56 protein-coding genes (2 of these 56 only partly in view) are annotated in these 55,997 nt (G+C 72.6%); 24 read left to right on the top strand and 32 right to left on the bottom strand.

All coding sequences use genetic code 11. The features are described 5' to 3' along the window. Positions 1 to 400: the beginning of an ATP-binding protein gene (locus tag BM242_RS16385; RefSeq protein WP_093839576.1), read on the bottom strand. Its footprint begins 1,985 nt before the window's first position; 400 of the gene's 2,385 nt are visible here — the first part of the coding sequence; the start codon lies at positions 398 to 400; its stop codon lies beyond the left edge, outside the window. A 199-nt stretch (positions 401 to 599) separates the two neighbouring features. Between BM242_RS16385 and BM242_RS16380 the strand changes: the two genes are divergently transcribed. Together BM242_RS16380 and gabT are read left to right on the top strand one after the other, a co-directional pair. Beyond that, positions 600 to 2,165: an ABC transporter ATP-binding protein gene (locus BM242_RS16380; protein WP_093839575.1), complete on the top strand. Its 1,566-nt coding sequence runs from the start codon at positions 600 to 602 to the stop codon at positions 2,163 to 2,165. A 152-nt stretch (positions 2,166 to 2,317) separates the two neighbouring features. Further along, positions 2,318 to 3,718, top strand: a complete 1,401-nt coding sequence (gabT, locus tag BM242_RS16375) for a 4-aminobutyrate--2-oxoglutarate transaminase (protein WP_093839574.1) — start codon at positions 2,318 to 2,320, stop codon at positions 3,716 to 3,718. Between the two features lie 107 nt (positions 3,719 to 3,825). Here the strand turns inward: gabT and BM242_RS16370 are convergent, their stop codons facing one another. From BM242_RS16370 to BM242_RS16350, 5 genes are all read right to left on the bottom strand, one after another. Further along, positions 3,826 to 4,929 carry a TniQ family protein gene (locus BM242_RS16370; protein ID WP_093839573.1) on the bottom strand — a complete coding sequence of 368 codons (1,104 nt, stop codon included), beginning with the start codon at positions 4,927 to 4,929 and terminating at the stop codon, positions 3,826 to 3,828. A gap of 112 nt (positions 4,930 to 5,041) precedes the next feature. After that, positions 5,042 to 5,290, bottom strand: coding sequence for a type II toxin-antitoxin system RelE family toxin (locus BM242_RS16365; protein ID WP_093839572.1), 249 nt, complete (start codon positions 5,288 to 5,290; stop codon positions 5,042 to 5,044). Then, positions 5,287 to 5,667 carry a hypothetical protein gene (locus BM242_RS16360; RefSeq protein WP_093839571.1) on the bottom strand — a complete coding sequence of 127 codons (381 nt, stop codon included), beginning with the start codon at positions 5,665 to 5,667 and terminating at the stop codon, positions 5,287 to 5,289. The genes BM242_RS16365 and BM242_RS16360 overlap by 4 nt, the downstream gene beginning before the upstream one ends. A 313-nt stretch (positions 5,668 to 5,980) precedes the next feature. Next, positions 5,981 to 6,199 carry a DUF397 domain-containing protein gene (locus BM242_RS16355; protein WP_093839570.1) on the bottom strand — a complete coding sequence of 73 codons (219 nt, stop codon included), beginning with the start codon at positions 6,197 to 6,199 and terminating at the stop codon, positions 5,981 to 5,983. Then, positions 6,196 to 7,065, bottom strand: coding sequence for a helix-turn-helix domain-containing protein (locus BM242_RS16350; protein ID WP_093839569.1), 870 nt, complete (start codon positions 7,063 to 7,065; stop codon positions 6,196 to 6,198). Before BM242_RS16350 ends, BM242_RS16355 begins: the two co-directional genes overlap by 4 nt. 201 nt (positions 7,066 to 7,266) lie before the next feature. Here BM242_RS16350 and BM242_RS16345 point away from each other — a divergent pair, with 201 nt between their 5' ends. The 10 genes from BM242_RS16345 to BM242_RS16305 all read left to right on the top strand — a co-directional run bounded on the left by BM242_RS16345 (position 7,267) and on the right by BM242_RS16305 (position 15,212). After that, positions 7,267 to 7,737 carry an ATP-binding protein gene (locus BM242_RS16345; protein WP_139238346.1) on the top strand — a complete coding sequence of 157 codons (471 nt, stop codon included), beginning with the start codon at positions 7,267 to 7,269 and terminating at the stop codon, positions 7,735 to 7,737. Continuing rightward, positions 7,730 to 8,089 (top strand): hypothetical protein, encoded by a 360-nt coding sequence (locus tag BM242_RS29460; RefSeq protein WP_093839567.1) that lies wholly within the window; start codon positions 7,730 to 7,732, stop codon positions 8,087 to 8,089. The genes BM242_RS16345 and BM242_RS29460 overlap by 8 nt, the downstream gene beginning before the upstream one ends. Positions 8,090 to 8,211: 122 nt before the next feature. Further along, positions 8,212 to 9,657 carry a protoporphyrinogen/coproporphyrinogen oxidase gene (locus tag BM242_RS16335; RefSeq protein WP_093839566.1) on the top strand — a complete coding sequence of 482 codons (1,446 nt, stop codon included), beginning with the start codon at positions 8,212 to 8,214 and terminating at the stop codon, positions 9,655 to 9,657. Next, positions 9,654 to 10,745, top strand: coding sequence for a hypothetical protein (locus BM242_RS16330; protein ID WP_093839565.1), 1,092 nt, complete (start codon positions 9,654 to 9,656; stop codon positions 10,743 to 10,745). The genes BM242_RS16335 and BM242_RS16330 overlap by 4 nt, the downstream gene beginning before the upstream one ends. Continuing rightward, complete coding sequence (locus BM242_RS30310) at positions 10,742 to 10,993, top strand: P-loop NTPase family protein (protein ID WP_245834156.1); 252 nt, start codon at positions 10,742 to 10,744, stop codon at positions 10,991 to 10,993. Before BM242_RS16330 ends, BM242_RS30310 begins: the two co-directional genes overlap by 4 nt. A 44-nt stretch (positions 10,994 to 11,037) precedes the next feature. Continuing rightward, entirely contained in the window at positions 11,038 to 11,289 is a 252-nt protein-coding gene (locus BM242_RS30305) for a hypothetical protein (protein WP_245834154.1), read from the top strand. An 11-nt stretch (positions 11,290 to 11,300) separates the two neighbouring features. Next, positions 11,301 to 12,320: a glycosyltransferase family 4 protein gene (locus tag BM242_RS16320; RefSeq protein WP_175541447.1), complete on the top strand. Its 1,020-nt coding sequence runs from the start codon at positions 11,301 to 11,303 to the stop codon at positions 12,318 to 12,320. Further along, a complete protein-coding gene (locus tag BM242_RS16315) occupies positions 12,321 to 13,907 on the top strand; it encodes a hypothetical protein (RefSeq protein ID WP_093839563.1) in 1,587 nt (528 codons plus the stop codon). Positions 13,908 to 13,942: 35 nt separating this feature from the next. Beyond that, positions 13,943 to 14,404, top strand: coding sequence for an NUDIX domain-containing protein (locus BM242_RS16310; protein ID WP_175541446.1), 462 nt, complete (start codon positions 13,943 to 13,945; stop codon positions 14,402 to 14,404). A 13-nt stretch (positions 14,405 to 14,417) separates the two neighbouring features. Next, entirely contained in the window at positions 14,418 to 15,212 is a 795-nt protein-coding gene (locus BM242_RS16305; protein ID WP_093839561.1) for a phosphotransferase family protein, read from the top strand. A 22-nt stretch (positions 15,213 to 15,234) separates the two neighbouring features. On the opposite strand, the gene BM242_RS16300 is transcribed toward BM242_RS16305, so the two are convergent. Continuing rightward, complete coding sequence (locus BM242_RS16300; RefSeq protein WP_175541445.1) at positions 15,235 to 16,398, bottom strand: TniQ family protein; 1,164 nt, start codon at positions 16,396 to 16,398, stop codon at positions 15,235 to 15,237. 23 nt (positions 16,399 to 16,421) lie between these two features. Then, positions 16,422 to 16,661 (bottom strand): helix-turn-helix domain-containing protein, encoded by a 240-nt coding sequence (locus BM242_RS16295; RefSeq protein WP_175541444.1) that lies wholly within the window; start codon positions 16,659 to 16,661, stop codon positions 16,422 to 16,424. A gap of 201 nt (positions 16,662 to 16,862) precedes the next feature. Between BM242_RS16295 and BM242_RS16290 the strand changes: the two genes are divergently transcribed. The 4 genes from BM242_RS16290 to BM242_RS16275 are packed head-to-tail and all read left to right on the top strand — an operon-like array spanning position 16,863 to position 22,595. After that, positions 16,863 to 18,602 carry a TniQ family protein gene (locus BM242_RS16290; RefSeq protein WP_175541443.1) on the top strand — a complete coding sequence of 580 codons (1,740 nt, stop codon included), beginning with the start codon at positions 16,863 to 16,865 and terminating at the stop codon, positions 18,600 to 18,602. Further along, on the top strand, positions 18,599 to 19,366 hold the full coding sequence (locus BM242_RS16285) for a TnsA-like heteromeric transposase endonuclease subunit (protein ID WP_093839557.1): 768 nt from the start codon (positions 18,599 to 18,601) through the stop codon (positions 19,364 to 19,366). Before BM242_RS16290 ends, BM242_RS16285 begins: the two co-directional genes overlap by 4 nt. After that, entirely contained in the window at positions 19,363 to 21,477 is a 2,115-nt protein-coding gene (locus BM242_RS16280; protein ID WP_093839556.1) for a Mu transposase C-terminal domain-containing protein, read from the top strand. The genes BM242_RS16285 and BM242_RS16280 overlap by 4 nt, the downstream gene beginning before the upstream one ends. After that, positions 21,477 to 22,595 carry a TniB family NTP-binding protein gene (locus tag BM242_RS16275; protein WP_245834152.1) on the top strand — a complete coding sequence of 373 codons (1,119 nt, stop codon included), beginning with the start codon at positions 21,477 to 21,479 and terminating at the stop codon, positions 22,593 to 22,595. The genes BM242_RS16280 and BM242_RS16275 overlap by 1 nt, the downstream gene beginning before the upstream one ends. Before the next feature lie 522 nt (positions 22,596 to 23,117). On the opposite strand, the gene BM242_RS16270 is transcribed toward BM242_RS16275, so the two are convergent. Both BM242_RS16270 and BM242_RS16265 read right to left on the bottom strand, forming a co-directional pair. Beyond that, the gene (locus BM242_RS16270; RefSeq protein ID WP_175541453.1) at positions 23,118 to 23,636 is read right to left on the bottom strand and encodes a hypothetical protein; all 519 of its coding nucleotides are present in this window, start codon (positions 23,634 to 23,636) and stop codon (positions 23,118 to 23,120) included. A 188-nt stretch (positions 23,637 to 23,824) separates the two neighbouring features. Further along, positions 23,825 to 24,835, bottom strand: a complete 1,011-nt coding sequence (locus BM242_RS16265) for a hypothetical protein (protein ID WP_093839553.1) — start codon at positions 24,833 to 24,835, stop codon at positions 23,825 to 23,827. Positions 24,836 to 24,942: 107 nt separating this feature from the next. On the opposite strand from BM242_RS16265, the gene BM242_RS16260 reads away from it, so the two are divergent. Both BM242_RS16260 and BM242_RS16255 read left to right on the top strand, forming a co-directional pair. Further along, positions 24,943 to 26,115, top strand: a complete 1,173-nt coding sequence (locus BM242_RS16260; RefSeq protein ID WP_093839552.1) for an adenosine deaminase — start codon at positions 24,943 to 24,945, stop codon at positions 26,113 to 26,115. Further along, on the top strand, positions 26,112 to 26,819 hold the full coding sequence (locus BM242_RS16255; RefSeq protein ID WP_245834148.1) for a glycerophosphodiester phosphodiesterase: 708 nt from the start codon (positions 26,112 to 26,114) through the stop codon (positions 26,817 to 26,819). The genes BM242_RS16260 and BM242_RS16255 overlap by 4 nt, the downstream gene beginning before the upstream one ends. A 171-nt stretch (positions 26,820 to 26,990) precedes the next feature. Here BM242_RS16255 and BM242_RS16250 read toward each other — a convergent pair whose 3' ends face one another. Further along, positions 26,991 to 27,173, bottom strand: a complete 183-nt coding sequence (locus BM242_RS16250) for a hypothetical protein (protein WP_093839550.1) — start codon at positions 27,171 to 27,173, stop codon at positions 26,991 to 26,993. Positions 27,174 to 27,455: 282 nt separating this feature from the next. Further along, positions 27,456 to 28,892, bottom strand: a complete 1,437-nt coding sequence (locus BM242_RS16245) for a gamma-aminobutyraldehyde dehydrogenase (protein WP_093839549.1) — start codon at positions 28,890 to 28,892, stop codon at positions 27,456 to 27,458. Between the two features lie 386 nt (positions 28,893 to 29,278). Here BM242_RS16245 and BM242_RS16240 point away from each other — a divergent pair, with 386 nt between their 5' ends. Both BM242_RS16240 and BM242_RS16235 read left to right on the top strand, forming a co-directional pair. Then, positions 29,279 to 29,944: an ABC transporter ATP-binding protein gene (locus tag BM242_RS16240; RefSeq protein ID WP_093839642.1), complete on the top strand. Its 666-nt coding sequence runs from the start codon at positions 29,279 to 29,281 to the stop codon at positions 29,942 to 29,944. Beyond that, positions 29,926 to 30,921, top strand: coding sequence for a hypothetical protein (locus BM242_RS16235; RefSeq protein ID WP_093839548.1), 996 nt, complete (start codon positions 29,926 to 29,928; stop codon positions 30,919 to 30,921). Before BM242_RS16240 ends, BM242_RS16235 begins: the two co-directional genes overlap by 19 nt. 45 nt (positions 30,922 to 30,966) lie before the next feature. Here the strand turns inward: BM242_RS16235 and BM242_RS16230 are convergent, their stop codons facing one another. The 11 genes from BM242_RS16230 to rpsB form a co-directional block, all read right to left on the bottom strand. Further along, entirely contained in the window at positions 30,967 to 32,568 is a 1,602-nt protein-coding gene (locus BM242_RS16230) for a family 10 glycosylhydrolase (RefSeq protein ID WP_245834146.1), read from the bottom strand. Between the two features lie 109 nt (positions 32,569 to 32,677). Next, on the bottom strand, positions 32,678 to 33,748 hold the full coding sequence (locus BM242_RS16225) for an ABC transporter ATP-binding protein (RefSeq protein ID WP_093839546.1): 1,071 nt from the start codon (positions 33,746 to 33,748) through the stop codon (positions 32,678 to 32,680). Next, positions 33,748 to 35,334: an ABC transporter permease gene (locus BM242_RS16220; protein ID WP_093839641.1), complete on the bottom strand. Its 1,587-nt coding sequence runs from the start codon at positions 35,332 to 35,334 to the stop codon at positions 33,748 to 33,750. Before BM242_RS16220 ends, BM242_RS16225 begins: the two co-directional genes overlap by 1 nt. Before the next feature lie 145 nt (positions 35,335 to 35,479). After that, positions 35,480 to 36,577 carry a thiamine ABC transporter substrate-binding protein gene (locus tag BM242_RS16215; protein WP_093839545.1) on the bottom strand — a complete coding sequence of 366 codons (1,098 nt, stop codon included), beginning with the start codon at positions 36,575 to 36,577 and terminating at the stop codon, positions 35,480 to 35,482. A 249-nt stretch (positions 36,578 to 36,826) separates the two neighbouring features. After that, positions 36,827 to 37,933 (bottom strand): dual-specificity RNA methyltransferase RlmN, encoded by a 1,107-nt coding sequence (gene rlmN, locus BM242_RS16210; protein ID WP_093839544.1) that lies wholly within the window; start codon positions 37,931 to 37,933, stop codon positions 36,827 to 36,829. A gap of 77 nt (positions 37,934 to 38,010) precedes the next feature. Beyond that, positions 38,011 to 39,432, bottom strand: a complete 1,422-nt coding sequence (locus BM242_RS16205; RefSeq protein ID WP_139238344.1) for an outer membrane protein assembly factor BamB family protein — start codon at positions 39,430 to 39,432, stop codon at positions 38,011 to 38,013. A 365-nt stretch (positions 39,433 to 39,797) separates the two neighbouring features. Further along, a complete protein-coding gene (locus BM242_RS16200; RefSeq protein ID WP_093839542.1) occupies positions 39,798 to 40,667 on the bottom strand; it encodes a phosphatidate cytidylyltransferase in 870 nt (289 codons plus the stop codon). 160 nt (positions 40,668 to 40,827) lie between these two features. Next, positions 40,828 to 41,385 carry a ribosome recycling factor gene (gene frr / locus BM242_RS16195; protein WP_093839640.1) on the bottom strand — a complete coding sequence of 186 codons (558 nt, stop codon included), beginning with the start codon at positions 41,383 to 41,385 and terminating at the stop codon, positions 40,828 to 40,830. Positions 41,386 to 41,459: 74 nt separating this feature from the next. Beyond that, a complete protein-coding gene (pyrH, locus tag BM242_RS16190; protein ID WP_093839541.1) occupies positions 41,460 to 42,227 on the bottom strand; it encodes a UMP kinase in 768 nt (255 codons plus the stop codon). A gap of 368 nt (positions 42,228 to 42,595) precedes the next feature. Next, positions 42,596 to 43,432 (bottom strand): translation elongation factor Ts, encoded by an 837-nt coding sequence (tsf, locus tag BM242_RS16185; protein ID WP_093839540.1) that lies wholly within the window; start codon positions 43,430 to 43,432, stop codon positions 42,596 to 42,598. A 151-nt stretch (positions 43,433 to 43,583) separates the two neighbouring features. Further along, positions 43,584 to 44,447 (bottom strand): 30S ribosomal protein S2, encoded by an 864-nt coding sequence (gene rpsB, locus BM242_RS16180; protein WP_093839539.1) that lies wholly within the window; start codon positions 44,445 to 44,447, stop codon positions 43,584 to 43,586. Positions 44,448 to 44,888: 441 nt separating this feature from the next. Between rpsB and BM242_RS16175 the strand changes: the two genes are divergently transcribed. The 4 genes from BM242_RS16175 (at position 44,889) to whiG (ending at position 49,314) form a co-directional block, all read left to right on the top strand. After that, a complete protein-coding gene (locus BM242_RS16175; RefSeq protein WP_093839639.1) occupies positions 44,889 to 45,386 on the top strand; it encodes a YraN family protein in 498 nt (165 codons plus the stop codon). Continuing rightward, on the top strand, positions 45,386 to 46,987 hold the full coding sequence (locus BM242_RS16170; protein ID WP_093839538.1) for a YifB family Mg chelatase-like AAA ATPase: 1,602 nt from the start codon (positions 45,386 to 45,388) through the stop codon (positions 46,985 to 46,987). Before BM242_RS16175 ends, BM242_RS16170 begins: the two co-directional genes overlap by 1 nt. 59 nt (positions 46,988 to 47,046) lie before the next feature. Beyond that, a complete protein-coding gene (dprA, locus tag BM242_RS16165) occupies positions 47,047 to 48,237 on the top strand; it encodes a DNA-processing protein DprA (protein WP_245834177.1) in 1,191 nt (396 codons plus the stop codon). Between the two features lie 234 nt (positions 48,238 to 48,471). Continuing rightward, on the top strand, positions 48,472 to 49,314 hold the full coding sequence (gene whiG / locus BM242_RS16160) for an RNA polymerase sigma factor WhiG (protein WP_093839536.1): 843 nt from the start codon (positions 48,472 to 48,474) through the stop codon (positions 49,312 to 49,314). Here the strand turns inward: whiG and BM242_RS16155 are convergent. From BM242_RS16155 to rimM, 9 genes are all read right to left on the bottom strand, one after another. Next, a complete protein-coding gene (locus BM242_RS16155; RefSeq protein ID WP_093839535.1) occupies positions 49,250 to 50,041 on the bottom strand; it encodes a murein hydrolase activator EnvC family protein in 792 nt (263 codons plus the stop codon). The two genes, whiG and BM242_RS16155, sit on opposite strands and share 65 nt — an antisense overlap. A 114-nt stretch (positions 50,042 to 50,155) precedes the next feature. Further along, positions 50,156 to 50,482: a DUF2469 domain-containing protein gene (locus tag BM242_RS16150; protein ID WP_093839534.1), complete on the bottom strand. Its 327-nt coding sequence runs from the start codon at positions 50,480 to 50,482 to the stop codon at positions 50,156 to 50,158. 112 nt (positions 50,483 to 50,594) lie between these two features. Continuing rightward, the gene (gene lepB, locus BM242_RS16145; protein WP_093839533.1) at positions 50,595 to 51,317 is read right to left on the bottom strand and encodes a signal peptidase I; all 723 of its coding nucleotides are present in this window, start codon (positions 51,315 to 51,317) and stop codon (positions 50,595 to 50,597) included. 119 nt (positions 51,318 to 51,436) lie between these two features. Then, positions 51,437 to 52,543: a signal peptidase I gene (gene lepB, locus BM242_RS16140; protein WP_245834142.1), complete on the bottom strand. Its 1,107-nt coding sequence runs from the start codon at positions 52,541 to 52,543 to the stop codon at positions 51,437 to 51,439. Between the two features lie 194 nt (positions 52,544 to 52,737). Next, positions 52,738 to 53,559, bottom strand: coding sequence for a signal peptidase I (lepB, locus tag BM242_RS16135; protein ID WP_093839532.1), 822 nt, complete (start codon positions 53,557 to 53,559; stop codon positions 52,738 to 52,740). Continuing rightward, on the bottom strand, positions 53,552 to 54,250 hold the full coding sequence (lepB, locus tag BM242_RS16130; protein WP_425443868.1) for a signal peptidase I: 699 nt from the start codon (positions 54,248 to 54,250) through the stop codon (positions 53,552 to 53,554). The genes lepB (BM242_RS16135) and lepB (BM242_RS16130) overlap by 8 nt, the downstream gene beginning before the upstream one ends. 115 nt (positions 54,251 to 54,365) lie before the next feature. Beyond that, positions 54,366 to 54,713, bottom strand: a complete 348-nt coding sequence (rplS, locus tag BM242_RS16125) for a 50S ribosomal protein L19 (protein ID WP_093839530.1) — start codon at positions 54,711 to 54,713, stop codon at positions 54,366 to 54,368. 156 nt (positions 54,714 to 54,869) lie between these two features. Beyond that, complete coding sequence (trmD, locus tag BM242_RS16120; RefSeq protein ID WP_093839529.1) at positions 54,870 to 55,691, bottom strand: tRNA (guanosine(37)-N1)-methyltransferase TrmD; 822 nt, start codon at positions 55,689 to 55,691, stop codon at positions 54,870 to 54,872. Then, a protein-coding gene (rimM, locus tag BM242_RS16115; protein ID WP_093839528.1) for a ribosome maturation factor RimM crosses the window boundary here: on the bottom strand, positions 55,691 to 55,997 show its 3' portion. The gene runs 251 nt beyond the window's last position; 307 of the gene's 558 nt are visible here — the last part of the coding sequence; the start codon falls outside the window, past its right edge; the stop codon is at positions 55,691 to 55,693. The genes trmD and rimM overlap by 1 nt, the downstream gene beginning before the upstream one ends.

Here is a 55,997-nt window from a genome sequence, read left to right as displayed (position 1 = left end):
CCAGCAGCCCGGCCAGCAGCAGCTCCCACAGGTACAGCACGGTGATGCCGGGGGTGCTGGTGCCCCAGGAGCCGAAGCCCAGCCACTCCAGCGGCCAGATCAGGAACGGAAGATAGCTGTTGGCGTACAGCGACCAGACCAGCAGCCCGGCGATCACCGCCAGCGCGGCGCCGCCGAACAGCTCGCGGTCGCCGATCGGATCCGGGTCCCGCGGCGGCCTGGGCACCCGGCCCAGCCGCCAGATGCCGGGCCCGGCCGGCGGCCGGGGGGTGTGCAGCCAGGCCGCCAGCGGCGGCGGCGCGGCCGGTGCGGGTCCGGCCGCCGGATCATGGCGCGGTACCGGCGGGAGGCCGTCGCCGTCCCGCCGGGTCACGGGTCCCGGTCCGCCGTCCGTGCTCATCGAGTCGCCCCCTGACCAGCCCTCGGGCCGCCTGTCACGTCGGCGTCCCAATCTAGCGGCCGGGGGCCGCCGTTGACGGTACGGGGCCAAGTACCGGATTCCGGACGGAAAATTCCTTACGACCCGTTCCCCTGGACGAGTGCACTGCGCTACTCTCCGTGAGCACGAGCAACTTGCTTCAACCGGCGGTGAATCCCGAATGACGCGCGCCATCTCCTTGCGGGAAGTCTCAAAGGTCTATCCGGCGAACCGGGGCCGAATAGCCGCCGTCGAACGCGTGACACTGGACATCGCCCCGGGCGAGTTCGTGGTGCTGCTCGGCCCCTCCGGCTGCGGCAAATCCACCGTTCTGCGGCTGATCGCGGGCCTGGAGCAGCCCACCGGGGGCGAGGTGCTGCTGGACGGCGAGTACGCCAACGACATTCCGCCCGGGCAGCGCCGGCTCGCCATGGTCTTCCAGCATTACGCTCTGTATCCGACCATGACCTCGCGGGGGAACATCGAGTTCCCGCTGCGCATGGAGGACCCGCACATGGACCACCGCGGTCCGGTGGCCGACACCGCGCGCATCCTGGGGATCGAGGATCTGCTGGACCGCTATCCGGGCCAGCTCTCCGGCGGCGAACGGCAGCGGGTGGCCATGGGCCGGGCGATCGTGCGCCGCCCGTCCGCCTTCCTGATGGACGAGCCGCTGTCCAATCTGGACGCCAAGCTGCGCAACCGGCTGCGCGCCGAGATCGCCGCGCTCACCCGCCACCTCGGCGTCACCACCGTCTATGTGACGCACGATCAGTCCGAGGCCATGTCGCTGGGCGACCGGGTGGTGGTGATGCGGGACGGCCAAGTGCAGCAGACCGGCTCCGCCCGGGAGGTCTACCGCTACCCGGAGAACCTCTTTGTCGCGGCCTTTGTCGGCACCCCCCGGATCAATCTGTTCCGGGCCCGGGTGCTGGCCCCGATGGGCGGCCGGATGGCGCTGGACTTCGGCACCCAGCGGATGCTGCTGCCGGAACCGCTCAGCGCCGACCACCAGTTGCTGCGCGTCCAGCTGGGCCGCGACATCACGGTGGGCCTGCGCTCGGAGGCGGTCCGGATCGCCTCGCCGCAGGAGGCCCGGCCCGGCGAGGCACTGCTGCGCGGGGCCGTGGAGCATGTGGAGTTCCAGGGGCACGAGTCGCTGGTGCATGTCGCCATCGGGGCCCGGCCGGCCGAGGTGGCCGGCCTGGAGGCGGCCCGCCGGCCCGGGCAGGCGGAGCGCACCGCGGGGCCGCTGGGCGGCCGGCTGGGGCGGCTGCTGGGCCGCTCCGGGCGGGCGGCGGCCCACCGGGAGCCGCACGACCGGGGGCACGGTCCGGGCGGCGGCGGGGGACGGGCCGGCACCATCTCGGCGGTGACCACCCTGGACTTCGACGACCTCCCCGAGGAGGGACCGTTCCCGCACACCGGCGGCTATGTCCAGCACGAGCGCTATCCGGACGCCCGGCACCGGGCGCCGGGCCCCGAACCGCGCTCGCGGGCCGGGCACGGCCGGCGGTCCGCCGGGGCGGAGCATCCGGCGGATCCGCCCGCGGCCGGCCCGGGCGCGGTCCCCGATCCGGCCGCCCGGATGGCGGCCAGCCTGGTGGTGCGCACCGAGGCGGACAGCCGGATCCACGTCGGCCAGCGGGTGCCGCTGCTGGTGGATCTGGCCCAGCTCTATGTGTTCGACGCGGACGGCGCCCGGATCTGCCCGGCCGCCTCGCATCCGCCCGCACTGGAGCGCTGACCTCCCCGGCACCGGACGGCCCCGGACGGCACTGGACGGCATGGCGAAGTCGCCGGGGGTGAGTGTGCCGTGGCGGTGCATGTCCCGGGGGCGGGTGCGGCCCTAGCCTGCGGAACGGAGCCCTGTCCGCCACGCACCGAGGAGACGCATCCATGACCACCACGCCCGCCGTGCCCGCCCCGACCGGTCCGGCCGGCGGCCCCGCCCTGCCCCAGCGGCGCAAGCTCGTCACCGCGATCCCGGGTCCGAAGTCGCAGGAGCTGATGGCCCGCAAGCAGGCCGCCGTGGCAGACGGCGTCGGCACGGTCATGCCGGTCTTCGTCGAACGGGCCGGCGGCGGCATCGTGCAGGACGTGGACGGCAACGCGCTGATCGACTTCGGCTCCGGCATCGCCGTCACCTCGGTCGGCAACAGCGCCGAGGCGGTGGTGCGCCGGGCCGCCGAGCAGCTTTCCCGGTTCACCCACACCTGCGCGATGGTCACCCCCTACGAGGGCTATGTGGAGGTGTGCGAGGAGCTGGCCCGGCTCACCCCCGGGGACCACGCCAAGAAGTCCGCGCTGTTCAACTCCGGCGCCGAGGCGGTGGAGAACGCCGTCAAGATCGCCCGGTACGCCACCGGGCGGCAGGCGGTGGTGGTCTTCGAGCACGGCTACCACGGCCGCACCAACCTCACCATGGCGCTGACCGCCAAGAACATGCCCTACAAGCACGGCTTCGGCCCGTTCGCGCCGGAGATCCACCGGGTGCCGGTGGCCTATCCGTTCCGCTGGCTGACCGGCCCCGAGCACTGCGCCGAGGAGGCCGCGGCCCAGGTCGTCGACCAGATCAGCAAGCAGATCGGGGCACAGAACACCGCCGCGATCGTGATCGAGCCGCTGCTGGGCGAGGGCGGCTTCATCGAGCCGGCCCGCGGTTTCCTGCCGCGGCTGGCCGCGTTCGCCCGGGAGCACGGCATCGTCTTCGTGGCGGACGAGATCCAGTCCGGCTTCTGCCGCACCGGCCAGTGGTTCGCCTGCGAGGACGAGAACGTGGTGCCGGACCTGATCACCACCGCCAAGGGCATCGCGGGCGGACTGCCGCTGTCCGCGGTCACCGGCCGGGCGGAGATCATGGACGCCGCGCACGCCGGCGGCCTGGGCGGCACCTACGGCGGCAACCCGGTGGCCTGCGCGGCGGCGCTGGGCGCCATCGAGACCATGCGGGAGCTGGATCTCAACGCCCGGGCCCGGCGCATCGAGGAGATCATGAAGCCCCGGCTGGCGGAGCTGGCCGGGCGGTACGAGACGATCGGCGAGGTGCGCGGGCGGGGCGCGATGCTGGCGGTGGAGCTGGTCCGGCCGGGCGGCGGCCGGGAGCCGGACCCGGAGGCCACCGCCGCGGTGGCCCGGTACTGCCACGGCCAGGGGCTGCTGGTGCTGACCTGCGGCACCTACGGGAATGTGCTGCGCTTCCTGCCCCCGCTGGTGATCGGCGAGGACCTGCTGGCGGAGGGCCTGGACATCCTGGAGACCGCCTTCGCCACCCTCTCCGCCCCTGTAGGGCGACGCTGACGATTTCAGTAGCGCAAGATTCTTTTCAGTGAGTTCTTCAGTAGCGCACCTAAGATTTCAGTGCCGGCCGCGGTGAGGCCATGGCTGCCCTGCTTGGTCACGGTGGGTTACTGAGCGCGGAACCCCAGCGGTGGTGCCACCGCTGGGGTTCGCTCTGCGAGGAGTCCCCGCGCGTGCAGGGGCTCAGTCACCCAGGGCGGGACGTCCCGTACGCTGCGCGGAAACTCCATGGGTACGTCCCCCATATAGCCGAAGTACTGCACTCCCTTCTCCTGCTCCCTGAGCCAGCGGGCATGAGCGAGGTCCGCGAAGGCGTTCGCCCGGGAGACCCGGCCGGGGGAGGCGATGAGCTGGTCCGCGAGGTAGAGAGCGCTGGCAGACACCAGCGGATCGACATCACTGCGGTAGGCCGACGATCGGCGGATCCGTGACCCGTTGTTAGCGGACCGGAGTGCGGGATCAGCTTCGTGGAACATCTCCGGAGACTGGAACCGGTCGATGAGGTGCATCGTGAGCGGGTGATAGAACAGCAGCCGGATCGATCGCACGGCGGGGCGTGAGCCGTCGCCGAGGCCATGGCTGATGCTCTGCTGGATCTCCAGCAGGCGTGGATCGGTGATGGGTGTGGCGGCGGTCTCGGTGAGCGGGTGCCCGCAGCGGTACTTCCAGCTGCTGGAGCGGCGCTGCGAGGGAGTGCGAGGGCAGCGCAGGCGAGCTTGCGGCTGTCCGCGATGACCTTGAGTGTCGCCGCAGGAGGGGCAGTGCCCGCACAGGAAGACCTGGTGCTCAACGCAGGCGAAAGACCAGGCGAGGCGCCAGCGCAGCAGCCATCGGCCGCCGTTGTCCTTCAGGCAGTGTGGGCACCACCGTGAGCATTGACGGATGATCAGGATGTTGTTGAGGTGACGCCTGGCCTCTGCTTCCCATGCGCCATCGTGGCTGTAGGGAAGCGCTGGGATGCGCTGGTCGGTGTAGCGACCGAGCTGCATGCCGATGAGGTCCTCGGTCGGTACGCCAGTGGCTGCGGCGATGTGCTCGCGGTCGTCGTCGCTCAGGCCATCGGGCATGCCGTGAGGGAAGTGGGCCGGTCCGTGGGGCAGGCCCCAGTAGTCGCGCAGCAGAGTCTTCCGGGGGATCTCGGTGTGCAAGGCGATGGCGTCCACCCAGCTGGCGAGGGACTCGCCGGGGAAGGGCACCGGGACACTGGGCATCCGGCGTGGCCGCTTCCGGCCGGTGGTGAGGACGCGGAGGTTGCTGCGCCGGTTGTTCACTGGCGCTGGGTCGGGAGGTCCCGGCGGCATGTGGGTGGTGCGGAGGGGAGGGTCATCGCACGCGGCCGACGAGGTCGATGGCGATCACGACGGGCTTGTTCTGTCGGATGGTGTACCAGACGCGGTAGCGGCCGACGTGGATGCGGTACTTGCCTCCGCCGCAGTCCAGTGCGCCAGAGGGGCGGGGGTCGCGCGGCAGGAGGTTGACGCTGTCCAGGACCTGGTCGACCCCGGCCGGGTCGTCCTTGGTGTACCGGGTCAGGGCGTTCTTCGCGGCCCGCTCCCATATGACCTGGCTCATGAGGTCATCCGCCCCTTCAGTTGGTCCCGCAGCTCCTCGGTGGTCACCGGGGCGGCGGTGCCGCGCTGCCGGTCAAGTTCTCCCTGAAGCAGCCCGAGGGCGTCTTCCAGAACTTCGAGGACGGCCGGGGAGACGACGACCGCGACAGTCTCGCCGGTGGCGTCAGTGAGCGACAGTGCCTTGGCCTCGTGAGCGAAGGCCAGTGCCTTCTCAGCGTCAAGGGCCGGCGGGTCGCCGTCCTTCTCGCGCTGGGCGAGGTCGTCCCGGGTCTGGGCTACGTAGCGCGCGATCGCGTCCAGCTGCCGCGCCGCGTCCGCGAGGGAGAGGGTGTCCACCGGCCCCTGGCGGACATGACCGTCGAACTGTGCGGGGTCCATGCGCGCAACCGTCGCACAGCATGAAGCCGACCGGCAAGAGCGCCTGGCCTGTCCTGAGCAGGCTGCCGCGGCGGAGCAGGCATCGGGCTTGGTTCTGGGGACAGCGGTGGCAGGTGAACACGACACTCTTCCGGTCAAGGCCGCTACCGGCGACCCCGTCCGACCGGAGGGATGAACACTCAGCCAGTCGTCGGCCGACAGGGGGAGCGGGCTAAGAACAGGTGTCCGTGGGGTAGGGGTAGGGGGTGCGGCGGCTGTTTTCCCCTGTTATGGGCGGGGGAAGCCAGCCGCCGTCCTCCGGTCGGTCTTCTGGTCAGAGCAGCCCGGTTGTCAGGGCCTGCTGGAAGTCGGTCCACCGCTCGGCGGTGAACCGCAGCGCGGTGCGGCTGGTGTCTTTGGAGTCGCGGACGGCGATGCCGCTGGGGAGGTCGGTGACCTCCACGCAGTTGTTCTCCGGGCCGCTGGCCGTGGCCTTGCGCCAGACGGCGGCGGAGAGATCATGCGCGTGTAGCTCCGCCCTTGGTGTGTTCACTTCCGGTGTCCTTCTTCTAGCCGAGCGATCAATGCGAGGGAGTCCTCCACCGGCAGCGCGGCGGCGCGGATGCGCTCGAACGCCTTAGTGAAGTGTGCGGTGTCGTTGTCGTCCTCCACGTAGGTGGCTCCCATGACATTCTCCAGCAGTACGACGTTCGGGATAGGCCCAGGGAAGTGGACCAGGCTGAATCCGCCGACAAGGCCCGGGTGGACCGTGGAGTCGAGCGCCATGACCTGAACGGTGACGTTCGGCATCTCGGAGACATCCAGCAGCCTACGCAGCTGGTCACGCATGGTGGTCGGGCGGACAGCGAAGCGCTGGTGAAGCGCTGCTTCGTGGATGATGGCCCAGAGTTCGGGTGGACCTTCGGGCCGGGACAAGATCGCCTGTCGGGCCTGCCGGACCTCAGCCAGCGACGTGACCTCTTCTGGTGTGCGTGACGTGGTCGCACCGCCGATGGTCTCGCGGGCGTAGGCGGCGGTCTGGAGCAGGCCGGGCACCAGTAGCGGGGACCACTCCCAGATCTGTTCTGCGTCGGTCTCCAGCGAGATGTAGTCCGCGTACGGCAGGAACACGACTCCGCTGTAGGTCTGCCACCAGCCCTTCTTGTTGGCGTCTCTGGCCAGGCTCTCCAGAGCCGTGAACACCTCGGGATCACTTGTCCCGTACGCCTTGAGCAGGTTGGTCACATCAGCCGGACGGACCGACTGAACCGCGTTCTCAATCTTCGACAGTTTCGGCGCCTTCCATCCCACGGCGGTGGCTGCTTCATCCAACGTCAGCCCGGCGTCGTTGCGCAGACGCTTCAGCGTGGAGCCGAGGCGGCGGCGCCGGATGGTCGGCACGACTGGTGAGTTGGGCATGGCGGAAGTTTCGCACCCACCGCAGCCGAAAGAGGAACCCCAAGAGGGAATCACTCTTTCGAGTCAGGTGGAAATCTTGCGACCACTGGGCATTGGGGTGCATCCTCAAGGGAAGCGAGTCGCTGACGAGTTGATGTGACGTCACCTGATGCGACTGACCCACTGCTGTGCGGCCGGTGTTGCCGCAGGTTGGAGGCGGTCTTGTTCGTCTTGTCCCCACAGCAGGCCGCCCCGGTGAGCGACGGCTACTTAAGGCCGCTTCCGGGGGGCTTCTCCCTCTACATCAACGCCAGTGCCGAACGGCTGCGGATGGTGCGGGCGCTGGCGGCGCAGACGCTTCGCGAGGCGGGGGCGGATGCGGAGACGCGGGAGAACGTCCTGCTGGTCGCCTCCGAGCTGATCGGGAACTGTGTGCGGGTGTGCGGCGACGGGGTTCCGGTGGTTATCGACATCGAGGCCGGTCCCGCCGGAGTGTGGGTGAGGGTCCACGACCCCGAGGCCGACCGGCTGCCGCAGTCCGCCCATGTCGCTCTGGACGATCCGGAGGCGGAGTCCGGGCGGGGCCTTGGCCTGGTGGACCTCCTGGCGCCCGGCTGGCGGGTGGTGGCTACCCCGCTGGGGAAGCAGATCGTGTGCCACCTGCCCTACGCACCAGGAGGTCGGTGTGTCTGACTCCTCCGCCAGCGCGATGCCGTTCCGGGTGGAGTACCGCGAGGACAGCGGCGAAGTCGTGGTGTGGATGACCTTTGGTGCCGGGCCGAAGCAGACCATGCGGCGCAAGGTCTTCACTTCCCTGGAAGCACTAGTCGTCGCCGTCACCGAACACCGGTGGGAGGCGTATCTGCAAAGCAGCCTGGCCCGCGAGCTCACCCAGGCCGCCGTCGATCACCTCGGCGCGAACCCACAGCGCCTTCAGCAGGCGGTGCTGGCCCTTTCCGACCCGGCCAGCACCGTGCCGCTCGGCGAGCTGCTGTACGGCCCCGGGCGCCGCCCGGCCCCGCCGGACGACACCGCTTCGTCCTGAACAAGCGCTCCCCCCGGGGCTGGTGAGGGGCGAGGTGCTCAGTCGAGTGCCCTGCTCCTTCCCGGTCACCGGGGGCGTGCACACCACAGTCATTACCGTCCGTTGTTAAGGGAGCACGCCTCATGCCCCTCATTCGTTCCACGCCCGCGTCCAGCTCTGCCGCGTCCGGCCCCGGCTCCGTCGTGATCCTCGGTGGAGGACCCTGCGGCCTGGCCTGCGCTGACGAGCTGACCCGCCTCGGCCACGACGACTGGGTCCTGCTGGAAGCCGCCGCCGCATGCGGCGGCTTGGCGTCCTCGGTCACCGACCCGGCCGGTTTCACCTGGGACCTGGGCGGGCACGTGGTGTTCTCCCACTTCGGGGAGTTCGACCGGCTGCTGGCCGAGCTGTTCACGCCGGGCGAGCTGCTGCACCATGACCGCTCGTCGTTCATCCGCTTCCGCGACCGGTGGGTGCCCTACCCCTTCCAGCAGCACCTGCACCCCCTGCCCGAGCCGGACGCCCACGCCTGCCTGCGCGACCTGCTGGACGCCACCTGCCGCCCGCCCTCCCTGTCGCCCAGCGCCGACTTCGCCACCTGGCTGGACGCCACCTACGGCGCCGCCCTGGTGGACCGCTTCTTCGCCCCCTACAACACGAAGGTGTGGGCCACACCGCTTCAGGACATGGCCAGCGGCTGGGTAGCCGAGCGCGTCGCCCCGATCGACCCCGACGAGGTCCTGGCCGCATTCTCCGGCACCACCCGGCCGGAAGGACGGTGGGGCCCGAACGCCACCTTCGCCTTCCCCGCCCGTGGCGGCACCGGCGCGATCTGGCAGCGCCTGGCCTCCCGTCTCGGCGGCCGGGTCCGTACTGGTGCCCGTGTGCAGGCCATCGACGAGGCCACCCGGAGGGTGGTCCTTGGCGACGGACGGCGGATCGGCTACCGGCACCTGGTGGCCACCACACCGCTGGACCAGCTGACCGCGATGACCACCGGGGCACCGACCCGTGTGCGGGCAGCGGCCCGGAGGCTTCGCCACACGACCGTGGCCATGGTCGGCCTGGGCTTCGCCTCCCCCACCACTGACGAGCGCTCCTGGCTGTACTTCCCACAACCGGACGTGCCTTTCTACCGGGCGACGAACTTCTCCAAGTACGCCCCGGCCAACGTCCCCGGTGCCGCCACCGACCGGTTCAGCGGGTGGATGACCGAAACGGCTCTCCGGCCGGGCACGCAGATCGACGTGGCCGAGCTGATCCGCTGCTGCGAGCGGGGGCTGCGCGGCTGCGGCCTCGTCCCCGACGGCGCGGAGGCCGTCAGCGCGCATGTGGAGATGATCCCCTACGCCTACCCGGTGCCCACCGTCGAGCGTGACACGGTGCTGGCCCAGGTAGTGCCGTGGCTGGAGGAGCGGGGCATCTTCCCCCGGGGCCGGTTCGGGAGTTGGCGGTACGAGATCGGGAACATGGACCACGCGGTGAAGATGGGTATCGACATCGCCCGCCGCCTGGTCACCGGCGCCCCCGAGGAACTCACCGCCCTGCCGGCCGTATCCGCCCCGGCGGCGAAGGCGGCGGGCCTGTGAGCGCGGCCAGCGCCTGCGGGGTGGTGCCGTTCGCCGGGCACGGGTTCACCGTGAAGGCCGACCCCGGCTTCCGGGTCCACCAGATGGTCCACCTGCTCAACTTCTCCCCCGAGTTGGCCCCGGCCCCCACCTGCCCCTGTGGACGCCCCACCACGATCCGGGTCCACCACAGCCAGGAGCTGTTCCGCGACCGCATGATGCGCCTGGCCCCTCTGCCCGCCCGGCCCCTCACCCCGTTCCGCGGGGAGAGGTATGTGCAGCAGGCGGTAGGCGAGGTGACCTGGTGGCGGCCCGCCCCCGGCTCGGGCCTGCCCGCCGACCACATGTTCGCCCGCGAGGCGCGCGGTCGGCTGCACATCGTGCTGGATGCCGGAGCCGACCGCGGTGAGCGCTACCTGCTGCGGATGATCCGCGAAGTCGCGATGCGCTGCGCGGAGAGCCGCGGCTGGGCCCTGTTTCACGCCTCGGCCGCGGCCGTAGGCGGTCACGGCGTGCTGGTCGCCGGACCTTCCGGCGCGGGCAAGACCACCGTGCTCACCGCGCTGGCCGCCCGCTGCCGGGCCGACCTGATCGCCTCCGACCGGGCCGCCGTGACTGGCGGCGCCGCCTCGGTCGTCGGCATCCCGCTCTCGGTCCGCATCGCCGGCGGCACCCTGGCCGCGCTCGGCCCCGGCTACGGCCTGCCGCCGCACCGGAGACCGCCGGGAGTGTTCGGCAGCCCGCGCAAGGTCTCCTGCACCCCGCAGGACTTCGCCCACGCCTTCGGCGCACGGGTACGGGAGGAGGCCCCGTTGCGGCTGATCGTCCTGCCCCGCCTCACCAACGACGATCACGAGATCAGGATCAGCTTTCCCGCCGCCGAGGCCACAGCCGCGCTGGCTTCGGTCTGCTGCACCCCCGATGACGAGGACTGGCTGACCCCCTGGTTCGCCAGGCGCACCCGCCCGGTGGGGGAACTGCGCCACCGGGCCGGCGCTCTCATCGACCGGCTGGTCACGCGCGCCCCGGTGATGGCGCTGACCGCTGGAGTGCACACCCCACACCTGCTGGAACGCGTCGCCGACGCCATCGCGAGGAGGCTGCCATGACGCCCCGGCGGATCGCCCTCGTGGGACCGGTCGCGGCAGGCAAGTCCACCCTCGCCGCGGCGATCGCCGCCCACACCGGTCTGCCCCATCTCGACCTCGACGCCCTCTTCTGGACACCGAACTGGACCCCGGCCCCGGCCGCGGCCTTCCGCACGCGAGTCCGGCAGGCCCTCGCCCAGGAGGAGTGGATCGCGGACGGCAACTACGGCGGCGACATCGCCGAGAACTGCTTCACCGCGCCGAGCTGACGATCTGGCTCGACCTGCCCTTACGCATCTGCCTGCCCCGCCTGGTGCGCCGCTCCCTGCGGCGGGCCGCAACCGGTGAGGAACTCTTCGGCGGGAACCGGGAAACCTACGGCCACCTCCTGGCCCGCGACTCGATCCTGTGGTGGGGCCCAGCCCACCACCGCCGCCACCGCGCCCGCTGGGCCACCCGCCTGATCCCCAGCGCGGGCGGAACCCCGGTGGTGCGCCTGAACCGGCCCGCGGCCATCGCCCCGCGCCTGCGGGCACTTGATCTCCTCCCCGCAGAAGGGCGGTGACGGATATGCGTGTGACCGCCTCCGTCGTCCGGGTCCCCTGGCACACCGACCACGGCGGCTACGACCGCCTGCTGGCCTTCCTGCCCGAGGCCCAGCCCGTGATCACCCCGCCCGCCGGGCGTCTGGCCCGGCGGGCCGCCGCTACAGCCCACCGGGCGATCGGCCGGCGGTGCCCGCTGCCGTTCTACCCACCCGAGCACTTCGCCACCGACTGGCGTATCCGCGCCGCCCGCGGCCCGGCCCACGTCCTCTACGGGGACGAGCAGTTCTGGTTCTCCCGCCGCCGCACAGCCCCAACGGCCGTCACCTACCACCAGCCGCCCGCCCAGCTCCAGCAGCTCCTCCCGCACGGCCTCTGGAAGGACCTCGCCCCCAGGGCCGATCGCGTCATCACCCTCGACCCCTACCAGCGCGAGTTCTTCACCCGCTACCTGCCGCCCGAGCGCGTGCACCTGGTGCCCCACGGCATCGACACCCACGCCTTCACCCCCGCCCCCTCCCCACCAGCAGGCCCGCCCCTGGTGCTGACCGTGGGCTGGTGGCTACGGGACTGGAACGTCCTGGACGCCGTCCACGCCCGGCTCCACCACCGCTACGGACGCGACGTCGAACTCACCGTGGTCACCCGTCAGGCTGGCTCCCGGTCCTGGCCGCCAGCCACCCGCATCCTCCAGGGCATCACCGAGGAGGAACTGATCGGCCTGTATCGGCGAGCGGCAGTGGTGCTGCTGCCGCTGACCGGTGCGACCGCCAACAACGCCCTCCTCGAAGCCCTCGCCTGCGGTACCCCGGTGGTCGCCTCCGCCGTCGGCGGCATCCCCGCTTACGCCGGAATCGGCCCCGGCTGCCTCCTCGTCCCGCCCGGCGACCCGGCGGCGGCCACCGAGGCGGTAGAGAAGGTGATCTCGGAGGCCGGAAGCTCCGCCCACGCCATCCGGCGGGCTGCCGCCCGCGACCGTGCCGAGCACTTCGCCTGGCCCCACATCGCCGACCAGACCCGGCACGTTTACCAACTCCTCGCGGAGGACTGAATGGCCGATCTGTGGTTCACCCTCGCCGTTCCCACGCTGCTGGTGGCGCTCCTGGCCCGCGCCTGCTGGGCGATGGCCGCCACCGAGCTGTGCGCCCGCTGGCTCCTGAGCAACTCTCGCCCTTCCCGCGCTGAAGCCGGAGAGGAGGCGCCGTGGCTGGTGGTGCTGTTGCCGATGCTGCGTGAACAGGCCGTCGCCCCGGAGACGATCGCCGCGTTCACCGCCCTGCCCTACCCGAAGGGACGGGCCGCGGTGGTGGTCATCACCACCGAGCGCGAACGCACTGCCCGGGAGCGAGCCCGAACCCGCCTTCCGGACCTGGCAGCGGCCCGTCCGCTGCGGCCCGCGCGGCTGGGTGGCCTGTTTCCCGCCGCCCGCTGCGAGCCCGTGGCCCACGCCGTCAACGCCGCCCCGCCAAAGGAGCGGCTGGCCCTCCTGATCCGCCTGTTCGACGCCGAGGCCACCACCGCCCAGGTCGTGGCCGACGCCACCGCCCGTCTTCCGGAGAGCTCGCTGCGGCTGGTGCACCTGCATCAGCCGGCCACCCCCGGCCGGAAGGCCGGACAGCTCAACTTCGCCCTCGACCGCATCGGCGCAGTGCTCGGCCCGCTCGGCTGGGATCAGGACCGGGACGAGGACCACACGTTCGTCGCCGTCTACGACGCCGACGCCGTCCCCGACAGGGATACCCTGGCTGCCTTCGCCGACACCGCCCAGGCACACCGCGAGCGCACCGGACAGTTCCCGGCCCTCATCCAGCAGCAGCGCCTGCCGCTGGCCGCCCGCCGCCGCTTCTCCTCCGGCCCTGGTGGACTCTTGCTGGCCGGGGAGTGGATCTACCAGCTGCGCCGGTCGCTGGGCATCGAGCTGGCTCGCGTCCGCCTCCACCAGCAGCTGACGGTCTGGCGGGCCCCGGAGATGGTGAAGATGTGGCTGCGGCCTATGGTCTACGCGGTCGGCTGCGGCATGGCCGTCCACCTCACCGCCCTGCGCGCCGTCGGCGGTTTCCCCGAACCGATGGAAGACCTCGGCACGGGCCACCGCCTCTCCCTGGCCGGAGCCGCGCTCGCCCCCAGCTCCGCCACCGTGCTCGACGAGCCCTACACCGTCCCGGGCGGGCTCACCAACCTCCACGCCCTGGCCTTCACCGCCTCCGCCCGCCCCGACCGCCATCTCAAGGCCATCACTCACCTCCCTCGCGGCCTGCCCCGCCCTTCCCAGTGGGCTTTGGTGGCCCGCGAATACGCGGACCAGGCCGCCTGGCTCCTCGGCGCCCCGCTGACCGCCGCCGCAGTTCTGTCCTCCCCCTGGGCCGGGCCGTGGTGGACTGCCCTGGCGGCTGCCGGGGTACTGCTGCACGGCCCCGCTCTCACCGCCCGGCTCCTGACCCTGGCCCCGGCCCTGCATGGCACCGTGCACCCGCCAGGCACAGCCGCGCCGAGCCCGCCGGAACTCTCCCCCGCACGGCGGGCCCTGCTGGTGGCGGCCAGCCCGCTCCAGCCGTTCATCCGACTGGCCGGGCCCTGGCGGATGATCTTCCGTCGCATGGCCCGCCGGCCCCACGGTTTCGGCAAGACTGAACGCTGACCCGACATCCACCGCACGCCGACTGGGAGCCCGCTGTGACAACTCCTGTGATCCGCACCGCCGCCAAGGCCATCGTCGTCCACGACGGCCGCATCCTGCTCCAGCGCGCGACCTGGGACGGCCGCGAGTGCTACTTCCTGCCCGGCGGCGGCCAGCACCCCGGCGAGGCACTCGCCGACACCGTCCGCCGGGAAGTCGAAGAAGAGACCGGCCTTGACGTGCGAGTGGAGCGGATGCTGTGGCTGCGCGAGTACATCGGCGCCCACCACGGCGGCGACCCGGCCGACCACCGCATCGAAGCCGTCTTCGCCTGCACCCCCCTCAGCGACCCCCACCAGCTCGGCGGCCACGCCGCCGACGACCTACAGACCGGCCTGGAATGGGTGCCCCTGGACAAGGCCCCCTCCCTCAACCTGCTCCCGCACACCCTGCGCCAGCCGATCGCCAACCTCGCCACCGGCCACCCCGAAACCGCCTACCTCGGCGACGTCGCCTGACAGGTTGAGGGCCATGGCTGGCATCGACGGACGTATTCCGCCCGGCGCGGCCGAGATCACCACGGGGCAGGCCAACCGCGTCTGGTACGTCCCCGGCCCGCCCAGGCCGTACATCCTCAAGCACTACCGCGATCCCGCCCGGGCCGCGAACGAGGCCGCCGCCCTCACCCTCCTCGCCAGGTACGGCGCTCCCGCTCCCCGGCTGCTCACCGCCAACCTCCGGGTACGGCCGGCGTGGACCGCGCAAAGCGCGGTCCACGCCACCCCGATACCCGCCGCCCGCCTCACAGGCGCCCTGCCCACTGTGCTGCGCGCCGTCCACGCCATCCCCGGCAGCCACGCCGGGCGCCTCTCCGGCGCCACCAAGCACAGCACCTGGCCGGGTTACCTCCACAGCCGCTTGGAGGCGTACACGAATGCGGCCCCCGATCTCACCCCAGCCGCCAAGGCACTCCGCCCACGGCTGGAGACGGCCGGGCTGGAAACGCTCCAGCCGCGCCTGCTCCACCACGACCTCCAGCCTGGCCACCTGATGCAAGGCGCCGACGGCACCGAGGTGCTCATCGACTGGGAGCTGGCCGCTTTCGGCGATCCCCTCTCCGACCTCGCCCGCCTCGCCGTCCGCCTGCGCCACCCCGGCCCCGGAACGGTCCTCTCTCTGAACGGCCCCCCAGACCTCGCCGTGCGGGACCGTCTGGACCTGTACTGGCGCATCCACCTGCTGGCAGACGCCGCCTTCGCCACCGACACTGCCGTGCGGGCACACGCCCGTGCCCTTCTCTCCGCCCGTGGCGGGCATAGATCATGAGCAGAGCGTGACTGCCACCCCATCATCTTCTGGGAGAGGCAGTAGCCGACGAGCGGCACCGAACGACACGGGCAGCGAGATCCGCCTTCAGCACGCTCCAGAGCAGGGGGAGCAGACGCCGACTGGCGCCGGGAAGTACGTTCTCGACGAAACCCTTGGGAAACCACCCGACGCCCAGCGGTTGCCTCACCTGTTCCAGGAGTTCGCGTGCGGTCCGTTCCGGAGCGGACGAGAACAGGATCTGCGCGACCACGCGGAGCTCGGCGGCAGTCGTCACCGCATCCCCGACGCCCCGCCTGCGGAGCCGGATCGGTCCCAAGTCCTCTGCGTGGTGGGGCTGAAGGAATCCCGTGGAGTTACGACGAAGGTCCTCCCTGTCTGCACCTCCGGCTGGAAAGCAGTCGCGCAGTACGGCGTCTGGGGTGTCGAAGACCCTCACACCGCAGGCACGGACCAGCTGCCACACCACACGGACATCCTGATCCTGCTCCCGTCGGGCGAACTGCTGGACCAAGCGGTCATGGAGCCGCGGAAGCAGGGGATCGGTGACGGTGGGCTGCTTACACGCCCACAGGAGCTGACCGCACCTCCCGCTGCGCTTGCGTGCTGTGGTGTTCAGGTTGTCCATGAGCTCGCAGCACCGGCCCCGCGCCCGGCTGAGAAGCCGAACGGGGGCAAAGGGCGACAGGCAGGCGGGGCACACGCTGACCAGGTAGCGCTGGTGCAGCGGGCACATCACCGCCCATGGCTCCCCCCACCACAACGGCCAGCGCCCCGGCGGGAGCAGGCAGGACGGGCAGAACGCCGTCAACTGCTTCAGGCGGTTCACAAGGCGGGGCCGGGGAGGAGGCACCTGGCCGGGGACTACGTCCTCGAAGATCATCGCCTCCAACGCCCTGCGGTCAAGCCCGGTGGCCTTCTCCACAGCACAAGCCTGGGAGACGGTCATCCGGGAGGTGACCATGCCCAGCTGCCAGGCATGGGACGTCGCCGATTCCAGCCCGAGGGCACGCATCGCCTCCCCACGGGGGATGTCCAACTCAGCGGCCAGGTGATCAACCCAGCTGAACAGCGATTCCCCGGGCAGGGGCGAGGGCACGGCTGGCAGACGACGCGGCGCCGGAGCCAGGCGGCCTGGACTGGCCAGTGCGGGCGGATTCGGGGACGGCGGCGGATCGCTGGTCACGGGGTGGACCGTAGCGGCGGGCGTCAGTCGTCGGTGAACAGCCGGTGGACCTCCACCCCGAGGACATCGGCGATCGCGTGGACGCGGTCCACGGAGATGCTGTGCCGGCCGTTCTCCACCTCGACGTAGAACGACCGGTCCAGCCCGGCCCGCTTGGCCAGCGCCGTCTGGGACAGCCCGGCCCGCTCACGCAGTGTCCGCAGCCTGCTGCCGAAGACCTGCCGCTGGTCGCCGGCGCCCGTACCTGAATTGGAGTTCTCCACACCCAGCAACGTAGTACAGTCCTAGCCTGTAGGAAATTTCCTACAGGCTAGGGGGTGGGTGGAGGCATGCAGGTCAACGCGGCAGTGAGCCCGGCGGCTCCCATTCCACTACCGTCGGTGCCGCCACAGGACACCGCTGCGAAGCGCGGGGGCAGCCGGGTGCGGACGCTGCCCGGCGGTCTCCCCCGGCGGCTTCCGGCAGTGCTGCGGCCAGCGGTTGGTGAGGCGTTCGCCTCCTGGATCGACCGCCTGGCCTGGCAGATAGGCATCGCGCCTGGGGACGCCGTCCGGGTACTCGGACTGGAATGCCGCCAGGTCCGGTCTGCGACCCGGCCGTTGTTCTTCGGGATCGCGCTGACCGAGACCAGCGCCCATAGGGCGAGCGTGGCCACCGGACTGACAGCCGGTGAGCTGGCGGGCATGCAGCTGGCCGCGTTCGACGGCGGCGCCTTGGACTTCACCGGGCTCGACCTGACCTCGGAGCGATCGGTGACGCCGCTGGTCCACCGCGAATGGGCGCTGTTCACCGGCAGCCGGGCCTGCCCGCGCTGCCTGGTGGAGACGCCGGTGTGGCCGCTGTGGTGGCGACTGGGCACCGCGGCGGTCTGCCCGCGCCACCGGGTTCTGCTCATCGACTCCTGTCCCGGGTGCGGCATCCGGCTCCGTGGCGGATATGCCAGACGTGGCCGGGGCCTGATCTCCCGCGCCCTCGGCGTGGACCCGGGCCGCTGCAACAACCACGTCCGCCCCGAGTCAGGCGGCACGAGTCGGCTGTGTGATCAGTTGCTGGGCGATCTGCCCTCCGTGGCGGTGCCCGATGCGCTCGTCGAGGCCCAGCGCGGGGCCCTCCGCGCCGCCGACGGCAAACCGAGGCCGGTGGCCGGACAGGCGGTGGACGCGGCCGAGTGGTTCGGCTGGCTGCGGTTCGCGTGCGCTCTGGTCCGCTTCGCCGCTCCCGCCCAGGACACCCCGGCCCTGGCTGGGCTCACCGACCAGGTCACCGCGGCGTTCGCCGCCTACCAGCAGCGGCAGGAGCCCGGGGTCCAGGAGGACCGCGGCGGATTGCGGACCCGCGTGCAGCAGAGCCCGCCGACAGCCGCACACGCCGCTGCTCTGCTGGCGATCACCCAGCCCTTGCTGGTCTCGCCCACCGTAAGCAAGGTCAGCCAGTGGCTGGGGTCTTGGTTGGATGCCGCCGGTCAAGTGCGGCAGGCCAACCCGTACAAGACAGACCCGCTGCGGCTGGTGCCCCGGCCCGAGCGGCTGGAGACGCTGATCGCACCGCTGCGTTCCAGCCCGTACCGGGTCTCCGGAGCCCTGCGTGCCCGCCCCGGCCTGGCCGGAGTGCGCCCGGCGAACATCCCGCACCTGCTCGACCACGGCGACTATCAGGACCTGATCGCCTCTCATCTGCCGGGCACCGCGCCACTCACCGGGCGGCGCCTGGCTGCGCTCGCGCTGGCCCGCCTCACCGGGGCGGGCAGCTGGGCGGAGGCCGCGGCGGTACTGGGCATGGACGCGGCCGTGGCCGCGCGGATCTACGGTGCCGTCGTCAAGCGCGTCCCCGGCCCGGATGCCTTCTGGGATGCCGTGCGCGAGGCCGGAGCGCGGATGCGGAGTCGCGGCCTGGTCGACTACGCCGCCCGCCGGGCCGCCCTGGCCAACCTGACCGAGGTTCCCCACGCGGTGCTGTTCCCGGTGTGCCACCGGCTGGGCCGCCCTGTCACTCCCCAGCGGCGCCGGCACGCCGCCGCATGGCTGTGGCAGCACCTCACCAGCGGCGACATCCGTGAGGCCCCGGCCTACGCCTCCAACTGGCCCGGCGCCACCACCGCATCGATCCGCGACGGCGCCCGCCGCTTCGCCGCCTGGATACCCACCTCCGTCGCCCAGGCCCTGACCGCCTGGGGCGATCACCTGCTCACGGAAGGATCAGCATGAGCACCCGAACACGCCCCCGCACGCTACGGCCCCTGCGCTACGGCGCAGGGACCCTGTGCGTGCGGTACTACGACGCGGACGGCACGGAGCACCTCGTCGCCGCGCAGAACGCCAGCGCCGTGGACTTCGCCTCCTGCACGCCCGCCCGCGACATCCCCTCCTACGTCGGTCAGCACCACACCCCGGGCCTGTACTGGTCGGCAAGCAGCGACCGGCACGTGGCCTACGAGAGCTTCCTGGAACTGAAGTGGATGAAGCTGCTGGACCACGACCCGCACGTGGCTCTCTTCACCAGCCAGCCCTTCACCCTGGAAGGTGCCGATGCCCACGGCCGGTGGCGGCACACGCCCGACCTGTTCGTGCGCCGCACTGACGGCTCGGTGCTCATCGTGGACGTGAAGAACCCGCTCAGCCTGTCCAAGCCGTCGGTCATCCAGCAGGCCGACCGCACCGCGGAAGCATGCCGTCGCATCGGGTGGGACTACCAGATGGTCGGGGACATAGCCCCGCAGCGGTGGGCGAACATCGAATGGCTCGCGGGATACCGGCGCCCTCTGCGGGCCTGCGCTCACCTGGCCGACCCGCTGCTGGCGCTCGCCGACCGGCCCGTGGCCGTCGGTGATCTCGTCAGCTTCCAGCCCGCTCCGGAACTGGCCCGCCCCGTCGTCTACCACCTGCTGTGGCACAACCGCCTCGCCTGCGACCTCGACCAGCCGCTGCGCGACCACACCCGCGTGTGGACTACCGGGAAGGGAGAGGCGTGAGCACCCGCTACCGCATCGCCGCCGAGGACTGGATCGAGTTCGAGGAAGAGCGCCACCAGGTCACCGGCACCGACGGCTCCCTGGTTCGGCTGCGCTCGGAGTCCGGGCACCGCCAGACCATCATGCTCAGCGAGCTGCTTTCCGACCCCAGCTTCCGCGCCCACACCACGCCGCCCGACCGCCCCGAGGCGGGCGGGCCCGCCCTCGACCCCGGCGGGGTGCTCGCCACTCTCCCCGACAAGGCCCGGCAGGCCGCGCTGGAGCTGGAGGCGCACCTGCTGGAGGCCTCCACCGGCTTCCGCTCCGGCGATCCGCTGGCCCCCGCCACTGGAGAGCCGCGGCCGGAGTATCACCCGGATCTCCTGCATACCCAGCGGGTTCAGAACAAGGCCGCCGAGCTCGACTACACCGAGCGCCGGATCTGGCAGCTGCTGGAGGACTATCAGCAGCAAGGACTGTGGGCGCTGGTCGACAAGCGCAAGGCCCGCATCCGCAACCCGCTCAAGAACATCGATCCACGCATCGTCCAGGCCATCCGTGAACAGGCCACCGCAGAGAAGATGGACAGCTCCTCCACCGTCGGCCTTCGCTTTCTGCGCCGGACCCAGAACCGCCTGGACGCCGACTACGGACCCGGAGAGGTACCGCTGCCCCAGCGGGACGTCTTCCGCCGTCTGGTCAAGCTGCTGCTGACCCGCAGCCCGTCCGACCCCGCCTACCAGCGCGCCTCGGACGCCAACCAGCCCGACCGGCACTTCGGCAACGTCATCGCCCACCGCCCCGGCCAGCTCGTCATGCTCGACACCACCCCGCTGGACGTCCTCGCCTTCGACCCGGGCACCAGCACCACCCACCGCATCGAACTCACGATCGCCCTCGACGTTGCCACTCGCTCCATCCTCGCCTGGCGCCTGACTCCAGAAGGCACCAAGGCCATCGACATCGGCCTGCTCCTGGCCGACGTCATGACCCCCGAGCCCATGCGGCCGGCCTGGGCGGACGCCCTGCGCTACTCCATGCTCCGCGTCCCCTACGAGCGTCTCCTCACCGTCGACGAACGCCTGGCCGAAGCCGCCGCCCGGCCCGTGATCTACCCCGATACCCTGCTCTACGACCACGGCAAGCCGTACAAGTCGGAGGTCGTACGCCGAGCCTGCCTGAAGTGGAAGATCGACCTCCAGGACGCCCGCAAACTCAAGCCCACCGACAAGCCCCACGTCGAACGGCTGTTCCGCCGCATCCGTGAACAGTTCTCCGAACACGTCGCCGGGTACAAAGGCTTCAACGTCGCCCACCGGGGCCGCACCGCCGAACAGCAAGCCCGCTGGACTCTCGATGAGATCACCGAATTCTTCGCCGAGTACGTCGTGGCCGTCTACCAGCGCCGGCACCACCAGGGCCTGACCCTCCACGGCTTCCCCGACCTGCACGTCTCCCCCAACGAGACGTACAGCATGGCCATCGGCGCCGCCGGCTACATCGACTGCCCCCGCGACCCGGACATGTACTACGAGCTACTGCCCGTCGCCAGCAACAACGGCCGCACCATCCAGCCCTACGGCGTCGAACTGAACGGCCTGACCTACAACGCCCCGGTGCTGTACGAGTTCCGCAACGCCACCTCGCCCTATCCCAGCGGTCTGTGGCCCATCCGATACGACCCGCGGAACCTCCTGCACGCCTACTTCTACAACCCCCGCGACACCACCTGGTACGTGCTGGAGTGGACCCACGCCCTCAGCGACATCCAGCCCTTCACCGACATCACGCTGCACGAAGCCAAGCGCCTCCTGACCACGCGCGGCCTCAGCCCCGCCGACCAGGACGAAGTCGCCCAGGCCCTGTGGGACCTGCAAAACCGCACCGACGCCCCGGAGACCTGGACCAAGACCGACCGCAAACGCGCCGCCCGCGACACCCACCGCGGCCAGGCCCAGGCCCGTGACCAGCAGCGTTCGGCCCCCGCCGTCACCGCCGAGCCGCCCCCGCTCAAATCCGTCCCCAGCCCGCCCACTGGGCCAGAGGACGAGGACGACCTCGACATCGACCTCTCCACCCTGACCGCGGCCCCGGTATGGCGGCCCTACACCCGCCAGCAGGAGACCGACTGATGAACTTCATCCACCCCGGGCTCGCGGAACCACGGACGAAGGAAGAATGGCGGGCCTACCTGGACGACATCCCTCCCGCCCGGCCCGACATGCCCACCTTCGCCGCCTACCAGCGCCTCTCCCGGAAAGAGAAGATCCTGCTGAACAAGGCCCGCGACGACTACCACAGCGCCCTGATCATCGTCCGCACCCCCACCATGGACAAGATCCACCACCAGGTCCGGCGCCGCATGCGCGTCAACGCCCGCCAGGCCGCCGGAGCCCGCCGCGGCATCGTCCTCGACGGCCCCGCCACCATCGGCAAATCCACCCTGGTCAAGATGCTCGCGTACGACTACGAACACGAGCTCCGCGAGGCTTACCCCGAGCGCTTCAGCGAGCAGTACATCGTCGAAGACCACATCGTCGACTACACCCCCGTCGTCTACCTCAGCATCGGCTCCCAGGCCACTCCAAAGGACCTGTCCACCGCACTGGCCGACTATCTCGCCCTGCCCTACCGCTCCGGCGCCACCAAGTCCGCCATCACCCGCATCGTCCTGGAACACATGCGGCTGTGCGGAGTCGAGCTGGTCATCATCGACGACGCTCACTTCATGGACCTCTCCCTCCAAGAGGGCAAGGTCGTCAACGACCACCTCAAGTACATCGCCAACCACACCGCCGCCACCTTCGTCTACACCGGAGTCGACCTCAAGCGCTCCGGTCTCTTCCTCGAAGGCACTGGCAGCACCCGAGCCAACCAGACCGCCGGCCGCAACACCCTCATCAGGATGACGAACTACACCATCAAGACCCGCGAACAGCGCGCCGAATGGCTGACCGTCCTCCTCTCCCTCGACGAACACCTGGCCCTCTACCACCACAAGCCCCACACCCTGCCCCGGCTGTACCAGTACCTCTACGACCGCACGGAAGGCAGCATCTGCGCCCTGTCCGACCTCATCCGCGAAGCCGCAATCGAAGCCGTCATGACCGGCGAAGAAGCCATCACCAAAGACGTACTCGACCGCATCGACATCAGCGAACTCGCGCAAGCCCGCTACGAGAAGACCAAAGCCAGCCCGTCAAGAGGGCGCCGGACCAAACGGACGTCCGACCAGGTAGAAGCGGGCTGACCCACCACCGGCGACTCCGCTGATCATCACAAGCGGTGACGACACTCGGCCACGCGGAGAGCCGCGCCACAGGCTCGCTATGCTCCTCAGAGCTGCGCACTGAAAAGTTCGGTGCGCACTACGCCCGCCTAAACTGCGCAGGAAAGATTTCAGTTCGCAGGTCAGGGCATCGGCTACTGAAATCTTCAGGCTCGCCCTACAGCCCCGGTGCACAGCGAGCCCTGACCGGCCCGGCGGCGGCCCCGGCGTGGAGATGGTGTGGGGGCCTGGTGGACGCGTACAACCCGACGGGTATCAGGCCGTACGGTCATGACCGGAAGCGGGTGCCATGAGCCCCGGACTTCCTCATATGGGCCGGCGCCGCCAGTCTCCTCCCCCCGGGCACGCGGCAGGCCGGCCGAGAGGTACCCGACCGCCCCGGAGATCTCCCCCTTGCTCCGGGGCGGTCACCTCTCTCCGCCTCTGCTTCTCCGCCTCTGCTTCTCCGGCCCGCCGCTGCGCGGGCTTGCCGGGCCGCGGGGGTCAGCCCTCCGTTTCCGGCTCCGGCCCGGGCCGGGGCTCGGGAGAGGGCTCGGGACGGGGCTCGGCCCGTGGCCGGGCACCGCCCGCCCAGGCCCCCAGGCCGGTGATGCGGACCCGGGCCGCGGCCTCGTGCATGGCGAGTTCCAGCACGCCCGGATCGGTCAGCAGCCCGGAACCGTCCGGCGGCACCAGCCAGTGCACCCCGCCGCTGATCCGCCCCGGATGCGGGACCACGATCCAGCTTCCCCGGCCCGCCGGCCGCACCCCGGTCCCCACCCAGCGGCCGGCCGTGCCCGGCGGCACGAAGAAGCCGACCCGGGCGTCCCGGTCCGCCAGCACCGGGCCGGTGGGGACGGCCACGCCGCTCAGCACCTCCAGCGTGGCATGGCCGATACCGGCGGGCAGCACCAGGACGTCCCAGCGCCGCCCGGCCGGCAGCAGGACCACGCCCAGCGGATCGCGCTCCCATGCCCGGCGGCAGGCCCGGGGCTCGGCCGCCGCCGCGGACAGCCACGCCATGGCGGACCTCACACCGGGCGCCCCGCTCTCCTCGCTCATCACGTCTTTCCCCTCTCGCCGGGGGCCCGGGGGCCGGGCCCGCCCGTACCGTCCCCCAGTGAGAGCGGCCGGGGCCCGCGTTCTTACGCGATTGCGCGGCTCGGCCGGTGCGGCCGGCTTCGCCGGTACGGCTGCGCGGCGGCGGCCGGTCAGACGTCGGCGCGCTCCCCGCGGCCTCCGTCCGCGCCGCCGCCGCCGTCCGGGCCGACCCGGAGCCGCCAGTAGGCGGTGTCGTAGTCGGAACCGGGCGTGAAGTCGACCGCCAGCCACGAGGTGCCGGGCGGCAGGGTGAAGGAGAGGACCAGCTCCGTGCTGTCCCCGGGCCGCAGCACCCCGGCCGGGGAGAGCACCGTCCGCAGCCGGCCGGGCGCCATCTGCCGTCCGTCCGTGTGCACCCGCACCTCGTGGTCGCGCAGGCGGGCCCGGTCGCCGCCCTCCTGGCTGATGGTGAGCACCACGCGGGTGACGGTGCCGCGCTCCGGCTCCTCCGGCGCGCCGACGACCACCACCAGGCCGTTCTCCCAGACCACCCGGTCACCGGCGCCGGCCGTCCGGTCGGCACCGGACGCGGAGGTGACGGTCACGGTGTCCACGGCGTTCAGCACCAGCAGCACGGTCAGCAGCGCTCCGGCAACCGTGCCGATCCCGCCGGTCCACATGCCGGCGACCGCCCGGCCGCGCCCGCCGGCGGTGCCGCGCCGCACCCGGCCCACGGCCGCGGCGCCGACCGCCAGCGCGGCGATGCCCAGCGGCACCGCCACCGGGGAGAGGAAGAAGGTGCAGCAGAGCACCACCGCCCAGATGCCCAGGGCCAGCGAGCCGCGCGCCGCGCCGTTGCGCGGCAGCGCGGGCACCGGCGCGGGAGCGCCGGTGAACGCCCGGCCCCCGTGGCCCGGCCCGGCGGGCACCGGGCCCGCATGGCTCGGAGCTGCATGGCCGTGGCCGGCGTGGCCGTGGCCGGTGAACGGCTGCCCCGGGAGCGTCCGGCCCGCGTGGGCCGGGCCGGGGAACGGCCGGCCCGCTTCTTCCCGGCCCCACGGGCCCGGGGGCGGACCGGCCGCCGCCTCGGCCTCACCCGGTATGCCCGCGTCCGTGCCGTCCCCGCCCGGCTCCGGTGTTCCCCCGGAACCGCTCTGCCGATGGTTCTGCTCGGCGGTCACCGAACCTCCACATCCCCTTCGCGGTCAACCGCCCCACACCCTACGGCGGGTGCCCCGGGCCGCGGAACGCCCGTCCACCGGACGCGCGCCGGTCACCGCCGCATACCATGACGGCGCGTCCGGCGTCCGCCGCCACCCGCGCCCGCCGCCGGCCGGCCGGAACCCCCGCCAGATCAGGAGTTCATGTGTCCGAGCAGGAACCGACCGATCTCACCGGCTTCATCGCCGGACTGCCCAAGGCCGAGCTGCACGTCCACCACGTGGGCTCGGCCTCACCCCGGATCGTCGCCGAACTGGCCGCCCGGCACCCGGACTCGCCGGTGCCCAAGGACCCGGAGGCGCTCGCCGAGTTCTTCACCTTCCGGGACTTCGCACACTTCATCGAGATCTATGTCTCGGTGGTGGATCTGATCCGGGACCCGGAGGACATCCGGCTGCTCACCTTCGAGGTGGCGCACGAGATGGCCCGCCAGAACATCCGCTATGCGGAACTCACCGTCACCCCGTACGGATTCACCAAGCGCGGCATCCCCGACCAGGGGGTCATGGAGGCCATCGAGGATGCCCGCCGGGCCGCCGAGCGGGAGCTGGGCCTGGTGCTGCGCTGGTGCTTCGACATCCCCGGCGAGCTGGGCATCCCCTCCGCCGAGGAGACCGCCCGGATGGCCTGCGAGCTGCGGCCGGAAGGGCTGGTGTCGTTCGGCCTGGGCGGACCGGAGACCGGGGTGCCGCGCCCGCAGTTCAAGCCGTACTTCGACCGGGCGATCGCCGAGGGCCTGCACAGCGTCCCGCACGCCGGGGAGACCACCGGGCCGGAGACGATCTGGGACGCGCTGCGCGAGCTGCGCGCCGAGCGCATCGGCCACGGCACCAGCGCCACACGGGATCCGCGGCTGCTGGAGCATCTCGCCGAACACCGCATCCCGCTGGAGGTCTGCCCGACCTCCAATGTGGCCACCAGGGCGGTGACCGTGCTGGCGGAGCACCCGGTGCGGGAGATGGTGGCGGCGGGCGTGCCGGTCACCATCAACAGCGACGACCCGCCGATGTTCGGCACCGACCTCAACACCGAGTACGCGGTGGCCGCGAAGCTGCTGGGGCTGGACGAGACGGGACTGGCGGAGCTGGCCGGGAACGCGGTCAAGGCCGCTTTCCTCGACACACCCGCCAAATCCCGTCTGCTGGCCGAGATCGACAGTTATCTGGCCTCATGGCTGCAGAGACGATCCCAGAACGGTCCGGCCGGGAGCCGGCCGGAGGGGAACGGACCGATCCGTTGACGCTCGTCATCGCGCACCGCGGCGATCCGTACCGGGCGCGGGAGAACACCCTCCCGTCCATCCGGTCGGCGCTCGCCGCGGGCGCCGACGTGGTGGAGCTGGATGTGCGGCTCACCCGGGACGGGGTCCCGGTGGTGCTGCACGATCCGACCCTGAAACGGCTGTGGGGTCACGATCTGGCCGTCGCCCGGCTGACCGCGGAGGAGGTGCGGGAGCTGACCGGGGGCGGGGTGCCCACGCTGCGCGAGGCGCTGGAGACCACCTTTCCCGCCCGCACCCTGATCGATCTGCCGGAGCCGTCCGCCCAGGACGCCCGCGCGGTGGTGGCCGAGGTCGCCGCGGAGGGCTCGGCGCGCCGGGTGTACTGGTGCGGCGATCCGGCGGCGGTGCGCGGCGTGCGGCGGGCCGACCCGGAGGCGGAGATCTCCCTGACCTGGAAGCGGGCCGCACCGGTGCGGGAATCGCTGCTGCGGGACGTCCGCCCGGCCTGGCTGAACCACCGCTGGAGCCTGCTGGACGAGCGGACCGTGCGGCGGGCGCGCGAGGGCGGCTACCAGGTCTGCGCCTGGACGGCCGACACCACGCGCGCCATGCGCCGGCTGCTGGAGCTCGGCGTGGACGCGGTCCACACCAATCGCCCCGCGGTGCTGCGCACCGAGATCACCCGTGCCCGGGAGCGGAACCGGCCGCCCGCCGCCGGGTGAGCCGGTGCCGGGGAGGCCGGTTGCCCGGTGGCCCCGTGCCGCTGGGCGGGGCACGGGGCCACCGGGCGGTCGGCCCTCACGGGGACGCCGGCCGACCGGGCGGAGCGGTGCCGGTCCTCGGCGGGACCGTCAGCGGCGCTCGGCAGCGCTCAGAAGCCGCTCAGCAGCCGCTCAGAAGCAGAGCCAGCCGCCGGGGACATGGATGCAGTAGTTGGGGTGCACGGCCGCGGAGGCCGGAACGGCGGACACCCCGCCGAGAAAGAGGCCGGCCGTGGTGAGCAGCACGGCCAGCCGGGCGGCGGTGCGGGAGCGGGTACGGACCCGGGGGCGGGTGGCGTGTCCTTGGCGTCGCATCGGGTGTGACCTCCGAGGTCTGCGTCGGGTGGGGGGTGGGACACAACGGCGCGCCGGCGTGGCCGATATGGGCGCAACGGCCACGCGAACAGTGACTGACCGTACCAGCACGATTGCAGTTGTACAGGGCAGCTTTTCGGCCAACCGGGCACGGAGTGGCGCGGGAGGCGTGTGCGCCGGGGGCGAAACCGGCCCCGGCGGATCCGGGGACGGCGCCCGACGGCGGACGGCCGGACCGCCGGGACGGCTCCCGGCGGTCCGGCCGCGGCGCGGGCCGCCCGCTCAGAGGGCGGTCATCACATGCTTCACCCGGGTGTAGTCCTCCAGGCCGTAGGCGGAGAGGTCCTTTCCGTAGCCGGACTTCTTGAAGCCGCCGTGCGGCATCTCGCCGACCAGCGGGATGTGGGTGTTGATCCAGACACAGCCGAACTCCAGTGCCTTGGACAGCCGCATGGCGCGGGCATGGTCCTTGGTCCAGACCGAGGAGGCCAGGGCGTACTGCACGCCGTTGGCGTGCTCCACGGCCCGGGCCTCGTCGCCGAAGGTCTGCACGGTGATCACCGGGCCGAAGACCTCGTTCTGGACGATCTCGTCGTCCTGCCGCACCCCGGTGATCACGGTCGGGGCGTAGAAGAAGCCCTCCTCGCCGATCCGGTGGCCGCCGGTCTCCACCCGGGCGTGCGCGGGCAGCCGGTCGATGAAGCCCGCCACCTTGGCCAGATGGCCGGCGCTGTTCAGCGGGCCGTAGAAACAGTCCGGGTCCTGCACATCACCGGTCTTCACCTCGGCGGTGGCCTTCAGCAGCGCCTCCACGAACGCCTCGTGCACCGATTCGTGCACCAGCACCCGGCAGGCCGCGGTGCAGTCCTGCCCCGCGTTGAAGAAGCCCGCGTCCCGGATGCCCTCGGCCGCCGCGTCCAGGTCGGCGTCCTCGAAGACCACGCAGGGCGCCTTGCCGCCCAGCTCCAGATGGACCCGCTTGACGTCCCTGGCGGCACCGGCCGCCACCTCCGTGCCGGCCCGCACCGAACCGGTGATGGAGACCATGGCGGGCACCGGGTGCTCGGTCATCAGCCGGCCGGTGTCCCGGTCGCCGCAGATCACATTGAAGACCCCGGCCGGCAGGATCGCGCCCAGGATCTCGGCCAGCAGCACGGTCGAGGCGGGGGTGGTGTCGGAGGGCTTGAGGACGACGGTGTTGCCCGCGGCCAGCGCCGGGGCGAACTTCCAGACCGCCATCATCAGCGGATAGTTCCAGGGCGTGACCTGGGCACAGACGCCGACCGGCTCCCGCCGTACGAAGGAGGTCATGCCCGCCATGTACTCGGCCGCGGCCTTGCCCTCCAGCATGCGGGCGGCACCGGCGAAGAACCGGATCTGCTCGACGATCGGGCCCAGCTCCTCCTGCCGGGTCACCTCCAGCGGCTTGCCGGTGTCCCGGCACTCGGCGGCCAGAATGTCGTCGGCCCGGGCCTCGAAGGCGTCGGCGATCTTCAGCAGGGCCAGCTGCCGGGCCGCCGGAGTGGTGTCCCGCCAGGCGGGGAAGGCCGCCGCGGCGGCGGTCATGGCGGCGTCGACATCCGCCGGGCCGGAGAGCGGGGCGGTGGCGTAGGGGCGGCCGGAGACCGGATCGACCACCTCCAGGGTCCGGCCGTCCGCGGCGTCGCGGATCTCGCCGTTGATGTAGTTGCGCAGCCGGCGCAGCTCGGTGGTGGTCACAGCACCCCTCCTGCTTCCTGTTCCTTCTCGGTCGGACAATCCAGACTAGGCGCCGCAGCGGATTGCAGGACAGCCCCACAGGCGAAAGATTCTCCTTCGCCACACTGTCTGTGCAGCGAGAATGCCGCTCCTCTCGCCATTGCCACGAAGATTCTTCGCCTTCCCGGCGCCTCCGCCCGGCCGGACGGAGGCGCCGGCGGCCCGCTCGCCGTACCCCGTTCGCCGTAACCGAAGCCCCGGTGGCGCGTTGGTCCTGGCACTTCGCCGCCGACCAGCGGAGGTGCCGCGTGCCCACTGCCCCGCCCCGCCCGGGCACCCCGCCCGGCAGCCCCGACAACCCTCACAACCCTCACAACCTCGGCAACCCTGACAACCCCGACAACGATGTGCTCTGGACCCGCGGGCTGCACCGGGCGCATGCCGGGTCGCCGGCGCTCCGCGATCTCTCGCTGGCGGTCCGGGAGGGCGAGATCCTGGCCGTCACCGGCGGGCGCGGCAGCGGGCGGACCACCCTGCTGGACTGCCTCTCCGGCAGGCTGCCGCCGGACCGGGGCGAGGTGTGGTTCAACAGCATCCCGCTGCACGCCCTGCGGAGCCCGGCGCTGGCCCGGCTGCGCCGCGAGCGGTTCGGCTGGATCGGCGACCGCGCACAGCTCGTGCCGGAACTCACCGCCCGGGAGAACGCGGCCCTGCCGCTGCTGCTGGCCGGCGCCGGGGCCCGGGCCGCCCGGCGGACCGCGCAGCAGTGGCTGGAGCGGCTGGACGTGGGGCACTGCGCGCATCTGCGGCCCGGGGCGCTGGACCGGGCGCAGCGGCAGCGGGTGGCCGTGGCCCGGGCCCTGGTGCACCGCCCGGCCGTGCTGTTCGCGGACGAGCCGACCGCGCCGCTGCACGGGCAGGAGCGCCGGGTGGTGCTGCGCACACTGGTCACCGCCGCCCGCTCCCATGCCATCACCATGCTGCTGGCCTGCAACGATCCCCAGGCGGTGGAACTGGCCGACCGCGGCCTGACGCTCTGTGACGGCCGGCTGGCATGCTCGCTCACCGCCTAGTCCGGGGCCGCCCCGGGGGCCCGCTGCTGGTGGCGGCGTTCTCGGCCGCCACGGCCCATCTGCTGCTGACCGCGTTCGACCAGGCCCTTGCCGCCGCGGACCGGGCGGGCGCCGCAGCGGCCGCACCGGCCTGGTGCCTCCTGCCCCTGGCGGCGCTGGCGGCGGTGGCACGGCTCGCCGCGGCGGCTGCGGAGCACCGCCCGGAGGTGTCCGGGCCGGGGCTGCCCCCGGCCCGCCGGGCGGCGGCCCGCACTGCCCTGCCCGCGCTGCTGGGCAGCGCGGCGGCCCTGCCCCTGCATCCGCCGCCGCTCGCGGTGCTGCCCGCGGCGCTCACCCTGCTGGCCGCTCCCCCGCTGCTGGCCACCGCCGCGGCGACGGCCGGTGCCGTCCTCCGCCTCCGCCGCCGGACCCCCGGGACCCGCCGGACGACGCCCGGCGGCGTCCCGGTCCGCGGAAGGCACGGGGGGCGCGGGGCACGGCGGGCCGTGGTCTGGGGCGGTGCCGCGGGGCTGGGTGCGGGAGCCGCGCTCGGCGCGGTCCGGACCGGTCCCGCGGCGGTGAGCTGGGCGCTGATCGCGGCCGGGCTGATGGCCGTCACACCGGGGCTGCTGCACGCCGCGGGCCGGGCGGTGGCCGCCGGGACGCCGGGGGCGGTGCGCCTGCTGGCCGGGCGGTCGCTCCAGACCGAGGCGGCGCGCGCCGGCCGGTCACTGGGCATGCTGTGCGCGGCCCTGGCGCTGGCCGGGCCGCTGGCCGGGACCCCGCTGGGCCCGGCCGGAACGGCGGTGACCGTGGCCGCCACGGCCGCGGCAGCCGCCCCGGCCGTCCTGCCCGGGATCCGCCACACCGCGCTGCTGCACCGGCTGGGCGCGGCCCGCCGCACCCGGCGTTCACTGGTCGCGCTGCGCACCGCGGCGCTGCTCGTCCTGGGCTCCGCGCTGATAGCCGTGACCACGGCTGTCGCCCGGCCGCTGTGATCCGTCCCGGCCGGCCGGGCGGCGGTGCCGGTGCCCGCGGGGTTCTCAGGGCAGGGCGAGAAACGGCGGGAAGCCGGCTTCCGCGATGCCGCCCCTGGTCACCTCGACCACGTCGACGGGGAGACCGGCCACGCCCGGGGGCAGTTCGGCCGTCACCAGATAGCGCCCGGCGGGCACATGGGCGAAGCCGAACCAGCCGTTGCCGTCCGAGCGCACGGTCAGCGGCTCCCCGCCGGCCGTCAACGGGCGCAGGGTGACCCGGGCCTGGTCCAGTACCCCGCCGCCGCGCAGCGCCAGCCGGCCGGTGACATGCCCGTCCGTGGGGCTGGTCTTCCACGGCATGTCCGGCACGGCCGCCCGCTGCGCGAACGGCGCGTCCGGTCCGCCGGTCAGCGCCTCGGCGAGCGCGTCGCGCTGTGCCCGGCGCTCCGCCGGACTGCCGCCCACCGTGGCCATGGCGGGATTGGCGTAGGAGTAGCCGCTCCAGCCCGCCGCGGTGTTGCCGGCCGCGCTCGGCGCGATGGCGCGCCGCGCCTGGGCCACACTGCCGGCGACCGAGTTCAGATAGAGCGCCGGGCCGTTCACCGCCTGCCGGTCCGCCTGGTGGTCGGCCAGGAACTCCGACCACTCGGCGAACATCAGCGCCTGGTCCGGGTTCCACTCGCGCTTGTAGTTCATGGTGAGGGCGGTGTCCATGATCCCCTGCTCCAGCCAGCCCGCCCAGTCCTGGAGCACCTCGGTGTAGGTGCGGGTGGCCTGCCAGCCGCCCACCGCCTGCGGGCCGTGCCCGTAGGTGATGGCGTCCATGGAGAGCCGCACCGTGGGATCGGCCTGCCAGAGCGCCAGATAGATCCGCCGGACCAGGCCGGTGACCTGGTCGCGGCGCCAGTCGGACCACTGCGGGTCGGCCGGACCCGGGATGTCGGTGCGGCCGGTGAGGGCCTGGAAGCGGGCCACCGCGACGTCGTTGTAGCCCCAGTCGGAGCGGCCGGGGGCCAGGTTGGAGTCGGGGTAGCGGACGTAGTCGAGATTGATGCCGTCCACGTCGTAGTGGGTGACCAGGGAGGTGACGGCCCGCACGATGTAGTCGGCGGCGGCCGGGTGGCCCGGGTCCACATAGGCGTTGGCGCCGATCAGCTCGGTGCCGTCGGAGCGCTTGTTCAGCCAGCGGTCGGCGCCGTCGGCGGAGGGCCCGTGCAGGTTGAAGACGTGGTCCGGGGAGCTGGGCGGGGTGGCGCTGTTCCACATGGTGTTGACGTTGACCCAGGCGTGCACCTCCAGCCCGGCGGCATGCGCCTTGTCGATGACGGTGGCCAGCGGGTCGTAGGGCGCCGGGGCCACGGCGGCGTCGGTGCGCGGGTACAGGGCGTGGTTGCAGAAGCAGTCGTACCGACGGGCGGTCTGGACCACCAGGGCGTTGGCGTTCACGGCCAGGGCGTCGGCCACCAGGCGGTCGGCCTGTTCCGGGGTGTAGATGCCCTCGTTGAAGGCGTCCACCCAGTAACTGCGCCACTGCTGGGGCAGTTCGGCGGCGGCATCGGGATCGGGATCGGGCTCCGCGGTGGCCCCGGCGGTGGCCGTGGGGCCCAGCAGCAGCGCGGTGACGGCGAGCAGGGTCGGCAGCATCCGTCCGATGGTCCGTCTCATTCGGCCTCTCCACGGAAAGTTGGGAGTGCCCATGACAAGCAAGGGGACTGACAATTTACTTCACCCCTACCGGCCAGTCCAGACGGAAACTTTCAGCAATCCCGCCGGCTCAGCCGGGCGGCAGCAGCACCGTCTCCTCGCCCCGGAAGCCGACCGGCACGGTGGCGCCCTCCCGCGGCGCCTCCCGCAGGAGGCAGATGGCCTCCAGCCGCGGCCCGCGCTCCGGCGTCAGCAGCAGCACCACATGGTCGCCCCGGAAGGTCCGCGCGGTCACCACGCAGCGCAGCACGGCATGCTCCGTCTCCCCCACCCGCACCCCGGCCGGACGGATCAGCAGCTGCGCGGGACCGGGCGGACTGCCGTCCGGCACCGGCACCCGGCCCCATGCCGTCTCGGCCGCGCCGTCCCGCACCACCGCCTGCACCACATTGCGGAACCCCAGAAAGCGCGCGACGAACGCCGAGGCCGGGCGCTCCCAGACCGCCACCGGGGAGCCGGACTGCGCGATCCGGCCCCGGTCCATCACCACCACCCGGTCGGCCAGCGCGAACGCCTCCCCCTGGTCATGGGTGACCGCCAGCACCGTGGTGCCCAGGGTGCGGAACAACTGCCGCAGCTCGACCACCAGCCGCTCCCGCAGCCCGCGGTCGAGCTGGCCCAGCGGCTCGTCCAGCATCAGCAGCCGGGGACGCGGCGCCAGGGCGCGGGCCAGCGCCACCCGCTGCTGCTCGCCGCCGGAGAGCGAGGCCACCGGCCGCCGGGCCGCGCCCGGCAGGCCGACCAGTTCCAGCAGTTCGGCCACCCGGGCCGCGGTCACGGCCCGCGTCTCGCCCCGTACCCGCGGACCGAAGGCGATGTTGGCGCCCACATCGCGGTGCGGAAAGAGCTGGTGGTCCTGGAACATCAGGCCCAGCCCGCGCCGGTGCGCGGGCACCCCGGCCTGGTCCCGGCCGGCCAGCCGGACGGTTCCGGCGTCCGGCCGCTGCAACCCCGCGATCACCCGCAGCAGGGTGGACTTGCCGCTGCCGCTGGGCCCCAGCACGCACACGATCTCGTGCTCGGCCACGGTCAGGTCCACGGCGTCCAGCGCGGCGGACGGCGCCGGTCCCCGGCCGGTCCGGCCGGTCCGGCCCGCGCGCGGCCCGAAGCGGACGGTCACCCCGGTCGTCTCCAGCAGCATCAGAAACCTCCGGCCCGCAGCGGGCGTATCCGTTCCAGGGCCAGCAGGGTCAGCAGGCAGACCGCCATCAGCACCGTGGACAGCGCCATGGCCTGCCCGTAGGCGGATTCACCGGCCCGGCCCAGCAGCCGGGCCACGGCCACCGGCAGGGTCGGGGCGTCCGGCCGGGCCAGGAAGACCGTGGCCCCGAACTCGCCCAGCGACACCGCGAAGGCGAACCCGGCCGCCGGCAGCAGCGCCCGCCGCGCCAGCGGCAGGTCGATCTCCCGCCAGACCCGGGCCGGCGAGGCGCCCAGCACCGCCGCGGCCTGCCGCAGCCGGTCGTCCACCGCGCGCAGCACCGGCAGCATGATCCGGATCACGAACGGCACCCCGACCAGCGCCTGGGCCAGCGGCACCAGGATCCAGGAGGAACGCAGGTCCAGCGGCGGGGCGTCCAGGGTGATCAGGAAACCGAAGCCCACGGTGACGGCCGAGGTCCCCAGCGGCAGCATCAGCAGCGCGTCGAAGCCGCGCACCAGCCGGCCGGCGTCCGTGGTGAGGGCGGCTGCCGCCGCCCCGCCCACCACCAGCGCGATCAGGGTGGCCACCGCGCCGTAGCGCAGCGAATTGTGCACCGCCTCCCAGGGCGCCACCAGAAAGGTGCCGTCCGAGGCGAACAGCGCCCGGTAATGCGCCAGTCCATAGCCGTCCGGGCCGGACAGGGACCGCTCCACCAGCACACCCAGCGGCAGCACCAGCAGCACCGCCACCGTCAGCAGCACCCCGCCCAGCAGGGCCCACTGGCCGGCGCCGCGCGGGCGGCGCGCGGTCCGCTCCGGGTCCACCAGGCGCAGCGCGGTCTCCCGGCGCCGCACCGTCCAGGCGTGCAGGGCCAGCACCGCGGCCACCGCGCCGAACTGCACCAGGGTCAGCACGGCCGCGGCCGGCAGATCGAGCAACTGCGCGGTCTGCCGGTAGATTTCCACCTCCAGGGTGGCGAACCGGGGACCGCCCAGCACCTGGATCACCCCGAAGGAGGTGAAGGTGAAGAGGAAGACCATCAGCGCCGCGGCGGCCAGCGCCGGGGCCAGCGCGGGCAGGGTGACCCGGCGCCAGGCGGCGAACGGCCCCGCCCCCAGCATCCGCGCGGCCTCCTCCTGCCCCGGGTCGAGCTGCGCCCACAGCCCGCCGACGGTGCGCACCACCACGGAGAAGTTGAAGAACACATGGGCCAGCAGGATCGCCCACACCGAGGTGTCCAGCCGCACCCCCCACAGCTGCTCCAGCAGGCCGCCCCGGCCGAGCAGCGCCAGAAAGGCCGAGCCCACGACCACCGTGGGCATCACGAACGGCACGGTGATCAGCGCGCGCAGCAGATTCCGGCCGGGGAAGGCGAACCGGGCCAGCGCATAGGCGGCGGGCAGGGCCAGCACCAGCGTCAGCGCGGTGGAGGCGGCGGCCTGCCAGAGGGTGAACCACAGCACCTGGCGCGTGCCGGGCGCGGTGAGCACCTCCAGGGCCCGCCCCTCGCCCAGGCCCCGGGCAGTGATCGCCACCACCGGGTAGCCGAAGAACACCGCGAAGAAGACGGCGGGCAGGGCCAGCAGGGCCGACCCGGCCGGCCGGGCACGGCGCCGGCCGGCACCGTGCCCCGGGGGCCGCCGCCCCGGAGCCGGGAAGCCGCGCGCCGGGCGCGGACCGGCCGGCGGCGTCCCCGGCGCCGTGCCCACAGGACGGGTGGTCACCCGGTCACCGCAGCACCAGCTCGGTCCACTCGGTCACCCACCGCTCCCGGCCCTCGGTGATGGCCTGCGGATCCATGGTGTACGGATCGGCTATCTCCACCCCGTAGGCGGTGAAGACCTCGGGGAGCGGCACGCCCTCCCGCACCGGGTGCACAAACATCTGGAGCGGCACATCGGCCTGGAAGTCCTCGCCCAGCAGAAAGTCCAGCAGGGCCTTGCCGCCCTCCGGGTTGGCGGCCCCGGCCAGCAGGCCGGCGTACTCGATCTGGCGGAAGCAGGTGCCGGTGGCGACGCCGGTGGGCGCCTGCTCGGGCTCGGGACCGGTGCCGTAGACCACCTCGGCGGGCGGGCTGGTGGCATAGCTGACCACCAGCGGGCGGTCGCCGCCGCCGGTGCCGCCGCTCGCGCCGGAGAAGTGGTCGTAGTAGGCCTGCTCCCAGCCGTCCACCACCTCGACGCCGTTGCCGGCCAGACGCCGCCACCAGTCCTGCCAGCCGTCCTCGCCGTAGGCGGCGACGGTGGCCAGCAGGAACCCCAGACCGGGCGAGGAGGTGGCCGGGTTCTCCACCACCAGCAGATCCCGGTACTCCGGGGCGGTCAGGTCGTCCAGCGTCTCCGGCGGGGCCACGCCCTGCTCGGCGAACCAGCCGCGGTCGTAGTTGACGCAGATGTCACCGGTGTCCACCGGGACGACCGGGACGTCACCGGCCGGACGCAGTTCCTCGGGCACCAGGTCCAGCCCGGCCGCCCGGTAGGGCTGGAACACCTCGCCCTCGACGGCCCGGGAGAGCAGCGTGTTGTCCACGCCGAACAGCACATCGCCCTGCGGGTTGCCGGCCGTGAGCACCGCCTGGTTGACCATCACGCCGGCATCGCCGCCGCGCAGGATCTCGACCTCGAAGCCGGTGTCCGCGGTGAAGGTCTCCAGCACCTCGTCGGAGACGTTGAAGGAGTCGTGGGTGACCAGGGTGACCGTGGCGGGCGGTGCCGCCGGGGCCCCGCCGGAGCCGGAGCCGTCCGTGCCGGAGCCGCCGCAGCCGGCGAGCACCGCGAGTCCGAGTGCCGTCGCCGCCGCGAGATGGGGGGTGGCCGTGCGCTTCATCGTGCTGCTTTCGTAAGGGTGCGGGGAACGGAGCCCCGCGAGCAGCATGAGAGTCCGAGCTCCCTACCCGCCGGCCGGACCGTATCGGGCGAGGTTCGAAGGGTCTGCGGCCGTTTCCGCCGCACTCTCAGCGCTGCGAGCGCTCCCCTGTCGGAATGTGCGTATGTTCGACCGCTCACCCTAGCCCACCCCCGGCACCGCCGGCCCCGCACCCCCGCCACATCCGGACGGCGAGGCCCAAAGCGCGCCTCAGCGCTCGGTCGCGGCGAGCTGACCGCAGGCGCCGTCGATCTCCTGGCCGCGGGTGTCCCGGACCGTCACCGGCACGCCGTGCGCCTCCAGCGCGGCCACGAACGCCCGCTCGTCCTCGGGCCGGGAGGCGGTCCACTTGGAGCCGGGCGTGGGGTTCAGCGGGATCAGATTCACATGCGCCCGGCGGTTCCTGAGCAGCCGGCCCAGCAGATCGGCCCGCCACGCCTGGTCGTTGATGTCCCTGATCAGCGCGTACTCCACCGACACCCGGCGGCCGGAGACCTCGGCGTAGACCCAGGCCGCGTCCAGCACCTCGCGCACCTTCCAGCGGGTGTTCACCGGCACCAGGGTGTCGCGCAGTTCGTCGTCCGGGGCGTGCAGCGAGACCGCCAGCCGGCACTTCAGCCCTTCCTCGGTGAGCTTCCGGATGGCCGGCACCAGCCCCACCGTGGAGACGGTGATGCCGCGCTGGGACAGGCCCAGCCCGTCCGGCGCCGGGTCGGTCAGCCGGCGGACCGCGCCCAGCACCCGCTTGTAGTTGGCCAGCGGCTCGCCCATGCCCATGAAGACGATGTTGGACAGCCGGGCCGGGCCGCCGGGGATCTCGCCGTCGCGCAGCGCCCGCATACCGGCCACGATCTGGTGCACGATCTCGGCGGTGGACAGATTGCGGTCCAGCCCGGCCTGGCCGGTGGCGCAGAACGGGCAGTTCATGCCGCAGCCCGCCTGCGAGGAGACGCACATGGTGACCCGGTCCGGGTAGCGCATCAGCACCGACTCCACCAGGGTGCCGTCGTGCAGCTTCCACAGGGTCTTGCGGGTGGCGCCGTTGTCGCAGGACATCTGGCGCACCTCGGTCATCAGCGGCGGCAGCAGTTCCTCCGCCAGCCGCTCCCGGGCGGCGGCCGGGATGTCCGTCCAGTGCGCCGGGTCGTCGGTCAGGCGGGCGAAGTAGTGCTGCGAGAGCTGGCGGGCGCGGAAGGGCTTCTCGCCCAGTCCGGCGACGGCCTCCCGGCGCTCGGCGGGGCTGAGGTCGGCGAGGTGGCGCGGCGGCATGACGGCACCCCGCGGCGCGGCAAAGATGAGTTCTCCGGGCTTGGGCATAACCGTTCCAGTGTCGCAGACCCGGCCCGGTGCCCGGTCCCGCCGCCGGGCACCACGGCGGTCCGGTGCCGGCCGGCTCAGGGCCGGGTGAACACCAGGGTCTCCAGGACCCCGTCGTTCTGCCGCATGAGCGAGGTCTGCATCATGGCGAAGCGGCCGTTGTCCCAGGCCGGGCGGACATTGGTGACCTTGCCGAAGTAGCTCTGCTCGCTCAGGGCCCGCAGCGGCGGCCGGTACGTCTCCGGCCCCATCGCCATCACCGGGGTGACCGCGCCCGAGGACGGGTCCACCGCGACGACCATGGCGGGCACGCCGTCGCCCTTGGTGCCGATCCGCTTCGGCTCCTGGTAGGCGATGATCCGGTCGCCGTCGACGGTCACCAGGCCCAGCTTGCGGTTCTGCACCCGCTCGGTGCGCCACACCTCGCTGCCGTCGGCCAGGTCCAGGGCCACCAGCTGGTTCTGGTAGTTGGGATGGCCGTGGCCGCCCTCGTGCCCGGAATCGCCGGGGTTGATGTGCGGCAGCTCGACCTGCATGACCAGCCTGCCGTCCGCGACCAGCGCGCGCGGGCAGTTCCGCAGCCCTCCGGGCACACAGGGGAATCCCCGGGTCTCGTCATAGTCCGCCAGCACCACCGAGTGCTCCCCGGTTGCCGGATCGATGTGCCAGACCTGGGACCGGTTGCCGGACGTGACCTCCGCCACCAGCGGCTCCAGCGAGATCACCCCGTCGACGCGGGCATCGTCGGCCGGCAGCCGCCAGGACCAGAGCTCCTCACCGTTCTGGCCCCAGGCGACCAGCGCACCGCCCTTGCCCAGGCCACCGCCGCCGCTCTGGCCGCAGGTGAGCCGCTGGAGCAGGGTGTCGCCGAAGACCGCGTACCGGTAGGCGAAGCATTCCCGGACCGGCTCCGCCTCGACGACCGGCTCGCCGGTCTCCAGGGACAGGATGTGCCCGCCCGCCGCCGAGCTGACCAGCACCCGGTCCCCGAAGATCACCGGAGTGTCCTGGGATCCCGGATAGACGTCCTCGTGGTGGGCCAGGCCGGGCACGTCGACGCTCCACACCTGCTCCCCGGTGCCGATGTCCAGCAGGGTCACGGTGCGGCACACGCTGGAGCCGCCGTTCTCGGCCGGCTCCCCGCTGAGCAGCACCACCCGGCCGCCGGACTGCTCCAGCGAGGCCGGGCAGCTGCTCAGCCGGCTGCCCGGGAGCTGATACTCCCAGTCCGCCTCACCGGTGGACAGGTCGTATGCGGTCACCCCGCCGAGAGTGCGGCGGACGAAATGGGTGTCGGTGAACCAGTGCCCCTGGGTGGTCACCTCATGCGCCCCTCCGGGGGCGTCCGGCTGGACGACCTGAACCGCGACCCCGGCCGTGCCCAGTTCCTCCGCGGCCGCCGCCCACTCCTGGTACGTGGTCAGCGACTCCACTCCCCCGCCCCCGTCCCGGAGCAGGAACCACCAGCCGCCGAATCCGGCCGACAGCAGGACCAGCACGGCGGCCACGGCGACGGCCGCCGCGCGCCCGCCGCTCCGGCGAGGCGCCGGCCCGCCGGGCCGGTGCGCATGGGGATACGGATACGGCCCCGGCCGACCGGGGTGGCCCGGGTGTGCCCGGGCCGGGAAGCCCTGCCCGGGCGGTGGTCCCTGGGGTCCGCCCGCCGGTGCGGGCGGCCATCCCCCGGCCCCCGCCGGAGGGCCGGGCTGTCCCGGCCGGAGCGGCCGGCCGTCCCCGTAGCCGGGCATCCCGAATGGCGTGGACTGGTTCATCGTTCCCCCGTCGCATGCTCGGCGCATCGCCGATGACTCGGTCGCATGCCGTTTCTATCACCGCGGTTCACCGCGCGGCCGGGGGAGAACGATCAGTGAGAGCCGGCGAAGAGCAGGAAGAGAGCCCAGCAGACCGGGGCGGTGGGCAGCAGCGAGTCCAGCCGGTCCATGATGCCGCCGTGGCCGGGCAGCAGCGTGCCCATGTCCTTGATGCCCAGATCCCGCTTGATCATGGACTCGCCCAGGTCACCCAGGGTGGCGCTGGCCGCCACCGCCAGCCCCATCAGCAGGCCCTGCCACCACACCGCGTCGTCGATCAGGAAGTGCAGGCACAGCGCCCCGGCGGTCATGGCGAAGACCACCGCTCCGGCCAGTCCCTCACGGGTCTTGCCGGGGCTGATCCGGGGCGCCAGCTTGCGGCGCCCGAAGCGCCATCCCACCGCGTAGGCGCCGGTGTCGCTGACGATGGTCAGGATCAGGAAGGTCAGCACCCGCCAGGAGCCGTCGTCCGCGGCCAGCATCAGCGCCACGAAGGTGGCCAGGAACGGCACATAGAAGGCGGCGAACACACCGGCGGTGACATCGCGCAGATAGCCCGCGGGGGGCCGGACCATCCGCCAGACCAGGACCGCCAGACCGGTGACGGCCAGGCCGGCCCAGGCGCCCTCCGCGCCGCGCAGATAGCCGGCCACCACCATGGCGGCGCCGCCCAGGGCCAGCGGCACCAGCGGCACCCGGATGTCCTTGCGCTCGGTCAGCCGGGCCGACAGCTCCCACAGGCCGATCACCACGGCGAGCACGATCACCCCGGTGAAGGCCGGCCGGTAGACGAAGAGCGCGAGCACCACCAGCGCGCCCAGGGCCAGGCCCACCGCCACCGCGGCCCGCAGATCTCGGCCGGCCGACTTCTTCCGCGGCCGCTCGGGCGGCCGGCCGGCCGGACCTCGGGACCCATTGGACACATGCCGAGTCTGCGCCGGTTGCCGTGGATATCGGGCGGGACCCGCCGATGATCGGGGGACTCGTTCGCCCGCCCTGCGGCTCTCGGCTGACTCGTTCAACACACCAGTTCCATTTCCGGTTCGGTCGGCCGGTGAGGTCGGCCTGCGGCGGCGCTCCCGCTCAGACTTCGAGCAGCTCGGCTTCCTTGTGCTTCAGCAGCTCGTCGACCTGGGCCACGAACTTGGCGGTGGTGTCGTCCAGCTCCTTCTCCGCGCGCCGGCCCTCGTCCTCGCCGACCTCGCCGTCCTTGACCGCCTTGTCGATCTGGTCCTTGGCCTTGCGCCGCACACCGCGGATGGAGATCTTGGCGTCCTCGCCCTTGGAGCGGGCCACCTTGATGTACTCGCGGCGCCGCTCCTCGGTCAGCTCGGGAAAGGTCACCCGGATGATGTGGCCGTCGTTGGTCGGGTTGACGCCCAGATCGGAATCCCGGATCGCCTGCTCGATATTGCGCAGCGCGGTCTTGTCGAACGGGGTCACCACGGCCATGCGCGCCTCCGGCACCGAGAAGGACGCCAGCTGGTTGATCGGCGTCATGGTGCCGTAGTACTCGGCCAGGATCTTGTTGAACATCGCCGGGTGCGCACGCCCGGTACGGATGGCCGCCAGGTCCTCCTTGACGACCACGACGGCCTTCTCCATCTTCTCCTCGGCCTCGAGGAGAGCTTCTTCGATCACCATGTGCTCCTGAGTGCTTCCGGTTTCGGTCGGTGGTGGGGCCAGGTGGTGCGGAAAGCCGGCGGCGGACCCGCTCAGGCCCGCCGGCCCTGGCTGTTCACGAGTGTGCCGATCTTCTCACCATTGACGGCGCGGGCGATATTGCCCTCGGCGAGCAGCTCGAACACAAGGATCGGGAGACTGTTGTCCCGGCACAGGGTGATCGCCGTCGAGTCGGCGACTTTGAGGTCGCGGGTGATGACCTCGCTGTAGTCGAGGGCGTCGTAGCGGACCGCGTCCGGGTTCTTGCGCGGGTCCGAGTCGTAGACCCCGTCCACGCCGTTCTTGCCCATCAGCAGCGCCTCGGCGTGGATCTCCAGCGCCCGCTGGGCGGCGGTGGTGTCGGTGGAGAAGTAGGGCATGCCCATACCGGCGCCGAAGATGACCACCCGGCCCTTCTCCAGATGGCGCACGGCACGCAGCGGGATGTAGGGCTCGGCGACCTGACCCATGGTGATGGCGGTCTGCACCCGGCTGGGGACGCCTTCCTTCTCCAGGAAGTCCTGGAGCGCCAGGCAGTTCATCACCGTGCCCAGCATGCCCATGTAGTCGGACCGGGCCCGGTCCATGCCGCGCTGCTGGAGCTCGGCGCCGCGGAAGAAGTTGCCGCCGCCGATCACCACGGCGATCTGGGCGCCGTCCCGCACCACGGCGCCGATCTCCCGGGCCATGGAGTGGACGACGTCCGGATCGACGCCGAGTCCGCCGTTGCCGGCGAAGGCCTCGCCCGAGAGCTTCAGCAGGAAGCGCCGGGGACGGACGGGGTCACCGGCTGTTGTGGCGACGGTGGCACCGTGATTCATGGGTCTCTCCTCGTGCGCATGCGAGAAGGCCACGGCCGGCGGATTCCCTGGGTCATCCTGCTCGGCATGGCCTCCTCGTCACAACTGCGGTCGTCACGGCCGTGCTTCCCCGTCAGCCCCGGTCCGGCCCCCGCCCGACAATAGCGCCGCCGGGCGGGCCGGGGCCGGTGGCACGGCGAAACTCACCGTCTCCCCTCCAGCCTCTCACCCGCGCGTGGCTGCCGCGGACACCGGTTCGGGCCCCGCCGCGGGCCGGAACACCGCGCCCGGCCGGGGCTTCGCGGCGCCGGCGTTCCGGGCGCCCGGCCGGGCCGGGCGCCCGGGTGCGCGGCGCTCGTGCCGTGTTGTGCAGTGCGGTGCGGTGCGGCTCAGGCGCCGACGCGGAAGCGGGCGAAGCGCTGGACCGCGACCCCGGCCTCGCCGAGCACCTTCTGCACGGTCTTCTTGTTGTCCCGCGCGAAGGGCTGGTCGAGCAGGGTGTTCTCCTTGAAGAAACCGTTCACCCTGCCCTCGACGATCTTCGGCAGGGCGGCCTCCGGCTTGCCCTCCTCCTTGGCGGTGGCCTCGGCCAGCCGGCGCTCGGTCTCCACCACATCGGCCGGAATGTCCTCGCGGGAGAGGAACTTGGGCGCGAACGCGGCGATGTGCTGGGCCACGTCCTTGGCGGTGCCGGCGTCCGGCTTGTCGAGCTGCACCAGCACGCCCACCTGCGGCGGCAGGTCCGGGCTGGTGCGGTGCAGGTAGGCGGCCACATAGCCCTCGGTGAACTGGGCGAAGCGGTCCAGCACGATCTTCTCGCCGAGCGCCGCGTTGGCCTCGTCCAGGAACGCCTGCACGCTCTTGCCGGCCTCGATCTCCGAGGTCAGCAGGGTGCCGATGTCGGCGGGCGAGGTGCGGGCCACATGCTCGGCCACGGCCTTGGCGGTGGCCTGGAACTTGTCGCCCTTGGCCACGAAGTCGGTCTCGCACTTCAGCTCGACCAGCACACCGGAGGTGTTGTCGTCGGCGATCAGCGCGACCACGGCGCCGTTCTCGGCCGTGCGGCTCTCGCGCTTGGCAACGCCCTTCTGGCCCTTGACCCGCAGGATCTCGACGGCCTTCTCGACATTGCCCTCGGCCTCGTCCAGGGCCTTCTTGCAGTCCATCATGCCGGCGCCGGTGAGCTCGCGGAGCTTCTTGACGTCGGCGGCGGTGAAGTTCGCCATGGTTACGTGATTCTCTTCCCGGAAGTTCGGTGGGTGGGATCGCACTGCCGGGCGGCGGCGGGCCGGGGCCCGGAGGCCCCGGGCCCGCCGCGCCCGGACGTCAAGCCCGTCCGCCGGCCGCGGATCCGCGGCGAGCGGCGGACACCGGCGGTCAGCCCTGCTCGCCGGCCTTCTCGGCGTCGGCCTCGGCGGCAGGCTGCTCGGCGGCGGTCTCGGGCGCGGTCTCGGCGGCCTTGGCCTCGGCGCCCTCCAGCAGCTCGCGCTCCCACTCGGGCAGCGGCTCACCGGCCGGCTTCTCGCCCTCCTTGGCGGCCTCGGCGGCGCCGGAGCGGGCGAGCAGACCCTCGGCGGCGGCGTCGGCGATCACCCGGGTCAGCAGGGAGACGGACCGGATCGCGTCGTCGTTGCCGGGGATCTTGTAGTCGACCTCGTCGGGGTCGCAGTTGGTGTCGAGAATCGCCACCACCGGGATGCTGAGCTTGCGCGCCTCGCCGACGGCGATGTGCTCCTTCTTGGTGTCCACGATCCAGATGGCGCTGGGCACCTTCTGCATGTCGCGGATACCGCCCAGGGTCTTCTCCAGCTTGGCCTTCTCGCGGGAGAGGACCAGCAGTTCCTTCTTGGTCAGGCCGGAGGCGGCCACGTCCTCGAAGTCGATCTGCTCCAGCTCCTTCAGGCGCTGCAGCCGCTTGTGCACGGTGGAGAAGTTGGTGAGCATGCCGCCCAGCCAGCGCTGGTTGACATACGGCATCCCGACCCGGGTCGCCTGCTCGGCGATGGCCTGCTGGGCCTGCTTCTTGGTGCCGACGAACAGGATGCTGCCGCCGTGGGCAACGGTCTCCTTGACGAACTCGTAGGCGCGGTCGATGTACGACAGCGACTGGAGCAGGTCGATGATGTAGATGCCGTTGCGCTCGGTGAAGATGAAGCGCTTCATCTTCGGGTTCCAGCGGCGGGTCTGGTGACCGAAGTGGACGCCGCTTTCCAGCAGCTCCCGCATAGTGACGACGGCCATGGCCGTTCTCCTTGGACTACTCGGTTGTACGGCGCCGGCCGGAACTGGCCGGAGCCCCTGACGCCCCTGCGCGTCACAACCGCGGAAGTCCCTCAGCGGTCCTTCCGCGGACCGAGGTACGCAGCCGCCGTGCGGACCGGTTCCGGCCGCCGGCGGCGGGGCATGCGAGGTCGATCCGGAGCCCGGATCGCCACCCAGAAGTGTACGGGACCCCGGACGCGCCGGGCGACACGGCAAAGCCGGACCGCCCGGCGCGGCTGACCACCGGAAACACTTCCCCGTCCGGCGGCGGATTGCCCCTGCCGGCCGGAAGATGCCGAAGTTCTCCGCGACCGCCCGGTTTTCCACAGCCCTCGCGCACTCCCGCCCCCTTCCCGCACTCTCGGTACAGGAGTCGTGATCACCGGCGGTCACCGGATCGCCACGGAGGGGGAGCTGTTGATGCCGTCGCACACCGGAGACCACGCCCGGCGCACCGCCGGGGAGGAGGCGGCCGAGAAGGCGGCCGCGGAGGCCGCGCGGCGGCGGCGGGAGCGGCAGCGCTCCGCCGCCGCGCTCGGCAGATACGGCGAGCGGCTGGCCGTGCGGCGGCTGCGGGAGGCCGGGCTGGCCGTGCTGGACCGCAACTGGCGCTGTGCCGAGGGGGAGCTGGACATCGTGGCCCGGGAGGACGCCCCGGCCGGCGGCCGGTCGGCCGGGCCGGTGGTGGTGGTCTGCGAGGTGAAGACCCGCCGGGCGGGCGGGCCGCAGCATCCGATGGCCGGGGTCGGCCCGGCAAAGGCCGAGCGGCTGCGCCGCCTGGCTGCCCGCTGGCTCGCCGAGCGCTGGCTGCCCGCCCATGGCTCGCCCCCGCCGGGCGGGGTGCGGATCGATCTGATCGGGGTGCTGCTGCCGGACCGCGGGCCGGCCGTGGTGCAGCACGCGAGGGGGGCCGCCTGATGGGCTTCGCCCGCACCTGCTCGGTCGCGCTGGCCGGGGTGGACGGCCTGGTGGTGGAGGTCCAGGCGGATCTGGAGCCGGGCGTGGCCGGCTTCTCCCTGGTCGGCCTGGCCGACAAATCGCTCAGCGAGAGCCGGGACCGGGTACGTTCCGCGGTGATCAACTCCGGTGTGGAGTGGCCGCAGCGCAAGCTCACGGTCGGGCTGAGCCCGGCCGCGGTGCCCAAGTCGGGCAGCGGCTTCGATCTGGCCATCGCCGCCGCGGTGCTGGCCGCGGCCGGGCGGATCGCCCCGCCGTCGCTGGCCGGGCTGGTGATGCTCGGGGAGCTCGGCCTGGACGGCCGGGTGCGTCCGGTGCGCGGGGTGCTGCCCGCCGTGCTGGCCGCCGCAGAGGCCGGCTACCGCCAGGTGGTGGTGGCCGAGGCGACCGCGGCCGAGGCCGCCCTGGTGCCGGACATGGCGGTACTTGGCGTGCGCACCCTGCGCCAGATGATCGCGGTGCTCGCCGGGGAGGAGGTGCCCGAGGAGGAGTCGCCGCCCGGCCCGGCCGGCGTCCCCGACCCGGCGCTGACCGGGCTGCCCGCTCCGGGCCGCGGCTACGCCGGTCCCGCCCCCGAGCGCCTCCCGGATCTGGCCGATGTGGCGGGCCAGCACACCGCCCGCCGGGCCCTGGAGATCGCCGCGGCGGGGCGGCACCATCTGTTCCTCAAGGGGGCGCCGGGCGCGGGCAAGACCATGCTGGCCGAGCGGCTGCCCGGCCTGCTGCCGCCGCTGACCCGCCAGGAGTCACTGGAGGTCACCGCGATCCATTCGGTGGACGGCTCGCTGCCGCCGGGCCGTCCGCTGATCGACCGGGCGCCCTACTGCGCCCCGCACCACTCGGCCTCGATGGCGGCGCTGATCGGGGGCGGCACCGGCTTCCCCCGGCCCGGCGCGGCCTCGCTGGCCCACCACGGGGTGCTGTTTCTGGACGAGGCCGCCGAGATGGGCGGCCAGGCGCTGGACGCGCTGCGCCAGCCGCTGGAGTCCGGCCAGGTGACGGTGGCCCGGGCGGCCGGAGTGATGCGGCTGCCCGCCTGCTTCCTGCTGGTGCTGGCGGCCAATCCCTGCCCCTGCGGACGGTTCGGCAGCCGCAACGGAGGATGCGACTGCGCGCCGGGCACGGTGCGCCGCTACCGCTCGCGGCTGTCCGGTCCGCTGCTGGACCGGATCGATCTGCGGGTCCCGGTGGAGCCGGTGGGCCGGGCCGAGCTGCTGGCGGCGGCGGCGCGGGCGGAGTCCACCGCCGTGGTGGCGGACCGGGTGCTGGCCGCCCGGGAACGCGCCGCCGCCCGCTATGCCGGCACCCCGTGGCGGGTCAACGCCGAGGTGCCGGGGCATGAGCTGCGCACCCGCTGGGCCCCGTCGCCGGGCGCGCTGGCCCGCGCCGAGCAGGACATGGACCGCGGCCTGCTCAGCGCCCGCGGCCTGGACCGGGTGCTGCGGGTGGCCTGGACGGTGGCCGATCTGGCCGGCCATGACCGCCCCGGCGCCGCTGATGTCGACGCCGCACTGGCCCTGCGCACCGGCAACCCCTACCGCCATCCCCTTCCCCGGTCCTGATCCCCTCCGGACCCGGACCAGGACCGACCATGACCACTGGAACGAGGAGCGTACCGATGATGCCCGGACCCGGGAGCGGCCGTGGTGAGCGGCCGGTGGCGCAGGAGGGGGAGCGGCTCGCCCGGGCGGCGTTGTGCCGGATCGGCGAGCCGGGCGACGAGGCCATGGGCCGGTGGCTGGACGCGCTCGGTCCCGAGGAGGTGTGGCGGGCGCTGCGGGACGGCCGGCGGCTGCCCGAGGTCTCCGACGCGCGGTGGGCCGGGCTGCTGCTGCGTGCCGCGCGCACCGATCCGGTGCGCGATCTGGCGACCGCCGCGGCCTGCGGAGCCCGCCTGGTCTGCCCCGGGGACCCGGAGTGGCCCAGCCAGCTCGACGATCTCGGCCCGGCGCGGCCGGTGGCCCTGTGGGTGCGCGGTGCTCCCTCGGCGCGCTTCCTGGCCCTGCGCTCGGTCTCCCTGGTCGGGGCCCGCGCCTGCACCGACTACGGCAGCCATGTGGCCACCGAACTGGCCGCGGGGCTCGGCGAGCGGGGCTGGACGGTGGTCTCCGGCGCCGCCTACGGCATCGACGCCGCGGCGCACCGGGGCGCGCTGGCCACCGGCGGCCCGACCGTCGCCGTGCTGGCCTGCGGGGTGGATGTGTGCTACCCGCCACGGCACCGGGAGCTGCTCACCCGGATCGCCGAACAGGGACTGGTGATCGCCGAGTTGCCGCCGGGTGACCACCCCACCCGGCATCGTTTCCTGCAGCGGAACCGGGTGCTGGCGGCGCTCACCCGGGGCACGGTGGTGGTGGAGGCGGCCGTGCGCAGCGGCGCCCTGGTCACCGCCCGGCACGCCCGCCGGCTGCACCGCCAGGTGATGGGGGTGCCCGGGCCGGTCTGTTCGGCCCAGTCGCACGGTGTGCACCAGCTCCTGCGCGACGGCGCCTGCCTGGTGACCGCCGCCGACGAGATCACCGAACTCACCGGCGCCATGGGGGAGCTGGCCGGGCAGCGGCCGGGGCCGCTGCTGGCCCGGGACCTGCTGTCCGAGGCCGGCGCCCGGGTCCTGGAGGCGCTGCCCGCCCGGGGCACCGCCGCACCGCTGCGGGAGATCGCCGCGGGCGCCTGCACGGCCGAGCCGGACGCGCTCGCCCGGCTGCACGAGCTGCGCGCCCTGGGCTTTGTCGAACGACTGGGCGAGGAGTGGCGGCTCAGCGCGCCTCCGGGGCGCGCATCGGCGGCGCACACCACGGAAATCCATGGATGATCACACCGGAACGCGTAGGGAGGAACGTATCTGCGCAGGATTGATCCGCCGCCAGATGCGCAACGCGATGCGGATGTCACGCTACGCTCACATCAGTCCGGCTGTTGTCCCGCAGTCCTCGCAGTCCTCGCAGTCCTCGCAGTTCCCCCAGTTCCCCCAGCCCTCCCAGGACCACAGAACCGCTTATCACCCGCATCACCCGCACAGAACGCGCAGAACGGCTCAAGGCGACGTATGCCCCAGCACTCCCCCGTCCCCCGGCCATCGGCTCCCGAAGCACCGGCCGAGGCACCGGGGTCCGTCCCCCGTTCCTCGCCCGCATCGCTCCAGGAGCTGTGGCACGCCTACAAGACCACCGGGGACAGCCGCCTCCGGGAGCAGCTCATCCTGCACTACTCGCCGCTGGTGAAATATGTCGCCGGCCGGGTCAGCGTCGGCCTGCCCGCCAATATCGAGCAGGCGGACTTCGTCTCCTCCGGGGTCTTCGGCCTGATCGACGCCATCGAGAAGTTCGACCCCGGCCGGGCCATCAAGTTCGAGACCTACGCCATCACCCGCATCCGCGGCGCCATGATCGACGAGCTGCGCGCCCTGGACTGGATCCCCCGCTCGGTGCGGCAGAAGGCCCGCGCCGCGGAACGCGCCTACGCCACCCTGGAGGCGTCGCTGCGCCGCACGCCCACCGAGGCGGAGGTGGCCCGGGAGATGAACATCGACGTGGAGGAGCTCCAGGCGCTGTTCAGCCAGCTCTCCCTGGCCAACATGGTGGCCCTGGAGGAACTGCTGCACGCCGGCGGCGAGGGCGGTGACCGGCTGAGCCTGATGGACACCCTGGAGGACACCAGCGCGGACAACCCCGTGGAGGTCGCCGAGGACCGGGAGCTGAGACAGCTCCTGGCCCGGGCGATCAACACCCTCCCGGCCCGGGAGAAGACCGTGGTGACCCTGTACTACTACGAAGGGCTGACCCTTGCCGAGATCGGCCAGGTGCTGGGGGTCACCGAGAGCCGGGTCAGCCAGATCCACACCAAGTCCGTGCTCCAGTTGCGCGCCAAGCTCGCCGACGTCGGCGGCTGACGCGGGCCGCGCCCAGCAGCACGGCCGGCCCGGCCGCCGCCAGCAGCAGCACCGCCCCCGGGTGCGGCCCGGGGCCCGCGGCAGCCGCCGGGGCGGTGCCGGCCGCGCCGGGCGGCACGGGCAGGGAGAGAAAGGGCACCAGAGCGGCCGGCCCCCGGCGCAGCAGGGCCAGCGGATCGAGATACTCCGGGTGCTCGTCCCCCGGCTGCCCGGGCCGGTCCCGCAGCAGCCCCCAGTGCAGACAGGGCCCGGCGCAGTGGTACGGCCCCTCGCCCACGACCCCGATCACCTGCCCGGCCGTCACCCGTTCCCCCATGGCGACGGCCGGCTCCACCGGCTCCAGTGTGGTGCGCAGCCCGGCGCCGTCCCCCGCACCGTCCAGCACAATGGTGATCACCCCGCGTCCGGCGACCCGGCCGGCGAAGCCGATCCGGCCGCCCACCGGTGCGGTCACCGCCGCGCCGGGCGACGCGCCGAGATCCACCCCGCGGTGCCCGGACTGCCAGGGCTCGGGCGGCGGCCGGAAGGGCCGGAGCACGGCGGGCGGTGCCCCGTCCCGCGCCACCGGCCAGTGGCGCCCGTCCGGCTCCGCCGCCACGGCCGCCGCCGAGGACACCCGCGGCGGCAGAACGGCCGGCAGCAGCGGAAGAAGAACGAGGAAGAGGACGAGGAAAAGGACGAGGAAGAAGAAGAGGAGCGGCGGGCAAAGCGGGCGACGCGGGTTCATGGCAGCAGCATGAGGGCTGCCCGGCCCGCATGGGGACGCCTGTGGACAACGGGCGGCCCGCGCGGAACCGTGTCATCCGTTCCGGTGAACCAGGCGGGCCGGCCCCCGGCGGGCTCAGGAACCGCCGAAGCCGGAATCCTCCGGAAGGTCGAGCTCATTGCGGTTGAGCTCCTCGATGTTCACGTCCTTGAAGGTAAGAACCCTGACCTTCTTCACAAACCGGGCGGGCCGGTACATGTCCCACACCCAGGCGTCCGCCATGGTGATTTCGAAGAACACCTCGCCCTGTACCGAGTGCACCTGCATCTCATAGTCATTGGTGAGGTAGAAGCGACGCTCGGTCTCGATCACATAGGTGAACAACCCGACCACGTCGCGGTACTCCCGGTAGAGCTTGAGCTCCATCTCGGTTTCGTACTTTTCGAGGTCCTCGGCGCTCATGGCGTGATCCCCTTCAGCCGCTGGTTTCCCCATTGTGCGACACCGGGCGGCGCGCCACGCCGGACTCGCGGGTCTGCCGCCCGGCACCCGGGCGGGAAGGGCCGCCCGCCGGTCAGCGTGCCGCCCTGCGTCGCCGCAGGCCACGGGAGACCGGGCCGTACACCGCGCCGGCCAGGATCAGCGCCGCCCCGACCGCCGTGGCCAGCAGGATCGGCCGCAGCGGCCCGTCCGGCGAGGTGCTGCCCGGCAGGTCGTCGAAGGCACCGGCGCCGGGAATGGTGCCGATCCGTTCCGGGGGCCAGACCACCGCCTCCACCCGGGCCGACACCGCTTCCGCCGGCACAGTGCCGGTGGTCTCCTCCCCCAGCAGCCGGGTCAGCGAGTCGATGGAGTTCAGCCGGTCGTCACCGAGCAGAAAGAGCTCCCCCTCGGGCACCTCGGCCGAGAAGGAGTAGGGTGCCGCCGCCTGTCCGTCCGGCAGATAGGGCTCGTCCACCGGAATGCCGTTGACCGACAGTCTTCCCCGGTCGTCACAGCAGGCCACGGTGTCCCCGCCGAGGGCCACCGCCCGCTTGAGCATCGGCACATCGCCCCAGGTCTCGTCACGGAAGACCACCACATCGCCGCGGTGCACCTCGTCGCCGCCGATCCGGTGCGCCAGCACCCGGTCGCCGGCGGAGACCGTGGGTGCCATGGAGTCGGTGGGCACCTCGTAGGGCTGGTAGAGGATCGCGGCCAGCACAAAACCGCCCAGAAACAGCACACAGCCCACGGCCACGGCCGTATTGGCCAGTACGGCCCCGAGCCGCACCCGCGGGCGCCGGGCTGTGCTCATCACGTCCTCCCGGTGATCGGCGGTCAGACGCGACCCTACCCATCCCGCACGCCGGCGGCAGCACCGGGGAAGAGCCCAGCCGGCGGGACATCCGCCGCCGCCCGCGGCCGGGCGCGGGCTCAGCGGCTCCCGTCGGCCGCCGCGGCGGCGCGCAGCAGCCTGCGGCGGTGCCACGCCACCAGCGGTACGGCCCCGGCCAGGCCCAGCACCCCCGGCGCGGCGCCCGCCAGCGCCGCCGGCACGTCCTCATAGGCGTCCGGCACGGACAGATAGGACCATCGGTTCGGCGGCCAGGCCACCACGATGGCCCGGCCCACCACATCGTTCTCGGAGATGGTGCCGCCGCCCGGCCCCGCGGTGTGGTAGCGGGAGTCCTGCGACTCCTGCCGGTGATCGCCCATCACCCACAGCCGCCCCTCGGGGATGGTGATCGGCCCGAAGGGCTTGTCGTCGCAGGGCGTGTTCCCGGGATAGACGAAGTCGCTCTCGTCCATCGGCTTGCCGTTGACCGTCACGGGCCCGCCCCGCACGCACTCCACGGTGTCCCCGCCGACCGCGATCACCCGCTTGATCAGATCCTGCTCCTCGGCGGAGGGCATCAGACCGATGAAGCTCAGGCCGTCCTGCATGGTGCCCCAGAAGCCGCCGCCGGAGTCGGGGCGGTCCCCCAGCCAGTTCCCCGGGTCGTGAAAGACGATCACCTCGCCGCGCTCCGGCGTGCTGCCGAACCACGGGGTGAGCTTGTCGACCAGCACCCGGTCCCCGCGCTGCAGCGTGTTCTGCATGGAGTCCGAGGGGATGGAGAACGCCTGCACCAGGAAGGTCTTGATGAGCAGCGCCAGCACCAGGGCGATCAGGATCAGGATCGGCAGTTCCTTCCAGAAGGACCGCTGCGCGGGCCGGCGGCGCCGCCGGCCCCGGCCCGGCGCGCCCTCGGGCCCGCCGTCCGCCTCCCCGTCCCCCTCGTTCTCGCCGCCGCCGTCCCCGCCGTCCCCGTCGTCCCGGCCGCCGGCTCCGCCGCCCTGGCCGCCCTGCGGCCCGGGACGGCGCTGCGCCCCCGGGGCGTCCTCCGGCCGGGATCCGGCTCCGTCCGCGGCGGCACGGCCGTGCTCCTGGTCCGCCGCCGACTGTGGGGGCCGGCCGACGGGCTCGACGGCGGTCGTCCCCGGCCGCTCCTCGGGCTCCCCGGCCGATCCGGCACGCGCGCCGACTGCCACATCCCCCACGATGTCTCCTCACGCTTGCTCACGCTGCGTCCGGGCCCGCCCTGGGGGGAACGAACCCATGTGCTTCCGCTGCTGCTTCCGCCGCTTCCCTTCCACTCTCCCTAACGAGCGGGAGTTCCGCAGGAACCGGGAACCGCGGACATTTCTCCGCGCCGGCCCCGCGGGGAAGTACGGCAGGCCCCGGACGGGATCGGTCAGGGGTCGGGCACCGCCGAGAAAGCCGATGTCCCGTCCAGTCCCGCCCAGTGAGCATACGGCCAGGCGATGACCACCGCGCGGCCGACCACCAGGTCGACCGGCACCGTGCCGTCCCCGGGGTCGTCGAGGTGGTAGCGGGAGTCGGAGGAGTTGGAGCGGTGGTCGCCCATCACAAAGATCCGGCCCGGTGCCACCTGCACCTCGAACTCGATCAGCGAGGGGGCGTCGCCGGGATAGATGTAGGGCTCGTCCACCGAGACCCCGTTGACCGTGACCCGGCCCTGCTCGTCGCAGCAGGCCACGGTGTCGCCGCCGACCGCGATCACCCGCTTGATCAGATCCTGCTCATCGTCCTTGGGCAGCAGGCCCACCCAGGTCAGGGCCGTGCGCGCCTTCTCGATCACCAGCGGCTCGTCGCCCCGCTCGGTCTGCTGCGGATCGGACGCCAGCCAGCCGCCCGGGTCACGGAAGACCACCACCTCGCCGCGCTGCGGCTCCCAGCCGAACCACGGGGTGAACTTGTCCACCAGCACCCGGTCGTCGATCCGGATGGTCATCTCCATGGATCCGGACGGGATCACGAACGCCTGCACCAGGAAGGTCTTGATCAGCAGGGCGATGCCCAGCGCTATCCCGACCAGCAGGGGTATCTCCCGGGTGGCGCGCAGCCGCCGGCGGCGCCGGATGCGCTTGGCGGCGCGGCGCCGCGCGGCCCGGCCCTCGCCCGGCCCGCGCAGGGTCACCGGGCGCGGGTGCTGTTCGTCTGCCGGGCGCACGCGGACCGGGGCGGCGTGGCGCGGCTTGCCCCGCTTACCCATTGCCCCGCAGCGTTCCCCAGCGGCTGATCGGCCATCCGATGAATTCGGCGCGGCCGATCACCCGGTCCTCGGGTACGGTCCCGCCCCCGGGCATGCCGAGGTACTCCCGGGAGTCGGCTGAGTCGGAACGGTGGTCACCCATCACCCAGAGCCTTCCCTCCGGAACCCGGATGTCAAAAGTAACTGTGGAAGGCATGTCTCCCGGATACAGATACGGTTCGTCCAGCGGTTCACCGTTCACCCGGATTCGTCCCTGGGCGTCGCAGCAACTCACCCGGTCGCCGCCGATGCCGATCACCCGTTTGATGTAGTCGGTCTCATGCGGCTCGGCCAGCCCCACCGACGCCCCGGCGGTGCGCAGTATCCGCAGCAGCTGTCCCTCGGAGTCGTCGCGCGGCGCCGCGAACGAACCGGCGCCGTCGAAGACCACGACGTCCCCCCGCCGGATCTCGCCGCCGAAGCTGTAGGCCAGCTTGTTCACCAGCACCCGGTCGCCCACTTCGAGGGTGTCCTCCATCGATCCGCTGGGGATCCGGAACGGCTGGAGGACATAGGTGCCGAACAGGAACAGCGCCAGGGCGGTGCAGGCCAGCGCCACCGACCAGCGCCGGATCCGTCGGCGGTGGCGGCCCAGGAACCGCATCAGGGCCGCCCCTGTCCCCTGTGCCGCGCCGTCCACCGGACGAAACACGGAGCGCGACTCCGGGCACCTGTCCTCATCGGGACGAGGGCCGGAATCGCGCTCCGGGCGGTCTGCGTCGGTCGCGGTCACGCCGTGATGGTAACCGGGAGGTGTCGGAATTCCGTCAGCGCTCGCGCTTCTCCTTGATCTTCGCGGCCTTTCCGCGCAGCTCACGCAGGTAGTACAGCTTGGCGCGCCGGACGGCACCGCGTGTCACCAGCTCGATCTTCTCGACCACCGGCGTGTGCACCGGGAAGGTGCGCTCCACGCCCACGCCGAAGCTGATCTTGCGCACAGTGAAGGTCTCGCGCACACCCGAGCCCTGACGGCGGATGACCACGCCCTTGAACTGCTGCACCCGGGAGCGGTTGCCCTCGATGACTCGCACATGGACGTTGACGGTGTCGCCCGGGCGGAAGGCCGGGATGTCGCTGCGCAGGGATGCCGCGTCGACGCTGTCCAGGAGGTTCATGACCTGCTGCTCTCCTCGCCGATGCCACAGGTCATCAGCGGTAGTGGTCGAAAGGTTTGCCAAAGCCTGCGAGAGGTTGGTCTCTCACGATGCCGGAAGCCGGGCGGGCGCCGATCCCCCTGTGGCAGGGTCGCGCTCCGGGCGTGCGGCAACGGCCTATTCTTCCACGGCCCCGGGGACTCGCCCAAATCGGCCGTCCGGTCCGGGCCGCCAGCCCAGCGCGGCCAGGGTCGCGAGATCGTGCTTGTCCAGGGCCGCCGGGTCGCAGCCGGCGATCAGGTCCGGCCGGTGCGCGGCGGTGCGGCGCAGCGCCTCGTCCCGGCGCCACCGGGCGATCCTGCCGTGGTGGCCGCTGACCAGTACCTCGGGCACCTCCCGGCCCCGCCACACCGGAGGCTTGGTGTACACCGGGCCCTCCAGCAGACCGGCCATGGCACCGGGGGCGAAGGAGTCGTCCCGGTGTGATTCGGCATTGCCGAGCACGCCGGGCAGCAGCCGGGCGATCGCCTCGGTCATCACCAGGACCGCGGCCTCCCCGCCCGCCAGCACATAGTCGCCGATGGAGACCTCGTGCAGCTCCAGCCGGTGCCGGTACTCCTCGATGACCCGGCGGTCGATGCCCTCGTAGCGGGCCGGGGTGAAGATCAGCCAGGAGCGGGCGGCGAGTTCCCCGGCCAGCCGCTGGGTGAACGGCCGCCCGCTGGGGGTGGGCACCACCAGCACCGGTTCGCCCGCGCCGGCCGCGGCGCCCTCGGCCAGCACCGCGTCCAGGGCCTCGCCCCACGGGCCGGGCTTCATCACCATGCCCGGACCGCCGCCGTAGGGCGTGTCGTCCACGGTGTGGTGCCGGTCATGGGTCCACTGCCGCAGATCGTGCACCCGGACGTCCAGCGCCCCGCGGGCCCGGGCCTTGCCGACCAGGGACAGCTCCAGCGGCGCCAGATACTCCGGGAAGATGGAGATCACCTCGAACCGCATCAGCGCTCCCCGTCGTTGCCGTCGCCGGAGGTGTCCGGTGCGGGCGGTTCCTCCTCGATCAGGCCGGCCGGCGGGTCGATGACCGCGCGCTGCCCCTGAAGATCGATCTCCGGCACGATCTCCTCGACGAACGGCACCATCACTTCGCCCCCGCCGGGACGCTCCACCACCAGCAGGTCCTGGTACGGCAGATGGCTGACCTCGCCGATCCGCCCCACGGCGGTGCCGTCCACCGTGACCACATCGAGGCCGATGAGCTGGTGATCGTAGAACTCCTCGGGATCGTCCGGCAGTTCGTCCGGGTCG

Origin of the sequence: Streptomyces aidingensis (assembly GCF_900112355.1) — a bacterium.
Lineage (GTDB): Bacteria > Actinomycetota > Actinomycetes > Streptomycetales > Streptomycetaceae > Streptomyces > Streptomyces aidingensis.
The sequence above is the reverse complement of the archived record's forward strand: the minus strand, read 5'-3'. Positions and strand labels throughout refer to the sequence as shown.

What these genes read in the sequence shown, in the direction of transcription:
- rplS (WP_093839530.1), bottom strand. Translation starts at nt 54,713, where the DNA reads ATGAACCTCCTGGACAGCGTCGACGCGGCATCCCTGCGCAGCGACATC.
- whiG (WP_093839536.1), top strand. Translation starts at nt 48,472, where the DNA reads ATGCCCCAGCACTCCCCCGTCCCCCGGCCATCGGCTCCCGAAGCACCG.
- dprA (WP_245834177.1), top strand. Translation starts at nt 47,047, where the DNA reads ATGCCCGGACCCGGGAGCGGCCGTGGTGAGCGGCCGGTGGCGCAGGAG.
- BM242_RS16305 (WP_093839561.1), top strand. Translation starts at nt 14,418, where the DNA reads ATGGCTGGCATCGACGGACGTATTCCGCCCGGCGCGGCCGAGATCACC.
- BM242_RS16365 (WP_093839572.1), bottom strand. Translation starts at nt 5,290, where the DNA reads ATGAGCCAGGTCATATGGGAGCGGGCCGCGAAGAACGCCCTGACCCGG.
- BM242_RS16230 (WP_245834146.1), bottom strand. Translation starts at nt 32,568, where the DNA reads ATGAGACGGACCATCGGACGGATGCTGCCGACCCTGCTCGCCGTCACC.
- BM242_RS16225 (WP_093839546.1), bottom strand. Translation starts at nt 33,748, where the DNA reads ATGCTGCTGGAGACGACCGGGGTGACCGTCCGCTTCGGGCCGCGCGCG.
- BM242_RS16270 (WP_175541453.1), bottom strand. Translation starts at nt 23,636, where the DNA reads ATGGCGTGGCTGTCCGCGGCGGCGGCCGAGCCCCGGGCCTGCCGCCGG.
- BM242_RS16285 (WP_093839557.1), top strand. Translation starts at nt 18,599, where the DNA reads ATGAGCACCCGAACACGCCCCCGCACGCTACGGCCCCTGCGCTACGGC.
- rpsB (WP_093839539.1), bottom strand. Translation starts at nt 44,447, where the DNA reads ATGGCCGTCGTCACTATGCGGGAGCTGCTGGAAAGCGGCGTCCACTTC.
- BM242_RS16315 (WP_093839563.1), top strand. Translation starts at nt 12,321, where the DNA reads ATGGCCGATCTGTGGTTCACCCTCGCCGTTCCCACGCTGCTGGTGGCG.
- BM242_RS16150 (WP_093839534.1), bottom strand. Translation starts at nt 50,482, where the DNA reads ATGAGCGCCGAGGACCTCGAAAAGTACGAAACCGAGATGGAGCTCAAG.
- BM242_RS16215 (WP_093839545.1), bottom strand. Translation starts at nt 36,577, where the DNA reads ATGAAGCGCACGGCCACCCCCCATCTCGCGGCGGCGACGGCACTCGGA.
- BM242_RS16380 (WP_093839575.1), top strand. Translation starts at nt 600, where the DNA reads ATGACGCGCGCCATCTCCTTGCGGGAAGTCTCAAAGGTCTATCCGGCG.
- BM242_RS16235 (WP_093839548.1), top strand. Translation starts at nt 29,926, where the DNA reads ATGCTCGCTCACCGCCTAGTCCGGGGCCGCCCCGGGGGCCCGCTGCTG.
- BM242_RS16350 (WP_093839569.1), bottom strand. Translation starts at nt 7,065, where the DNA reads ATGCCCAACTCACCAGTCGTGCCGACCATCCGGCGCCGCCGCCTCGGC.
- BM242_RS16275 (WP_245834152.1), top strand. Translation starts at nt 21,477, where the DNA reads ATGAACTTCATCCACCCCGGGCTCGCGGAACCACGGACGAAGGAAGAA.
- lepB (WP_093839532.1), bottom strand. Translation starts at nt 53,559, where the DNA reads ATGGGTAAGCGGGGCAAGCCGCGCCACGCCGCCCCGGTCCGCGTGCGC.
- pyrH (WP_093839541.1), bottom strand. Translation starts at nt 42,227, where the DNA reads ATGAATCACGGTGCCACCGTCGCCACAACAGCCGGTGACCCCGTCCGT.
- BM242_RS30310 (WP_245834156.1), top strand. Translation starts at nt 10,742, where the DNA reads ATGACGCCCCGGCGGATCGCCCTCGTGGGACCGGTCGCGGCAGGCAAG.
- gabT (WP_093839574.1), top strand. Translation starts at nt 2,318, where the DNA reads ATGACCACCACGCCCGCCGTGCCCGCCCCGACCGGTCCGGCCGGCGGC.
- BM242_RS16155 (WP_093839535.1), bottom strand. Translation starts at nt 50,041, where the DNA reads ATGAACCCGCGTCGCCCGCTTTGCCCGCCGCTCCTCTTCTTCTTCCTC.
- BM242_RS16360 (WP_093839571.1), bottom strand. Translation starts at nt 5,667, where the DNA reads ATGGACCCCGCACAGTTCGACGGTCATGTCCGCCAGGGGCCGGTGGAC.
- BM242_RS16335 (WP_093839566.1), top strand. Translation starts at nt 8,212, where the DNA reads ATGCCCCTCATTCGTTCCACGCCCGCGTCCAGCTCTGCCGCGTCCGGC.
- rlmN (WP_093839544.1), bottom strand. Translation starts at nt 37,933, where the DNA reads ATGCCCAAGCCCGGAGAACTCATCTTTGCCGCGCCGCGGGGTGCCGTC.
- BM242_RS16250 (WP_093839550.1), bottom strand. Translation starts at nt 27,173, where the DNA reads ATGCGACGCCAAGGACACGCCACCCGCCCCCGGGTCCGTACCCGCTCC.
- BM242_RS16175 (WP_093839639.1), top strand. Translation starts at nt 44,889, where the DNA reads ATGCCGTCGCACACCGGAGACCACGCCCGGCGCACCGCCGGGGAGGAG.
- BM242_RS16370 (WP_093839573.1), bottom strand. Translation starts at nt 4,929, where the DNA reads ATGCCCAGTGTCCCGGTGCCCTTCCCCGGCGAGTCCCTCGCCAGCTGG.
- BM242_RS16170 (WP_093839538.1), top strand. Translation starts at nt 45,386, where the DNA reads ATGGGCTTCGCCCGCACCTGCTCGGTCGCGCTGGCCGGGGTGGACGGC.
- lepB (WP_093839533.1), bottom strand. Translation starts at nt 51,317, where the DNA reads ATGAGCACAGCCCGGCGCCCGCGGGTGCGGCTCGGGGCCGTACTGGCC.
- BM242_RS16260 (WP_093839552.1), top strand. Translation starts at nt 24,943, where the DNA reads ATGACGGCGCGTCCGGCGTCCGCCGCCACCCGCGCCCGCCGCCGGCCG.
- tsf (WP_093839540.1), bottom strand. Translation starts at nt 43,432, where the DNA reads ATGGCGAACTTCACCGCCGCCGACGTCAAGAAGCTCCGCGAGCTCACC.
- trmD (WP_093839529.1), bottom strand. Translation starts at nt 55,691, where the DNA reads ATGCGGTTCGAGGTGATCTCCATCTTCCCGGAGTATCTGGCGCCGCTG.